Raw genomic sequence first — 49157 nt, forward strand, 5'->3', positions numbered from 1 at the left:
GGTCACGGTGTTGCTGCTCATGCCTGCGGCCCCTTCGACAAAGGGTTCGACATAGCTGTAAGCGGTAAATTGGGCGGTGACGACTACGGCCGTCAGTACATAAATCGCCACCAATGCAGGCCGTTTGAACAATACCGGCAAACTCCTGAGCGAGCCCGAGTTCTGGCTAGGCAGCAGCGGCAGGGTTCGGGTAAGCCACAACACCAATAATCCGGCCAGTGCGCCAATCACCAGAAACGTGGTGCGCCAGCCCATGGCCTCGCCCAGCAAACGCCCCAGCGGCACGCCCAAGACCATCGCCAGTGAAGTGCCGGTGGCCAGCAAACCCAAGGCCTGGACCTGTTTGCCTTCCGGAGCAAGACGTACGGCCAGAGACGCGGTAATGGACCAAAACAGCGCATGGGACAACGCCACACCAATCCGGCTAAGCAGCAAAATGCCAAAGTGGGTCGCGACGCTGGACAGCAGATGGCTGGCAATAAACATCCCGAACAGCACCAACAACAGCTTGCGGCGTTCGACGTTGCGGGTCAGCAGCATGATCGGTAGCGAGGTCAGAGACACCACCCACGCATAGATCGTCAGCATCAGTCCGACACTGGCGGTGGTCATGTCAAAACTGGCACCAATGGCGCTCAGCAGGCCTACAGGGACAAATTCGGTGGTGTTGAACACGAACGCGGCCAGCGCCAGTGCTATGACCGGTTGCCAATTTGCGCTAGGTGTCGCAGGGGAATTGCTCATTTATGGGGGGCACTACTCGCTATCGATGATCTGACAGGCTCGTGACTCGGCTGTCTTTGCAGACAGCTTAGTCAGAACCACACGGGGCGGCATTCTATAGCGTTCGCAAAGGTCTGTAAGTGAACATCAAAGGATGTGGGTCGGCGCAAACCGGGGCGTACGACGCCACCTTAAGAAAGGTGTGATGGTGAGGGGCCTGGCATTTGTTTAGAGCATCGCAACCTCAGGATTCAAAGGTTTGAATCCTGATCTCCCTGTGCACTCTGGTATTAAGAGACTCGACAACAATAATCGACCCGCAAGGACTCCCCCCAATGCCCTCCTCTGCACCTGCCGCTGCTCGAACGTCCAATGGAGTGTTCGGCCTCTTCTGCCTGGGCAGCTACTTGTTATCGGTGTCCTATGGCACCACGTTTTTATTGGCCATGATGCTCCGCGCCCATGGCGGCAGTGAATCAGACGCGGGAACGATTATTTCGGTGGCCATGTTCAGTACCTTTGCTGCCGTGATTTTCTCCGGGCATTTGACTGATCTGTTCGGCGCTCCCAGAGCCATCGCCGCCGGGGCCGTGTTACTGGCTGGCGCATGCCTGGTTTTTGCCAGCGTCCAGACCCTTGGCACCGCCGTGCTGACAGGTGGCTTGCTGCTGGGGTTGGGCTGGGGCGTGTTCTACACCTTGGGGCCAATCATCGTGGCGATGATTATCGAACCTGCCCGCCGGGTTAAATATTTTGCCCTGCTCTCGGGCAGCATGCTGACCGGCATCGGCACCGGCCCGCTGCTCGGGCGTGCCAGCGAAGCGCTGGGCTACCCTGTGGCATCAGCGTTTGTGATGGCGGCAGTTGCCAGCCTGTTGGGCGGCCTTGCCTTCCTCTTGATTGACCCGAAAATCAAACGCCAAAGCAGCCTCATCGGCCCGGTCAGCGTGTGCAAAATAACCCCGCGCGCCACCCTGTCAGTGCTCAGTTCAAAGGCGGTGTTCGCCATTGTCATGGTCGGCCTGGGTGGCGCCATTTTTGGCGGATTGTCGAGCTTTCAAACCTCTTACGCGGCGCTCAATCACCTGGATTATTCTCTGTTCTTTCTCGGTTTCATGGGCGCGGCCATTTCCTGCCGCCTGTTGATCGCAGGTTTTATCATCCAGCGTGATCCTTACGTGATGGCATGCGTGTTGACAGCCCTGATTGTGGTTGCAGTGCTGATGTTCATGTTCTGCGTGCACTCAAGCGCGACGTATGCAGTGGCTGCCATCACGCTGGGCGTGGGTTACGGCCTGACGTACTCGGTGATTAATGGCCTGGCCGCCAACGAGGCGCCGGTCGGGTATACCTCACAATCACTGGTGTTGTTCAGCCTGGCGTATTTTGTCGGGGTGTTCGGCTTTCCGTGGCTGGCCGGGCACGTGATCGTTAACGACGGTATCCCTGCCCTGCTTTCGATCATTCTGGTCATCGCAGTGAGTAACTGGGCAATCACGCTAAGCCGTCTGTTGTGGCGGCGCCTGTATCAGTCGAGATCAGCCAGCGCTCAGACATCCGCGCCGGACTGATCAACCTCGCTTAACGGAATGATCTGCGCGCTGCCATGGCGAACCCCGCGTTCGGCCATGACGTGGCGCGCCAGCTCCGACACTTCACCGACGGTGCCCTTGAGCACCGACACTTCCATGCATTTGCCTTGATCAAGGTGCACATGCAGGGTCGACAAGGTCAGGTCATGGTGCGCGTGAAAAGCGCTGTTCAGGCGTTTGGACAGTTCCCGTGTGCCGTGGTCATAGACGTAACTCAGGGTGGCCACACAGGCGGCTTGCGGGTCGCCGCCTTGCTCACCGAGCAGCCCGGCACGCAATAAATCGCGAATCGCCTCGGATCGCCCCTGATAGCCGTGGGTGCCAACCCGCTCATCAATGGCGGTCAGCAAGGCTTCATCCAGCGAAATGGTGATCCTTTGCATGCAATTAGCCTCGCAGTTATGAACTTTTGACATAGACTTCATACCCAATACGTGAATAGGCAAAAGGCCATCAACTTTTGGGAGATGCAGTGTGAAGCAGTCAAGGACGAAAAAACAGCTTGCCCTATTGATCATGGGTGCCTATCTGAGCGCCGCGCTCACCCCTGCCTTTAGCGCCGACCCGCCCCCCACGCTGTCCTATTCGTGGCCAACCAATGCCGGGCCGCTGGACCCCAGAGGCTATTCCCCAAACCAGATGTACGCGCAGGCGATGGTGTACGAACCCTTGGTGCGCTATACCGCACAAGGCACGCTCCAACCCTGGCTCGCCACTCAGTGGACAGTGTCGCCCGATGGCAAGACGTACACCTTCACCTTGCGCGACGGTGTGAAGTTCAGCGATGGCAGCCCGTTCAATGCTGCGGCGGCCAAAGCCAACCTCGATGCCGTACTGGCCAACAGCAAGCGCCACCAGTGGATGGAACTGGTCTCGACCCTGGAGCGCGTCGAAGCCCCGGACGAACTCACGCTGGTGCTGCAACTCAAGCACCCGTATTACCCGACGCTGATGGAACTGGCGCAAGTGCGCCCATTGCGTTTTGCCGCCCCCGACGCCAAGCCGGGTACACCAGTGGGCACCGGCCCTTGGGTATTGACGCAAACCCGGCGCGGCGAATACGACCGCTTCGACCGCAACGAACACTACTGGGGCGCACAACCGGCGTATGGCTCGGTGTTGGTCAAAGTCATTTCCGACCCGGACAGCCGCGCCATCGCCTTGCAGACCGGCGAGTTGGACCTGATTCAAGGCGCTGAAGGCGAAATCTCCCCCGGTACTTTTGTTCGGCTGCGCGACTCGGGCTTCAAGGCCGCCATTTCCGCGCCCTTGGCCACCCGCACGGTGGCGATGAACACTGGCCTGGCACCGACCAACGAGTTGGCGGTGCGTCAGGCCATCAATCAAGCCGTGGACAAAGACACCATCATCGCCAAGGTACTGCACGGCCTGGAGCCTCGCGCCGATGCGTTGTTTGCCAGCAACATGCCCTACGCCAATCTTGGCCTCAAGGCCTTGCCTTACGACCCGCAGCACGCTCGGCAATTGCTCGATGCCGCGGGTTGGAAACTCTCGAGCGGTAAAACCATCCGTGAGAAAGACGGCCAGCCACTGAGCATTGAACTGGTGTTTCTGGGCCCTAGCGCGTTGCAAAAGAGCCTGGCTGAAATCATTCAGGGCGAGTTGGCCAAAGTCGGTATAGAGGTCAAATTACGCGCTGAAGAAGACGGCTCTCTGGTGCAGCGTCAGCGTGAAGGCCGCTTCGGCATGATCTTCGCTGACACGTGGGGCGCACCTTACGATCCGCACTCGTTTGTCAGCTCCATGCGCTATGCCGGCCACGCTGACTATATGGCACAGCGCGGGCTGCCAATGAAAGACGCGATCGACCACAAAATCGCCGAAGTCTTTGCCCAGACCGATGACAGCAAACGCGCCGAGGGATACCGCGAGATCCTCACCACCTTGCATGATCAGGCGGTGTACCTGCCGATCTCGCATCTGACAGCCATCAGTGTCAGCGGTAAAAAAGTCGACAACGTGCAGTTCGGCAGCACGCTGTTTGACGTGCCGTTTGAAGTCATGCGCCCAGCCACCGGGAAGCCCTAAATCATGCTGCGCTATATTATTTTGCGACTATTGCTGCTGATCCCGGTGCTGCTGGGGGTGTCACTGATCGTCTTTGTGCTGCTGCATCTGGGCAATGGCGACCCGGCACTGGACTATCTGCGCCTGTCGCAGATTCCGCCCACCGATGTCGCACTAGCCCAAGCCCGGCATGCGCTGGGCTTGGACCGACCGCTGCCGGAACAATACGTGACTTGGCTGTGGAACGCCGTGCACCTGGACTTCGGCATCTCGTACATCACCGGGCGCCCGGTGCTGGATGACTTGCTGTATTACCTGCCGGCCACCTTGCAACTGGGTGGCCTGGCGCTGCTTGTGACGCTACTCATGAGTATTCCGCTGGGCCTTGTGGCGGCACGCTGGAAAGGTCGCTGGCCGGATCAGGTGGTGCGCTTTATCACTTTTATCGGGGTGTCGATGCCCAACTTCTGGCTGGCATTCCTGCTGATAGCCGTACTCTCGTTGTGGCTGGGCTGGTTGCCGCCCATGGGCCGTGGCGGGCCTGAACATCTGATCATGCCGGTCTTGGCCATCGCACTGATGTCGATGTCAATCAATGCCCGCCTGTTACGGGCCAGCCTGTTGGATGTGCGTCAGCATCGGCATGTGTTCTATGCGCGGGCTCGTGGCCTGAATGAACGGCAGGTGTGGCGCGACCATATTCTGCGTAACGCCTGGATGCCGCTGGTGACCGCCACCGGCATGCACATCGGCGAGTTGCTGGGCGGTGCACTGGTGATCGAAACCATTTTTGCCTGGCCCGGTGTCGGGCGTTTCGCGGTCAGCGCAGTGCTCAATCGCGACTTCCCGGTGATGCAGTGTTTCACCCTGTTGCTGACCACACTGCTGGTGCTGTGCAATCTGGTGGTCGACATTTGCTACGCCTGGCTTGACCCACGCACGCGTCTGTCGGGGGTGATGGCATGAGTGCGTTAAGTGCAGCGTTTTCTAACAAAAAAGGCGGGTTGCGGGTCGGTTATGTGCTGGTTGGCGTGCTACTGCTGTTTGCGTTGTTCGGCGCCTGGATCGCGCCATACGACGCCACGCTGGTGAACCTCGACGACCGCTTGCTCCCCGCCAGCACCCGCCATTGGCTGGGCACGGATCACCTGGGCAGAGACGTGCTTTCACGGCTGATGGTCGGCACGCAATTGTCACTGGGCAGCGTGGTGCTGGTGCTGGCCCTGGTGTTGATACTGGGGGTGACGATTGGCGGCATCGCCGGAATCGTTGGCGGTAAGGTCGACATGTTTTTGATGCGCCTGTGCGACATGTTCCTGACCTTCCCCACTCTGGTGCTGGCGTTCTTCCTGATTGCCCTGCTGGGCACCGGACTGAGCAACGTGATCATTGCCATCGCCCTGTCGCACTGGGCGTGGTATGCACGAATGGTGCGCGGCATGGTGCTGGCCCAGCGCAATCGTGACTATGTGTTGGCTTCGCGCCTGGCCGGGGCTTCGCGTCTGACCCGTCTGCGTCAGCACGTGATGCCCACTGTAGTGGGCCAGTTGCTGGTTCTGGCCTCGATGGACATTGGTCACATGATGCTGCACGTCTCGGGGCTGTCCTTTCTGGGCTTGGGTGTGAGCCCGCCCACCCCGGAATGGGGGGTGATGATCAATGATTCCAAGGAATTTATCTGGACCCACCCACAACTGTTGCTGTGGCCAGGCTTGATGATCTTTATCTCGGTGATGGCTTTCAACCTGCTCGGTGATGCCCTGCGTGATCGGCTCGACCCCAGCGTCTTGGCGGAGATCAAAGAATGACCCGAACCCTGAGTATTCAAGGCCTGAGCCTCAAGCACCAGCAACGCACACTGGTCGACCGTCTGGACCTGACACTCAAGGCTGGTCAGGTGCATGCACTGGTCGGTGCCAGCGGTTCGGGCAAATCCCTGAGCTGCCTGGGCATCCTCGATCTGCTGCCACCCGGCGTACACGGCAGCGGCGCCACCCTGCGCCTGGACGGGCACGTGGTGCAGCCCGCCCAACTGCGTGGGCGTGAGGTGGCGCTGGTGCTGCAAAACCCGCGCAGCGCCTTCAACCCGGTGCGCTCACTGCGTCAGCATGCGCTGGAGACGTTGCACATCCGCAACGTACGCGGTGCCCAGGCAGATCAATTGATCCATGACACCCTGCATGAAGTGGGACTTTTCGATGGACAGCGGATTCTCGATTCGTTTGCCTTTCAGCTCAGCGGCGGCATGTTGCAACGGTTCATGATTGCCCTGGCCTTGTTGGCTGACAGCCATTTCTTGCTGGCCGACGAGCCCACCAGCGACCTCGACGTTGTGGCGCAAGCGCGTTTTCTCGACCTGCTGGAGCGGCTGGTGTCGCAACGCAACCTGGGCGTGTTGTTGATCACCCATGACATGGGCGTCGTGGCCCGCTGCGCCAATCAGGTGTCGGTCATGGCCCACGGACGGATCGTCGAGCAGGCCGATGTGCACACCCTGTTCCACGCCCCTCAAAGTGAAGAAGCGCGCACGCTGCTGGCGGCGCATCACGCATTGACGATGGAGGCCTGTACGCCATGAGCTTTATCCAGGTACGCAACCTGAGCCACGGTTACACCGCTGGCGGGTTGTTCAGCAAGCGGCATCGGATTCAGGTGCTGAGCAGTCTTGATCTTGACCTGCACGAAGGCCAGAGCCTTGGCCTGCTGGGCGGCAGCGGCAGCGGTAAAAGCACCCTCGCGCGCTTGCTGATGGGCCTGGAAAACGCCGATCAAGGCAGCATTGCATTCAATGGCCAAACCTTGCAGGGCCTCGACCCGAAGTTCTTGCAGCGGGTGCAAATGGTCTTCCAGGACGCCCTCAGCGCCTTCAATCCGCAACGCACGATTGGCTGGAGCATTGCCGAACCGTTGCGCCATCTTTCAGACATGCCTGTCGATGCCTGCAAGGCACGGGTCGAGCAGTTGCTGGTGCAAGTCAAACTGCTGGCCAGTGATCACGACAAATTGCCTTCGCAACTCAGCGGCGGCCAGTTGCAACGGGCTGGAATTGCCCGGGCCATGGCCGTTGGCCCGCAGTTGATTATTCTCGATGAAGCCCTGTCCAACCTCGACCGCGTGCTGCAAGTGCAGATTTTGGACCTGCTGGCGGACGTACGCCGAACGTCCGGCACCGGCTTTCTATTGATCACCCATGACCTGAGCCTGGTGCAGCGTTTTTGCCAGCGGGTGGTGGTGCTGGCTGAAGGCAGGCTGGTCGAAGACCGGGAAGTGACCCCGCATATGCGCTTTGAGCACCCGGCAGCGCGTACCCTGCAAGCTGCGGTGTTGCCAGCGATGCCGAAGGCCCCGGTCGCACTCGCACTGGCGTAGAGACTGCCGCTGGCTGTGATCTTTTGATAGGCAAGCCTGCCCGGCCTCTGAAGGTCAAAAGATCGCAGCCTGCGGCAGCGCCCTCGAAGAATTGAGGTGCGTTGACACGCCTTCTCGCCAATACAAATGGTAAAGATTAGTAAATAACAATGATTGCTATTCGTCTAGGTGTAAAACTTTGTAACCCCTTCTCGGTTACGCCGTTCCTCACCTGGAGTATTCGCAGATCATGCGCAAAATGTTCACCTTGCCAACGTCGGCCTTTACGTTGGTGGCTGTAGGTCTGTTCAACCACGCTTTCGCCTCTGAAAACACAGTCGATCTGCCTGCCACTACCGTCAGTGCCATCGACACCGAAGAAGACACGCCCGATGGCTATCAGGGCAAGCCCAGCGCGACCACTACGCGGCTGAACCTCACTGCCCGGCAAACCCCGCAAGGCATCACCAGTATCAAGCGTCAGCAACTCGATGACTTCAACCTCAACAGCATTCGCACTGTGCTGGACAACACGCCCGGGGTGAATGTGCAGAAGGTCGAAACCGACCGCACGTATTTCACTGCTCGCGGTTTTGACATCAGCAATTTTCAGTACGACGGTATGGGCATGCCATTGAACAACGGTCTGCTGGTGGGCGATATCGACTTGGCGCCCTATGAGCAAGTCGACATTCTGCAAGGCGCCAACGGCCTGATGACCGGCACCGGCAACCCGTCCGCCACGGTGAACTTCATCCGCAAACGCCCGACAGCTGACACCGAAGCCAAACTCAGTGTCAGTGGCGGCTCCTGGGACAAGCGCCGGGTTGACCTGGATGTCAGCGGGCCATTGACCGACTCGGGCAATGTTCGCGGGCGACTGATTTACGCCAACGAAGTGGGCAATTCATACCTGGACCGCTATTCCCGAGAAAAGAACATCTTCAGCGGTATGCTGGCCTTCGACCTGACCGACAGCGACACCCTGACCGTGGGTTATGAAGACCAGAAGTCCAACGCCAACGGCGCCAGTTGGGGCGCGCTGCCGCTGACCGATGCCAGCGGCAACGCGATTCATTACCACAGCACCCATTCCAACATTTCACAGCCGTGGGTGTATTGGGACGTGCACACCACCCGCGCCTTTGCCGAGTGGCAACACAACTTCGCCAATGACTGGCAGTCAACGCTGACCCTGACCGCCATGGATCACCGCGAAGACACCAACATGTTCTACATCTACGGGGACAGCACCTCGTCCACCGGCTATACCGGCCTGGCGTCCAAGTACAAGGACGCCACCCGCGAGCTGGATGGCGATTTTTCGTTCAGCGGCCCGTTCAGCCTTGGCGGGCGTGAGCATCAACTGACTGTCGGGGCCAACGTCGCGCGCTCAAGCACCCAGGAAACCTCGCTGTATGGCACCTCGTCGCACTACACCTCGGTCTCGCTGCAAGATGCATTGAACGGTTCAATCCCCAAACCGACCTACAACATGGCCAATGCAGCCGACACCTCTGACTACACCGACCGCCAGAAAAGTGTCTACGCCGGTGCGCGCTTCAACCTGACCGATGACCTGCACCTGATCACCGGCGCACGCATGCTCAGCGCCGACAGCGACGGCGAAAACTATGGCAGCGGCCGCGACGTCAGCATTCATGGCAAGGTCACGCCGTACGCAGGCGTGGTGTACGACCTGACCCCGCACTACTCGCTGTACGCCAGCTACACCAGGATTTTCAACCCGCAGTACTACCTCAACACGCAAGGCAAGGTGATCGACCCGCTGGAAGGCAAGAGTTATGAGGCCGGGATCAAGGGGCGTTTGCTGGACAACACGCTGGATGTCTCGGCGGCAGTGTTCCATACCCAACAAGACAACGTTGCAACCTATGCCTCGTTTGACGCCTCGAAAGGCGGCTACTTGTATGACGGCATGTCGTATAAGAGCAGCGGGATTGAACTGCAAGCCTCGGGCGAACTGGCGCCGGGCCTGCAAGTCAGCGGTGGCTATACCTACGTGTACATCACCGATGCCGATAACGATCGCGGGCGTAAATTTATCCCGCGTAATGCGCTGACCTCATCCATGACCTACACACTGCCGATGGCGCCGAAGGTCAAGGTCGGTGGCAACGTGAAATGGCAGAGCGAAGTTGAAAACGATACCACCCCGGCCGCCAACCAGGCCGCCTATGTGCTGGTGGGCTTGATGACCCGTTACCAGATCGACTCGCACTGGAGCACCCAACTGAATCTCGACAACCTGACCAACCAGAAGTACCTGCAAAGCGTGCGCTATGGCCAGAGCAACTACGGCGATCCGCGCAATGTGACAGCCTCGGTGAGCTGGACATTCTAAAGCCGGTAAACACACCCGCGCGGGAGCCGCCGAAGGCTGCGATCTTTTGATCTTTAAACGCGCACAGCCTTCGGCGGCCACCACGCGAGGTGGCAGGCCCGATGGCATAGGCCGTGTGTGGAGGCGCTGTTTGAGCGACGCGGGTAAGGTTTTCAGCCCAGGCCAGCGACGCTTGTTCGCGCAGCGTACGCAGCGTTTTTCAATGACCGGTGCCTCACTATCTTTTGATTTTTAAAAAATCGCGAGACCTTGGCCGTCTTACGTGCGGGTCAGGCGCCGACTGGCAAAACTGAACGCCAGGACCAACAGAATTAACGCGCCTGTAGCCACTTGCTGCCAGTAGAAATTCCAGCCAATCAACAGTAATCCATTGGCAATCACGTTGATAAACAGCACGCCCAACAACGTTCCGGGAATGTTCGCGCGCCCGGTGCTGCTTAAGGTCGTGCCCATGAATACCGCGCCGATGGCGTTGATCAGGAATGCATTGCCGGACATGGGCACATACGCGTTAACCGTGGAGCTCAGCAGCACCCCGGCCAAGGCACAGGCCCCTGCACTGGCGATAAAGACCTTAAGCAAGATCAGGCGTATCGACAGCCCTGAATAGCGCGCCAGTTGCGCCTGAGTGCCGACCGCGAGGATCTCCCGCCCCAGTCGTCCACGGGCCAATATCACCCCGTAGATCACTGCTAACCCTGCCACCAGCCACAGGGGCAAAGGCACATTCAGCCACGACATGGCCGTGATACCCGGCAAAATGCTTTGCGCGATATAGATCGGTTGCCCGCCCTCAGAAAGCAACTGCTGAACGCTGGTACCAATAAACAGCGTGCCCAGGGTCGCCAGAAACGGAGTAATCCGCAGCCCGGCGATCAAGCCCGCATTAAAGCTGCCCACCAAAGCGCCCGCCAGTACAGCCCCTACCATCGCCACACCCAAACCATGGCCAGTATTGAGCAACACTACAAACGCCAGGCTGGCGAAGTCGACGGCGGTGCCCACTGACAAGTCGATGCCCCCGGCGGCCACGGCCCAGGTCATGCCAATCGCAACAATTGCCAATAGCACGAAGTTGTTCAGCACCAGACTGCTCAGATTACCCAGGCTCAAAAAGCCCGGTGCAGTCGCCGCAAAGAATGCGACGATCAGCACAATCAGCAGCGGCAATATCGCGCGCAGCACAGGCGCCAACAGCGATGAAGATGAGCCATTTACAGCGAGCGCGGTCATTGTCCGCCCTCCTCTTTGCGCAAGGCACTGGACATGGCAACCACCAATAGGATCAGCACGCCCTGAACGCCGTTGACCCAGAAACTGGCAATGTTCAACAACTGAAAGCCATTGATCAAAAAACCCAGCAACAGCGTTGCCAATAAAGTGCCGGGGATGTTCGCCACCAGCCGTCTTGAGAACACCACGCCTAAAAAGGCGATGGCGACCACCGACAGCAGCATCTCGCCTGAGCCGGTGGTGCTGCCGCTGAAATACGACGCGGAACAAAAGGCGGCCAACGCGGCGCACAACCCGGCCAACAGGTAGCTGGAGAACACATAACGGCCCAGCCCCAGCCCTGCGGCGCGTGCCGCCTGCGGGTACTCGCCGATCGCGTACAAGCGAAGGCCATAAGGGCTGAGCTGAATCAGCAAGCCTAACCCGGCCGCTACCACCAGTAGCACCCAGGCCAGCGCAGGCACTTGCAACAAGACACCGTTGGCCAATGTGTCGAGCAAAGCAGAGTCGGTAGGCAGCACGCTGTTCTGGGTCAGGACCAGTTCCAGCCCAGCAATCAAGTTCATGCTGGCCAGGGTTGCCAGGAGCGGCGGTAATCGCAACACCACCACGCTCAAGCCATTGAGGGCACCGACTGCCAGGCCGCAGAGCAACGTCAGGCCTATGGCCTGCACGGCGCTGAAACCTGCATTGTTAAGGCTGCTGTAAACCGCCGCGCACAGCCCCAGATTAGCCGCCAACGACAAGTCCAGGCCTCCCGACACCACGTTGGAACCGCCGCCGATCACCACACAGGTCAGGCCGAAAGCGAGGATGCCGGGAATCGCCGACTGGGCGAATACGTTGGCGATATTGGTCGGGCTCACAAAGTTCGGGGCGCTCACCGCGAACACCGCCAAAATCAGCACAAACGCCAACAACGAGCCGCGACGCAGCACCCGCCGTGCGAACCGCTGGGAAAAACCCGATTGGGGGTGAGCAAGAGAGTCAGAGGACGTCATGTTCTGGTTCCGAAATAAGGGTTGGCAAAAACGACCTGTCACCTGTGGGAGCTGGCTTGCCCGCGATCCAGGCAACTCAATTCACCTGCTCGGCCATGTCGACTCCCTCGCTGGTAAGCCAGCTCCCACAAGAGACCGGACCCGCTGGCAAAAGTGATTCACTGGCGCCCGTCGCGCAGGCCAGCAAGCGGTCACTGTCGACGTGGCGAGCCTCGAACTCACCCGCCAGTTCTCCACGGTGCATGACCAGGATGCGGTCGGTGATGCCGATCAATTCCGGCAAGTCGGACGACAACACCAGCACAGCAGCACCCGCTTGGGCCAAACGACCGATCAAGCGATAAATTTCGACCTTGGCGCCGATATCAATACCCACGCTGGGTTCGTCCAACAGGTACAAGACGCCGTCGCGGCTGAGCCATTTACCCAGCGCCACTTTTTGTTGATTGCCGCCACTGAGTTGCTGCACTGCTGCGTCATGGCCGGCGGTCTTGATCCCCAGCTCAGCGATCAGGCGCTCACTTTCCCGGGCTTCGGCGGCTCGATCCAGCAGCCCCCAGCGACTGAAATGCGACAACCCCGCCAAGGTCAGGTTTTCCAGTACCGAAAGCAGCGGCGCGACCCCATGGCTGCGGCGCTCTTCAGGAACCAGAGCAATGCCTTGACGCACAGCATCGCGGGGTGATTTAAGGCGCAGTAGGCGGCCCTGCAATGCCATGCTGCCGCGGTCTGGCTGAACCAGCCCGAACAGGCTTTTGAGCAACTCCTTGGCCCCCGACCCCACCAGCCCAGTCAACCCGACGACCTCGCCCCGACGCACGCTGAGGTTGATGGCGCGATATGCCTGCCCTGCCGCGAGGTCTTTGAGTTCAAGCAGCACCTCCCCCGGCTTGACCTGCGGTTTGGGGTACATCTCGCCGACCTCACGATTGACCATCAGCCGGGCAATCTGTGCGGTTGAAGTGCTGCGCGGATCGACTACCGCCACGGCGCGCCCGTTGCGCAGTACCGTGACCTGATCACACAGGCTTTCGATCTCTTGCAGATAGTGCGAGATGTACAGAATCGATAAGCCCTGATCGCGCAGGCGGCGAATGATCGCCAGCAACTGATCGACTTCGCGCTTGACCAGCGACACACTGGGCTCGTCGAACACCAGGATTTTCGGCTTGGCCAGAAGTGCGCGGGTGATTTGCAAAATCTGGCGCTGTGCGCTGTCCAGCTCACTGACCAAGGCCCCCGGCGCAAACTCCAGGTCGAAGTAATCGCGCAACAAGCGCGCGGATTCACGGTCCTGTGCGAGCCGGCGAATAAACGGCCCACGACGCAATTCATGCCCGAAAAACAAGGCTTCGCCCACGGTGAAGCTCGGCGGCAACAGCCGCTCCTGATGGATAAAATGCACCCCCAGCGCCTCAATCTGTCGTGGGCTGAGGGCGGTGAACGTGTGCCCGTCGACCGCCATCGTGCCGCTGTCTGCACGATGAATGCCCGCCAGCACTTTGATCAAAGTCGACTTGCCCGCACCGTTCTCTCCGACCAGGCCGTGAATCGAGCCGCGCTCAACTTGCACATCCACGCCGTCCAGCGCCTGAGTCGGTCCGAAACGTTTAAAGATGCCTTGCAGATGCAAGGCTGGCGGTGCAGTACTCACTGGTCGCCTCGCAGCGTTTGCACCTGCTCGAGGTTAGCGGCGGTGGTCAGCAAGGTCGGCACTTGCGTTTCTTTAGGCAGGTCATGTTGCCCCGCCAGATAGCGCGCCACGTTTTGCACGGCCGTCTTGCCGATCAGAGCGGGCTGCTGAGCCACCACGGCCCCCACAGGCGAATCGCTGCGCTTGAGCAGTTCCAACACTTCGGGGGTGCCATCCACGCCATAGGTCTTGATCTCAGTACGGCCCGCATCCACCAGGGCCTTGCTGGCGCCCAACTGTGGAATGTCCCAAGCTGACCAGATCGCCGTGACACTGCCTTTAGGGTATTTGTTGAGCAAGGCGCTGATCTGGCTGTAAGCATCCTGCACGGTGTTGGGAATCACATCCCGCAACTCGGGCTCAATGACCTGCAGGTCCGGGTGATCCTTGAGAGCCAGCTTGAGCTGGTCATAACGAATGGCGCACACCGGCACGCCATAAAAACCGTTGAACACCAGCACATTACCTTTGCCGCCACTGTCCGCAATGAGCTGCTCGGCCAGATTTTTACCCGTGGCGACGTTGTCCGACGTGGTGTTATTGAGGCTGTACTGCGACGGCGCATCGATAGTGAACAGCGGGATCCCGGCTTTGCTGATGCGCTTGAGCCAAGGGTCGATCACGCTCAGGGTGCCCAGTGTCTGAATGACCGCATCGGGTTTCTGGGTGACCACGGTTTGCAGTTGGGTGACCAGGTTTTTGTCATTGCGCCCGGCGTCGAGGGTAATCGGCGTGCCACCGAGGCGCTTGACCTCCGCGACCTGAGCCTCGAAGGCCTTCACATCAAAATAGTGGCTGGTGCCCGTCATGCTGATAGCAATGCGCTTGCCGGCCAGCGACGGCACATCACTGTCGTCAGCCAACGCCTGCGCGCCCACACCGACGCTGATCAGCGCCAACGCCATGGCGTGCAGAAATCGGGAACGACGAAAACGCGGTTGAGGGGCGGTGACATCGGGCATAAAGGCGGTTCCTGAGTGGTTTATCAGGAACATTGCACAGACCATGCCGCGGCCTGAAACCGGGCTTTGCCGCGCAAAACAGGGGTGGAACTGCGCAGATACACCACAAAGTGTTGCGCAGATGTTGCGGTATCAACAGTTGCAAACCAGACACTCTCCGTGCGCAGGCGCTCGCTCGGCCCTACGCAGGAAGGGTGTTTTTTAATGCGGGGCGGGTTCTTCGCGCACGCCGGGAAGGGTCAGGATCTGCTTGACCAACTCCACCGACTCTACGCGCGTGGTTTTGCCGAGCTGGACGATAACAATTTCGGTACCCGTTTGCGGGCCGCGCTCAACGATCACCTGTTTGATGCGATCGGCACGCTCCCCCAACAATTGTTGCAGGCTTGAATAGGAGACCACACCCGTGGGGGCTACCAGTTTGACCACATGCACTTTCACATAATCGCGATAAATCCGCTCTACCGGCCCCAACGCCACCAAGGTCAGCAAAATGATGAACGTCGCCGCGACGGCCAGCATATACAGCCCGCTACCAATGGCCATGCCGATGGCAGCGACGGCCCATAAGCTTGCGGCCGTGGTCAGGCCCCTGATCACGTCGCCGCGCACCATGATCGAACCAGCGCCTAAAAAGCCGATGCCGGTGACCACTTGCGCAGCAATTCGAGAGGGGTCCAGTTGTGTACCCGGCATGGTCAGCGCCTGTTGAAAGCCAAAGGCGGAGACGATCATAAACAGACAAGCACCGGTCGCGACCAACATGTGGGTGCGCAAACCGGCCGTCCAAAACAGGTGCTCTCGCTGAAAACCGATCAGGCTGCCCAGCAGCACAGCCAGCAGCAAGCGCACACACATTTCCCACTCTGAAATCATGAAACCCCCTCATCCATCACAACCTGCCGATGCAGTCCAAGCCACCAGCATAGTCAAGGATTACAAGGCCCGGAATTAACCTCTGCGCAACGGCGGCAGGCCGTAGGCTCCGAGGTCAAACTCCTCCAACGTGCGGATGATCAGATCGGCGTGGTGGTACTTGCTGTCGACCATGGCCGCATCAGGCACGGCGATGGCGGTCATGTTGGCGGCCTTGGCGGCCGTCACGCCGAAGGGCGAATCTTCAAACACCAGGCAATCCTCAGGCGCGATGCCTAAGCGGCGGGCAGCCGTCAGAAAAATATCAGGCGCCGGCTTGGCCGCACCGACTTGCGGGTCATCGGCAGTGACGATGGTGTCAAACAAGGCAAACCAGTCGCGGTGCAATGTGGTTTTGTAACCAAAGCCACTGCTCGACGAACTGGTGCCTACGGCAATTGGAATGTTGTGAGCCTTCAAGTGCCGCACCAGAACCTCAGCGCCTGGCATGCCGAGGGCCTTGGAAAACCGCTCGGCCATGAGCGGCTCACGTTCGCGTAAAAACGCTTGCCAGGTGATGGGCAAGTCCAGCGCTTTAACAATGAACTCGGCCAGGTCCTGAGCCCCTCGACCAATGATGTGCTGCTTGATGCTCCAGTCATAAATACGGCCGTAACGCTCGACGACGATTTGCGTGACTTCTGAGTAAATGCCTTCTGTATCCAGCAACAAGCCATCCATATCGAAAATCACGGCTTTGATCGGGCCGACAGCAGTACGCGGTGTGTTCATCACAATAAATCCGTGGCGAAGGGCTAAAAGGATTGCGCACCATAACGGCCCGCGTTACCTGAATGCCAGTGTGTTGAGCACAGACCGCGCAGCGTGCCGTAATCGGTCCCGCGACTGTCGACACTCTGCATTCGCGCACCGCAGATCCAGTGCAGTTGATCCGTGAGGCTGAAACGCTCTTTTGCCGGTCGGTGAAGCTGATCGAAAGCCGTGACGTTGAACGTGCTCTGCCCGCCATTACAACCTCGTGGCTCAACTCGGCAAATGCTGGCGTTGGCGTTGCTTTTGGTGTCCGAGATACCGACCGTGAGTGTGTCAGCGTCATTCAAATCAACAGCCAGCATGCCGCTGAGCACATTCTTCTCGCGCGAATAACGGTCGAGGCAAAAGTTGCCGGTTTCATTGGCATAGATTGTTTTGAGCTGAAACAGCTTAGCTAAAGCGCTTCTCGAAATAGACCCGATCAAAGCCATCTTCCGCGCGGCGATCAATTTCGGTATATCCGAGTCGCGGGTAGATGGCCAAATTGGCGGTCATCTTTACATGGGTATAGAGGAGCACGCTGTTAAGGCCCAATTGCTGCGCCTGCGCCTCGCAGAACCGAACCAGCGCCTTGCCGATACCTTTGCCCTGCCCCGCCGTTGAAACCGCTACGTTTTCGAGAAGCAGGTGCTGGCCAACGGCAAAAAACACGATAAACCCTTGCACCTCACCTTGTTCATCGACGCACACGTGTACCTGGCCCGCTGCAATCTGTGCCGCATAATCCGCGAGCATCGGGGCCGGTTTACGGCCTATCGCGGCAATATATTGCGTGTAGGCATGTTCAGCGCAGGTCCGGATTTTGGCTTCATCGCTGGCAAGTGCGGGGCGGATTTTGGAGGGTTGGGTCATGAGGTAAACCTTTAGCTTTCTAACAGACGGTAGAGTGATTGGCCGTGAGAAACCTGCAGGCCTGCACGCTGCAAGTTTCGCCTACTTTGCGAGTTGGCCAATGCCGTAGCCGCAACCGTTACGGCGCCCTGCTCTCTGACTTGGGCAATGCGGTGAGCGATAAGCGCTGCGTGAAATCCACGAACGCGCAGCCCCTTTTGAGTGACGGCAGTCCCCAAGTAAGCCACTGCGTTGCCGGCAAGAAACATTGAAGCGCCTGCCACCACCTTGCCCGCCTCTTCAATCACATAAATTTTCATCGCGCCGTGTGTTTGCAGACTGCCGAAAGAGGCCTGACTGGCAGCACGTTGAGCGGGCTTGGTATGAAACCCGCTCGCATGGCCCTCTGTAAAGGCGAGAAGGCTTTGCGCCGTGGCCTGCACAATCTCTAATGCAGGCTGACCGAGCAGTGCGTCTTCGATGGCGCAGGCTAATTGCAGGTGTGATCGCCAACATGGCGGGGATCAATGAAGCGACAAGCAATGCGGGCATCGCCAACGCGGCGCAATGGTTGTTTGCCCTGTTTGTACTGGCGCCAGTCTTGGCACTGGTGATGGCGCGACGGGCAACGCGTACATAAGTCCGTGCCGCAGGGTGAGTGAATGCGCATACAATTGCCATCACCCCCTGCAAATCAGACTACCCGGTCAATTTATGGCGCTCGACCCCCACACGTTGTTGACCCTCACCATCGCGCTGGCCGCTGCCGCTGCGTTTTATCTGGCCATTGAATGGCGCAGCGTACGCGAACCTTCACTGCTGTGCTGGAGCGCGGGTTTTGCAACCATTGCCGTGGGCTCGTCCCTCGCGCTGTTGCGCAGCAACGGTCTGCTGTTGATCGGCATCTGGTTCGCCAATGGTCTGCTGGTGGTCGCCCACTGGCTGTTCCTGCTGGGCGTTGCGCGCTTCACCCAGTCGCGCCTATCACGAGGCTGGTACCTGGCGTTCGTTATCTGGCCCGCGCTGCTGCTCATCCCGAATGAGCCCTCATGGTCGCGGATCATGCTGCTGGTCAACTCACTGTTAGTGGCCGTGTTGACCCTAAAGGCCAGTTGGCTGCTGCGCCCTCACGGCAAATCGTTGAGCGTGGGGGCTGTGCAGTTGCGTTATGTACTGTTAGTCCACGGACTGTTTTATCTGGCTAAAGCGTTAACCGCAGTGATACCTGGTGAGTTGATCGACCTGGCTGCGTTTCGGGGCGAAATTATTCAGGTTTCGTTGATCGAAGGAGCCATGGCCATCATGCTGATCGCGTTATCGATGACCGGAACCGAGCGCTACCGCCGCGAAAAACTCATTGCACGGCTAGCCGACCGTGATCCGTTGACCGCCCTGTACAACCGCCGCGCCCTCGAAATGCGGGCCCCGTCCTTATTGAACGGGGTTTCGCCCAGGCTACCGGGAGCCTTGCTGCTAATCGACATCGACAACTTCAAACTGATCAACGACTTGTTTGGCCATACGGCAGGCGACCGGCTACTGGTGACATTGAGCGAAATTATTCGTTCGGTACTCCCCAAAGGCGCACTGGCCGCACGCCTGGGCGGCGACGAGTTCGTGATTCTGTTAAGCAACACCTCAAGTGAAAGCATTGAGGCACTGGGCTGTGCCCTGCGCGACCCGTTTTACCTCGCGACCTCACAAACATTCCCCACCCCGCAAGCGGTGACCCTGAGCATCGGCGCCGAACTGTTTGACCGTCCACCTGCCAGCCTTAGTCAACTGATCGAACTGGGGGACGCCGCCCTCTACGCCTCCAAACGCGGCGGTCGCAACAGCCTGCGACTGGTGGACCGAACCCGTGTAAGTGAAGTTGACTAACGTGAATCAAGGTTCAACACACCACGGGGCCTGGCCAATCAAGAAACCACAGAATACTGAGTACCGGGATGCTGATGTTCATCCTGGAATATTCGATCACTCACTTCTCGAACGCAAACCCAGCCAGGGGTCGGTGCAAGGCAGCTTGTCGCGGAGGGCTACTTTTGGCCGATTCTGTTGAAAGAGTCGGTTCTTTAAGACTGTCCGCATACTGACCGCTGAAAACGCCTTTTTGCGTGCTGTGACGAGAAGCCTGAGCCAGAAATCCTTTGCTCGAATTAAAGATTTCAATCTCAAACGCTTGCTTTTTCACCGTGAAAACCTTCGCCGACTTTTTAACAGGATCGAGCACTGCGGACATTGCAGCCTCGGGTGTTCTGTCAGCACCGGGGATCCTGATCTGCCACTTTTCGAGTCGCGTCCACAGCCAATCAGGAACGCTGATGATGTTTTTCAGCCAAAACGCAGAATAAAGTTGTACATTGGATTATTCTTGTACAAGAAATTCTGCCCTCCCTACTAAAAACCGGTCCCTGGATTGAACCCGCTTGATGAATACGACTCGCCGATTATGTCTCGTCCTGGGTGACCAATTATCCTTCGACCTCGCCTCTCTACAGACGTTAGATAAACAGAGCGATACGGTCCTGCTGGTTGAGGTGATGGAAGAAGCCAGCCATGTCACCCATCATCCACAAAAAATCACCCTGATTTTCAGTGCTATGCGTCACTTTGCCGAAGCGTTGAAGCAAAGGGGCATCAAGGTGCAGTACGTGACGCTTGATGATCCGCACAATACTGGATCAGTGCCCAGCGAGCTGCAGCGCTGGCAGGAACAATTGCAGCCGGATGAACTCCACCTGACGGAGTGCGGTGACTGGCGCCTGGAACATTCAATAAGAGAATGTGGCTTGGCAATCGTGTGGCATTCCGATACGCGATTTCTTTGCTCGCGTGCCGAGTTCTCTCACTGGGCGCAAGGTAAAAAACAGCTACGCATGGAGTTCTTTTATCGAGACATGCGTCGCAAGAGCAAATTATTACTCAATGGAGACGGCAGCCCGGTCGGAGGCGCCTGGAACTTTGATGCGCAAAACCGCAAAGCCTTGCCTAAAGGTATCAGGCCGCCCTCGCCTGCCCATTTTTCGCCGGATGCCATCACCCGAGAGGTGCTGGCGCTAGTGTCAAATAACTTCTCCCATCACTACGGCGCCCTTGACACGTTCGACTATCCGGTCACCCATGCCGAAGCTCAGGCTCTTTGGGACTATTTCCTCGACTGGGGCCTGGCAGCCTTCGGCGATTATCAAGACGCAATGGCGAGCGATGAGCCCTTTGTGTTCCATGCCCGTATAAGCGCGGCGCTCAATATTGGCTTACTGGATCTGCGCCAGCTGTGCAGCGATGTGGAGTCTGCATATGGCTCCGGCCGCATTGCTCTGAATGCCGCCGAAGGTTTTATTCGACAATTGATCGGCTGGCGTGAGTATGTCCGAGGCGTCTACTGGCTGAAGATGCCTGACTATGCGCAGGGTAATGCCTTCGGTAATACCAGGTCGCTACCCGCATTCTACTGGACAGGTGAAACCCAGATGAACTGCATGCGCCAAGCCATAAGCCAGAGCTTGAAGCATGCCTATGCTCACCACATCCAACGCCTGATGGTGACGGGCAATTTCGCACTGCTCGCGGGTATTGCACCGAGTGAAATATGTGAATGGTATTTGGCTATCTACATGGACGCCTTCGACTGGGTGGAGCTACCCAATACCCTGGGCATGGTCATGCACGCCGATGGCGGCTACCTGGGCTCCAAACCCTATTGCGCGAGCGGCCAATACATCAAGCGCATGTCCGACTATTGCCGTGACTGCGCCTACAAAGTGGGGGAAAGCACCACAGCCGATGCCTGCCCTTTCAACTCGCTCTATTGGCACTTCCTCATGCGTCACGGCGACCGCCTGCGCGGCAATCAACGTATGAGCATGATTTATAAAAATCTCGACCGTATGCCTGAATCCAAACAGCAGGCGCTTTGGCAGCGCGGACAGTTCTTACTCGACACATTGGATAACGGTGAGTCGCTATGAAAAAAAGTGAGCTACCCGTCAAAAGATGCGTGAAGTGCGGCCTTCTGTTCACATGGCGCAAAAAGTGGGCTCGCTGCTGGGAGCAAGTGCGCTACTGCTCGGAACGCTGCCGACGCAACAAGTCTTTTGAGGGCTAATGTTTAGAACAGTGACACCCGTTTCGAGACCATTTCGCCGTCTCGGGTTTGAAAGTGCCTCCTGACGAAGGCGCCTTGAAGATCACTGACTCCGAGTCATTCCCAAGGCCAGCCCCACCCCTTAGAGCCTGATTTCGGTGCTCAGGTCGATGGAGCAGACACTGTAGGACACTTCAGCGATCCCGAATCGGGCACACCATTCGCCGATTTCGGGGTGGGTAGAAGGATCGAACATGCTTGGCCTCCCCGAGGTCATATGCAGACTGGGGATCCTACTTACACCGCACTTCAGGCGTGATCTTTGCGTTGTTCGCCGCTCGGCTGGCCTTCAGCAAATGTTGTGAACGGGATCAACCCACGGGTAGATTGACGCTCTCCTCATCTGGAACCCTGCCAACATGACGCCCCTCTTCTTGGGCAGTTGCCTTTGCGGTGCTGTCAAATACCAACTCTCTTCAAGGCCTGAGGTCATTTCTCACTGCCATTGCGGTCAGTGCCGAAAAAGCCACGGGGCGGCCTTTGCCAGTTATGGCAATGTGTTGCGCACGGCGCTTGAGCTGACACAGGGTGTCGACAACCTTAAGTCGTTCTCGTCTTCAGAGTCGGTGCTGCGTCAGTTTTGCGGCGAGTGCGGATCATCGTTGTTCTGGTCAACCGGCCAGGGAAAGTACGCCGACTGGATCTCAATCGCCTTGGGCACCCTGGACACACCTCTGACCTGCGATAAACAAAAGCACATTTATGTTTCATCCAAGCCTGTGTGGCATGAAGTCAGGGATGCTTGGCCGCAGCACCCGTGACGGCATCGATTTTAACAAGCAGGGCATTGCTCATAGCGGTCCGCAGAAAAGCCGCTGGCAATGTTGTTGGGCCAACTGAGGTGCTACCAGCCAAGACCGCCAGCCGTCGAAATGCAGTGACGGCTCCTGCCAAAGCAGGCACGCCCAAAGACAATAGAGTCGAAATGTAACCCAGCTCACAGAACAAACCCGGCCAGAGGAGGTAAGTGAAGAGTGCAGCGGCAGCGCCAGAATCGGCCAGGCCAACGAGTCAGTGCTGCTGCACACCGGTGACTGCATGACTTACGAGGCAAATGGCCCGCACGTGTTCGAGGCGCTTGAGCCGGACACCACGGCAGTATTGGTGATCGAACATCCTTGAATGAGCGGGTATTTATCCACGTGCCTCGTCAGCTCCCACAAGGCATCAGCGCGAGTTCAGCAACCGCTCAGTGCTACCCGTGGACGCTCGCCCGCAAAGAAAAAAGGCCGTAGACGTACACCCACGCTGTTGCCAAGGAATGCCGCGATCAGCCACACCCAGCCATGCACGCTACCCGAGGCAATGCCGCTGAAGTACGCACCGATGTTGCAGCCATACGCCAGACGCGATCCATACCCGAGCAGCAAACCTCCAATGACCGCTGCAACCAGCGAGCGCGCCGGAATTTTCAGGCTCGGAGCAAAACGCCCGGCCAGGCCTGCAGCCAATAGCGCACCCAAGATGATGCCGATGTCCATGACGCTGGTGATGTCTTCCCATACGGGGGCAGCCAGAGCCTTGGCATTGCCTGGAACTTGCCAGAACGCCCAACTGCTGACATCCACACCCAACCCGCTCACAGCCTTGGCGCCCCACAGCGCAAACGCGGAGGTAATACCCCAGGGCCGACCGGCCAGCGCCAACGTGGCGTAGTTGAGCAAGGCCAGGGCAATCGCACCCCATACCAGTGGCCAAGGTCCGCGCAAGAAACGGCGCAGGCCTTGGTGCTCGCTGGTGACGCCCTCTTCAAGCTGACCATGACGGGCTTTTTCCAGACGCACCGTCACCGCTGCAATGATCCCGAACACAGCCAGGCTCAGGAGCAATGCAGGAACCACGCCGAAGCTTGTGACGATAGAAGTGGCCGCAAACGAAGGCAGCGCAAACCACCAGTCAACGTGATGAGTCGCAATGACTGAGCCACAGATAAAGAAGAACAGTGTCACGAGCATGCGTGCATTACCGCCGCCTACCGTGAACAGGGTGCCCGATGCGCAGCCGCCGCCCAATTGCATGCCGATGCCGAAAATGAACGCCCCGAATACCACCGAAATACCGACCGGTGCTACCAGCCCGACCACTGGCTGACCAAACAACGTGCCCGCGCCCAATGCAGGGAAAAACAGCATGACCGCCACCGCCAGCATGACCATTTGCGCTCGCAAGCCGGCGCCGCGCCGATCATTGATGAACACCCGCCACGCCGAGGTAAATCCGAAAGCAGCGTGATAAAGCGTTAGGCCCAATGCAGCACCCACCACCAGCAACAGCACTTGGCGCGTGCCTACCGTGTTTTGCAGCAAGCCCGCACCCAGTAATAGCAAGACAAAAGCCACCAGCGGCGCAAATGGCTTGCGCGCGGATGTCATGGAAAGAGAACGGCTCATTAAGAATCTCGGTTCGTTTGGTTTCGATTAACGGTGAAGACGCCGAGTATAAGTGATGAGCCTGCCCTTCAGTACGTATCGTGCTCGGCGGCCAGCATGACGCCAATGCTGAGCCACACCCCAGATCAATATAAGTCCAAAGAAAAACTCTTTGTGCGCTCAATAGGGTATACGATCACCTGTGCCCACAAGGATCTACCTCCATGCCCACCGAAAGCGAAGACGATACCAGGATCCCGCTTTTGTTGGCGCACCGCGTCGGCCAGGGCGCAGACCCTGCGAATGTCGCTGATGCGATTATCGCAACGCTGCAAGCCATCGATACCGCCCTAGCACCCATCATCGGTCGTAAAGGCGTTACTGCATTATTCCGTCGGAGCCTGCATCTCTGCGAGTCCAGCTATCCAGACCTTGTTGATGCTCTAGACAGCGGATCGGATCAGACCGATTACTCAGGCCTCAGCTCCATTATCGGAACGCGCACTCAGGAGGAGGCCCTGCTTCTTGGCGAGCAACTTCTGAGGACGCTTTACCAATTGCTGACCTCACTCATTGGCGTGTCGCTCACTGCTCGTTTGCTCGATGCCGTGTTTGACGCTCCGCTGAGTGCCCTCCAAGCGCAGGATATCTCCCGATGACCACCAAAGTGACAATCAACCGTCTGGCCACTGGTGTGCCAGGACTGGATGAAGTGCTCGGCGGAGGGCTTCCAGAGTTTTCGTTCAACCTGATCGCTGGCCCGCCAGGCTGCGGCAAAACCACGTTAGCGCACCAAATGATGTTCGCTCTGGCGACTCCGGAACGACCTGCTCTGTTCTTTACCGTACTGGGAGAGCCGCCGCTGAAAATGCTGCGTTATCAGCAGCAGTTCGATTTTTTTGATAACGACGCGATCAACCATTCAGTTCGCTATGTGAATCTTGCCGACGATACCCTGGCGGGCGATCTCGATGAGGTACTTCGGCGCATCGTGGCTGAAGTGGAGGCCTATAGTCCTGCTCTGGTTTTTGTGGACTCTTTTCGGTCTGTCGTATTAGCAAGCCAAACTCAAAATAATCCTAACAACAACCTGCCTCAGTTCATCCAGCAATTGGGCATGCTGATGACGACTTGGCAGGCGACGACCTTTCTGATTGGCGAGTACTTCACAGAGGCCGATACCAACCCGATTTTCACGGTAGCCGATGGCTTGATCTGGTTGCGCCAGAGCGTGCAGCGCAATTCGATGGTGCGCAAGATGGAGATCATGAAAATGCGCGGTCAGCCCAACCTGCCCGGCCTTCATACCTTCCGCATAAATTCTTCGGGCGTTACTGTGTTTGCGCCAGTGGGCGTGAATATGCCGACGCAGCAATTGTCTCCTCCGATCTCGGAGCTCGCACGTTTGAAAATGGGCGTACCACGTCTCGATGAAATGCTAGGCGGTGGTCTGCCCCGAGGCTATTCCTTGCTTGTCGCAGGCCCGTCAGGCTCTGGCAAAAGTATTCTGGCAGCGGCGTTCTTACTCCAGGGTGCCAACGAAGGAGAGACCGGGGTCATTGCCGTGTTCGAGCAACGACCCAATTATTCACAGAACGCAGCGCTGGCGCAGTTGATTGAAAATGGAACAGTCGGGCTGGTGGACAGCCTTGCACCAGACCTGTCCACCGACGAAATCGTGCAGTTGATCCTTGATGAAGTCCGTCGCAAGAAAGCGACACGGGTCGTTATCGACTCGCTGTCGGGTTTTGAGCTTGCACTGCCGCCCACGTTTCGTGAGGACTTTCGCGAATCGCTTTCAAGGATGGTCACCGCGCTGACCCATGTGGGCGTTACGGTATTGATGACCTGCGAACTGGAAGACCGCTACACCGATCTGCGTTTCAGCCCCTACGGCACCGCCTTCCTGACCGACGCGATCATCGTTCAACGCTACATCGAAGTTCGGAGTCGCCTGCTGCGAATCATGGCCGTCGTCAAAGTCCGGGCGAGTCATCATTGCAACGAGCTGCGTCTGTACCGCATTACCAACGAAGGCATGCAGATCGGCGACATGATGGACGACCAGGAAGGCCTGCTCGGCGGTAGCCCTTCAAGGCAGCGTGTTGAAACCCGCCCAGGTGGGAATCAGGCGTGAAACGCCATGACTGACATCAAGAGCCAGAATGAAAGGGCTCTGGCCAAAAGCGCCGGCGAATTATTGATGCTTGGGAAACAAACGCTTGAAGCGCGAGCGGTGCTGGCGGCGCTTCAACGTACGCTTGTCGAAACCCAGGATCGTGTGAGTGATCGTCAGCAAGTCGCGCTTTTGGTAGAAGCCAATCAGCAGTTAGTCATGACGATTCTATCGGCGCAGTCGGATGCTGACTTAGCCAGCAAGACCGAATCGGCGCACCACTACCCCCAGCTGCGCGACGCTAACGAGCAGCTGATTGTCGCGGCGTTAAGCGCACAGAATCTCCAGGCGCTGGCGGAGCGCGCTCTAGGGCAGGAGCGCAAAATCCTTGCGGTAGTGGCTCACGAACTACGCAATCCGCTGACCCCCATTACGTTGATTGCCGGCAAAATGGCACGAGCAAGCTCTGAAGAGCTACCACGTCTGCAAACGTTGATAGAGGGTCAGGTTTATCAACTTGCCCGCTTGATAGACGACTTGCTTGATGTAACCAGAGCAACCACCGGCAAGCTGCGTATGAATTTTCTCGTCGTTGATGCAGTGCCACTCATCCGCTCAGTGATCGAGGCCAGCCTGCCCATTTTGCGAGCGCGCCAGATTGAGTTCACGAGCCATCTGCCTGACGGCCCCTTGCAGGTGCTTGGCGATTCGGTGCGACTCATGCAGGTGATGGCCAATATTTTGAACAACGCGATCAAGTACACACCGAAAAATGGGGCCGTTTCATTGGTTTTAGGGGTGGAGCACGGTGTTCTCCTGCTCAGCATCGCTGATAACGGGATAGGCATCTCATCACATGTGCTCCCCGATATTTTCGACGCATTCGTGCAGGATGAAAATGCCATCGGTTTCAACAACGTTGGGCTGGGCATCGGCCTGACCGTTGTGCGCGAGCTAGTAGAAGCGCATGGAGGCACTGTGATTGGCCTAAGTGATGGAATAGGTCTGGGCAGCACTTTTATCGTCACGTTGCCGCTTATAGCGGATTCGGATGTTTTCATCTAGATCAGCGATGCCGCAACGACTGTGGGTGTATCCATTACATTCACTGGTGTTGGATGCGGGTCTACATCACAAAACAGTTATTGGGAGTACGGATGCAATGGCAGCGTGACAACAAACTGGCTGCCGAGCCCTAAGCCAGCGCTGAACACGCTTACCGAGCCTCGGTGCCCCTCGACCAATTCGCGAACCACTGACAGACCAACCCCCAGACCTATGCCGTTGAACCCAATGGCATGGGCGTCCTGAACGAAGGGATCGAAAATAAAATCCCGAACCTCAGCGCTGATACCTATACCGGTATCGGAAAAGGTCAAGGTTATGTCCTCGGTACCGGCACCGACAACGAGCTCGATCGAACCATTATTGGGTGTGTACTTGGAGGCATTGTTGAGCAAGTTGCAAAAAACTTGCTTCAATCTGAGCTGATCGCCATTGATCATCAGCGGGCGCTTTGGCTGGTGCACGATAAATTGCTGAAAGCGTAGATCGATCGCAGGACGGCAAACAATGACGGCCTCATCGATGATCGTTGTTATGTCCACAGGCTGGAAGTTCAGTTTGAACTTGCCAGTCTGGGCCATGGATACGTCGACCAAGTCGTCGACCAGCCGCGCAATATGGTTTGTCTGACGCTCAATAATCGCCTGTATGCTCGCCAACCGCTCAGGGGAGGAACGCATCAGCATCCCCGCCACCATGGTTAGTGGTACCAAAGGATTGCGCAACTCGTGCGCAATCATTGCCAGAATTTTTTTCTGCCTATCAAGGGCGTCCTCCGCGGCGGCCTGGCGTTGTTGCGCGTTGAGTGCCGTTAATACCAACTGCTCGTTGGCCTCTCGCAATTGAGCACGCCGTCTTTCGTATTTTTCAGGGACTCTGTAGTGCCGGGCACCCGTTTCTATGTGTGTCTGGACACTTAGGAGGCAGTTGGGCAGCTGTACCGAAGACAAGTCGGTGCTATGAAAGGCTACCCCTAGACCATGGCGTTTTGCTCGATACATCGCCGCGTCAGCACAGTCGATCAATGTGTGCGGGGCATCGCCATCTTTCGGGTAATAACTTACCCCGATGCTCGCTGCCACTTGCAAAACCTGATTCCCGACAGGATATGGCTCTCCAAGCGCCTTGATTATTTTCTCGCAGAGCCCCAGTACATCGGCATGGCTGGCAGTGCCTCCCAGCAAGATAATGAACTCGTCCCCGCCATATCGTCCGACCGTATCACTCTTGCGCACCGCACCACTGAGTCGCAGTGCAGTCTCCTTGAGCATTTGATCGCCGACACTGTGCCCCAACGTGTCGTTGATCAATTTGAAGTGATTTAAATCCAAAAAGAGCACCGCCAGACCCTCTGCCTCCAGCTTCGCGTCTTCGAGCGCCTGGGCTAGCCGTTCGAGTAGCAATCTGCGATTGGGCAGCCCCGTCAATACATCGAGCTGCGCGGCGTGAGAAACTTCACGCAGCGCAGTGGCTGTCTGCTCAACGCCAATTTGCGCTTGGAGAAGTGCTAGTACCAGTTGCTCATTGGCCTCGATTAACTGCCCGGACCGGTGGTTTTCCAGCACTTGGTACTGGGCGCTCATGACTTTGTGCTCAAGAGCCTCAAGCTTTAGACGAGCCTCCTGAGTTTTCTGCACAACCTGAGTCAGCTCGAGGCTCGCAGCCGCGAGCGCTTGTTTGTCGCTGTCCGTTTCGCGGTTCACGACAGCACCCCACGTGTATCCGCCTCAGACTGCGGTATCTGATGGTTCCTCTGAGTCGGTCGACCCCATAAGATACCGGGTCGTTGAACACGCATTTTGCAGAGACAAATGCATTGATCGTCGATTGGGTACAGGCGTGACTTATCGGAATGCTCGCTCGCGCGAACCTTCAGCATTCCCATGACTCGCAGCGGTCGACTTTCCATTTCGACAGAGCGCTGAACAATAATCACGTCGGTCAAAAATGCCGTGGCATAAACCGCATTGGCGATTTGTCCGGCTCTCGGAGTGTACCGGGCGCGTTTAGCCGTAGATGCCGAAACTCTGCGGCTATCAATCCTTTCCATGGACAGGTATCACTCTATGAAGCGCGTTCTCGATGGTACACCCTGTACTCCAGATCAACAGGTCTATTTTCAGCCAGGGATTTTCCCATCTGCCAGTCAGGCCCGGGCGCTATTGTCTGCCGAGGCCGGCATCGCCTTGATGCGCACACTGCCTTTGGGCGCAGACAACGTGGCGTCGCGCTTATTGTTCAATGAAGCCATCGTCCTGGACCTACCCGCGGATCACCCAAAAGCCTGCAGCGACTACATCGAGTTGTGTGAAGCCGCTGGTGTTTACCCCAAAGTCGTACAAAAAGCAGCGCAAATCCATACCCTGATCGGCCTTGTTGCATGCGAATTCGGCGTGGCGTTAGTGCCTGAATCCATCGCCAACGCATTCATGCGTGACACGATTGTGTATCGCCACATCCTGCCCGTGACGGCGTCGCCCAACCCCGCCCTGGGCCTCTACGTGAGTTGGTACGCTCACAACGACTCGCCATTGATCAACCGTTATATGTCCCTGCTCGACTCGAATCCGAAGCCTGAGAAGCTAGCCACTCAAGGGTTTACTGGCAGCCCTGCCGAACACACTGAGGACAGTGGCGGGTTGCGATAGCTCGCAGGGCTGAACGTTCGGGTCAGTACCAGCATCGACACCACCCCGACAATCAATACCCACCACGCGCTGATGAAACTGCCCGTGAGTTCGCGCAGCCAGCCGGTCAGCCACGGCGACACCGCGTTGATCAGAAACCCCACGCCCTGCACAAAGGCCGCCAATTGCCCGGCTTGCTGCGGTTCACGGCAATGGTCGAGGGTCAGTATCAGGCTCAAGGCAAAGCAAGCACCTAACCCGAAACCAATCAATGCGACCCACAGGTGTGGCGCTTCAAGCGGCCAGAACACCAGGCCAAGAAACCCAACCGCCTGGGCGCCAAGACTGATGGCCAGAAACGGACGTCGATCGATGCCGCGTTGTGCCAAGGCAGGCATCAGCAGTGCTGCAAGCACCTGGAAAATGGTCATAAAGGCCAGCAGCGAGCCACTTTGCGTCGCACTCCAGTTCATCTGCAGGTAATAAGCCGGTAGCCAGGCAACCATGCTCATATAGCCGCAATTAACGAGCCCAAAGTACAGCGCCAGCAGCCAGGCCCGGCGGTTGCGCCATGGGTGCACGCAAGGCCCATCGGAGCGTCGGCCAAAGCCTGCGAATGGCAGCAGCCACCACAGCAACAACGCCGCCAGTGCTGGCAATAACCAGACGCCAAGCCCGGCCTGCCAATGGCTGAAGTGCCCGGCGACTAACGGGCTGAGTAACGCGGCCAAGCCTCCACCGCCCATCAGCGACGCCGAATATACGCCCAAGGCCAACGCGACTTTGTGCTGGAACTGACGCTTGATCAGCGCCGGCACCAACGCCTGGATCAATGCAACTCCGGCACCGCCCAACAAGGCCGTTGCCAATAGCACCTCGGCCTGATGCCCCAGCCAACGCCAGAAGCAGGCACCGAGAATCATCAATAAACCCAGGGCGACACCGCGCCGCTCGCCCAGGCGCGCTTCTATACGAACGCCGAGCAAGGCCACAAGGCCCATGCAAATCACTGGCAGGCTGGTCAACCAGGCGCTGCTTTGAAAGCTCATGCCCGTGTCGCCGCGGATCTCCATCAACAACGGGCTGATGGAACTCAGGATCGGTCGCAGGTTAAGCCCCAAGGCAATGATCAACGCCCAACTGGCCAAGCTGCGCAGACGTGATTTAGCGTGGTGCATGGCGAGCCTGCCAGTTGCGGTAGATCTCAGCCATCGCCGGCTGCGGCAATTGCTGCACGGCCAGCGACTGCTCGCTCAGCGGCAAAGCCAGTTGTCGATAGATTGGCGCAGTCGACAAACCGAACGTTTCGCCCAGCTCGTTGGCGGCGCCATACACCGCGCGCGATATACCGCACAGGTGCATGGCCGCCAGGCACATCGGGCAAGGCTGACCGCTGGCGTAGATCACGCAGCCCTCTAGACGCGTGCCCAGGCGCTGGCTGGCGAGACGGATAGTCAGCAGTTCAGCATGAGCGGTAGGGTCCTGGGTGAGATGAATTTCGTTGACCGCCTCAGCGATTATTTTGTCATCTTTTACCAATACCGCGCCAAAGGGCCGGCCACCGGCGGCAACATTGTTGTCAGCCAGCTCAACGGCACGTTGCAAGTAATGTTGATCGTTGTGCATGAAGACACCTTGCGGATTAATCACTGCGCGCCAGCGTCGCGCAGCATTTTTGCGATAGCGTTCTGGCCGCGGGTTTGCGCCTGATACAAAGGGCTGCGGCCATTGCTGTCCGGCAGGTTCAGGTTCGCCCCGGCGTGGATGAGTTGGCCGACGATCTGTTGATGCGCAGGGCCACCGTCGGAGAGCACGATGGCTTCCATCAAGCAGGTCCAGCCCAAACGATTGACATGGTTCAGATCAACACCGGCTTCAATCAGCAGGCGCACAGTCTCGACATGGCCGCGCTCACATGCCGGAATCAACGCGGTGCCACCGTAACGGTTGGTGCTCTTCAAGTCCGCACCATGGGCCAGCGTCAGCTTAAGGATCTGGTTATAGCCACTGGCGCCAGCCAACAGGTAGGGGCTGTCTTGCATCAGGTTTTTCTGATTGACGTCGGCCCCCGCCTTCACCAATGCCTGGGCGATTTCGACTTGGTTGTGCCGGGCGGCCAGCAACAACGCGCTGCTGCCATCCACCCCTTGGGCGCGCAGATCAGCCCCTTCAGCGATCAGTTGTTGCACCTTGGCCAGTTCACCGTCGCGTACCGCTGTGAGCAAACTCTTTTCGCTCGCCATCAAGCCTCCCATCATCAGCACTCCCATCACCAAAGTCGCGGTCGTCAGGAGGCCAGATTTAAACGTCAGGTTAACCATGGTTATTTTCTCTGTGTACAGCCCATGAAGAACGAGTATGGTCAGCCGGGCAGGTATTATGAAATTAAATATAACCATGCCGTTCAGTGGCAATGTAAATGGTGGTATCGATGTTTGATCCAGTGCTGTTGCGCAGTTTTGTCGCCGTTGTGGACTGCGCTAACTTCACCCGCGCCGCCCAAAGGTTGCACCTCACTCAGTCCACCGTCAGCCAGCAAATACGCCGCTTGGAAGACAGCCTTGGCTGCAAGCTGCTCGACCGCGAACAACGCCAAGTGATAGCAACGGCCGAGGGTGAACGATTGTTGGCTTATGCGCGACGTATACTGGCGCTGCAGGAGGAGGCCCGAGATGACCTGTTTAACCAGCAAAGCGCGGGTGTCTTGCGCCTCGGCGTGCCCGAGGACTTCGCCGCAGAGCGCATGATGCCCATGCTTGCGCGGTTCGGTCTGGAACATCCGAGCGTTCGCCTGGAAGTCACCAGCGGTCTGGGGCCTGAGTTGATGCGGCTCTATCGCCGGGGCGAGTTCGATCTGCTGTTGGTCAAGCAGAGGGGGCGCAGCGATGATTGCCTGGCCTGTTGGTCAGAACCATTATGCTGGGTAGACAGCCGCTCTCAGCCGGCGCTGGGACGTGATCCTTTGCCGTTGGTAGCGTTTCCGGTCGCAGGCCTGTACCGCAATGAAATGCTTCATCACCTGGAGGTGGGCGGCTGGCACTGGCGTATCAGTTATTCCAGCGCCAGCCTGGCCAGTGTCTGTTCGGCAGTGGCAGCAGGTCTGGGCATCAGCTTGCTGCCAGTACGGGTAATCGGCGCCGATCATCAGGTACTGGACGCCAGCAGCGGCTTGCCGGATATCCAGGGCATATTTCTGGCACTCTATGGCCACAGTGGGCTCAGTCACGCAGGTCAGTCGCTGCAAGGGCAGTTGCTTCAATTATGCGAAGCACTTGCCCATACCGACTGAGACGTACACATGACGCTGGGTGAGATTGCAATGCCCTGTGCCATTTGCCATGGGCTGCCTCCCCCCCAAAGCGGCTCAACTCGCAACCGAGCGCAGCCTTTTTATCTGGTACATATCGTCATCCGCATGGCTGAGCAGCGTGTCGGCATCAACACCGTCTGTGGGGTAACAGGCCACACCGATACTGCACGACGGCATTGGGATCCCTTCGAATTCTGCGCCCAACGGCTCAGCCATGACCGAGAGTATCTGTTCCACTTTTCTGGAGGCGGCTTCCCTCGACTGAATATCGGTCAATAACACGGTGAATTCATCGCCGCCTATACGCGCTACCGTGTCCGTTGCCCTGACGCAGCCTTCGAGCCTTCGCGCAATCGTACACAGAACGCGATCGCCCACTGCATGCCCATAAAGGTCATTGATCTTCTTGAAGTGATTGAGGTCCAGAAACAGCAACGCGAATGTCTGCTTGCCACGGCTCGCCACTCGCAGGGCCGAGTTCAGCCGATCATTAAACAGCAAGCGGTTGGTAAGCCCCGTCAGCGGGTCATGGTGAGCGAGAAATTCTAATTCTTCTTCGGCTTTTCTGAGGGCTGTCACATCGCGCGCCACACCGATGCGCGCACCGGCTTCCTCAGACCAAAAGGCAGCCCACAGGATGTGCACCACACCGCCATCCTTGCGGATATAACGGTTGCGGAAATCCATATGCGGTTGACCATTCATGACCCGGGTAATAGAGGCTCGCGTAATCGCCAGATCTTCGGGATGCATGTAGTCGGTGGTCGGTGTTCCAATCAGTTCTTCGGCGCGGTAGCCGAGCAGCGTTTCACACGCATTGCTCACAAAGACAATCTGATTGTCCCTATCGACCACAAAAACTGTATCCAGCATCAGATGGATCAGCTTGGGGTAAAGGGCTTGCAGGTCAAGAGCCATAAGTCAGAGAGTCCGGTTTATAGAGTTTGATCATAGCCCGGTGGCAATTGATTACGTTCATTGGATTTCGAGCCGTTCATCGCAATGTGCAAGGCTTTGAACATGATACGGGCCGATCATGACAAACCACGTTGCCATCCCTCAACGTGACGCACAATTTCCCATGCCAAAACTCTGCCAGATCTAGATCGCTTCTATTTTTTCCCGTGCAACTTTCTCTTTACCCACCTCACATCCGACCAATATTAAAACAGGTATCAACCCCAGTGCTTGCGGTTTGCTGACGCCCTGAAAGCGTGGCTGAGACACGCCTGCACTGGCCCCGCATGAAATCATGCAGGTACAGCATCTCGTTCATAAAGCGGGTTATCAAAAGCTAAGCACGTGCCATCTCGATCGTGCCTCAACCTGATTGAAGGGTTGAGGTTCGTTGGTCAGCTTTCAGAAGAAACGGTCGACTCAGCGCTGGATTCAGCCGCCAGCTTCAATCGGTCAGCCTTGCTGATGTATTTGGTCTTGCTTTTTGGGGCTAATTTAGCACTGGCTTTCTTGGCGTGGGCCTTTAATAACTGCTGTATTTTTTTGCGACGATTCATTTTTTTTCACTCAATTTGTAAGCGTCGCAATCATATCAGCTTACCTATTGAATCCGGCTCCTGGAGTGCACGCGGGTTGCGAATTACGATATCAGTGCCCTTCCCTGCGCCTAGTCCAGGTTTGTCCACACAGCCAATTCATAACCATCAGGATCAATAAAGTGGAACCGGCTTCCACCTGGAAACGAAAATGTCTCGCGGCTGATAACTGCACCCAACGCCTTGAGGCGCAGTTGAGTAGCATCCAGATCATCCGAATACAAAATGATTAAAGGCCCACCTGGCCGTACTGGCTCACCGGTCGTGAAACCACCTCTGAGCCGACCATCACTGAACTCGGTATAGGTTGGGCCGTAGTCGACGAATGTCCAACCGAATGCACCGGCGTAGAAAGCTTTGCTGCGGCCTATATCGCCAACATTGAACTCAATATTGTCGATCTGCCGATCTTTATGGCTGACGGTCATGACTGCCTCCAGGCGGTTTAAGGAGTCAGATCATAGCCGTACGAGGGATTAAATTCCCGCCCCCGCCTTCGAGACTATTTACTGGCGGTCACATTGGCTGACTGCGCGCCGGTAGAAACAGGCTTGCTCTAAATATATGGATAAACGTATATTCATATAAACGTATATGCAGAGAAACCTAATGCTCAGCCCTGCTGCCATTTTCAAATGCCTGTCCGACGAAACTCGAGTTCGTGCCACCTTGCTGATCACGCGTGAAGGCGAGTTATGCGTGTGCGAACTGGTCTGCGCGCTCGACGATAGCCAACCCAAAATATCCCGTCATCTCGCACAACTGCGCGGGTGCGGGTTGCTTCTCGATCGCCGCCAAGGTCAATGGGTCTACTACCGCCTCAACCCCGAGCTACCCGAGTGGGTACATGCCGTTCTTCAAACCACGCTGACAGCCAACACCGCCTGGCTTGAGGTGAACAGCACTCGGCTCAACGCCATGGGCGACCGGCCACTTAACGCAGGCGCTTGCTGCTGAAGCCAAGCGACTGTCGAGACTGATTATGCTGACTGCATCCACGATCTTTTTACTCACCCTTGTATTGGTCATCTGGCAACCCAAAGGCTTGGGCATTGGCTGGAGTGCTGCTTTGGGCGCGGCGTTAGCGCTCATGACGGGCGTTGTGACGCTGGATGATATTCCACAGGTGTGGGCCATTGTCTGGAACGCGACCGCGACGTTTATCGCGGTCATTATCATTAGCCTGTTACTCGACGAAGCGGGGTTCTTTGAGTGGGCGGCATTGCATGTAGCGCGATTGGCCAAAGGCAATGGTCGCCGTCTGTTTGTTTTCACCATACTGCTTGGCGCTGCCGTATCCGCTGTGTTTGCCAATGACGGCGCGGCCTTGATCCTCACGCCTATTGTCATATCAATACTGCTCGCCTTGCGTTTTTCGCCCGCCTCGACCTTGGCGTTTGTCATGGCCGCGGGCTTCATTGCCGATACCGCCAGCTTGCCGCTGGTAGTGTCAAATCTGGTCAACATCGTTTCAGCTGACTATTTTGGCCTGGGTTTCAACGAGTACGCATCCGTCATGGTGCCGGTCAACGGGGTTGCCGTATGCGCCACGCTCGCAGTGTTGTATGGATTTTTCCGTCGCGACATTCCTCAACACTATGCAAGCGATGATGTACAAGAACCGCGCCGTGCCATACGAGACGCCATGACATTTCGCGCTGGCTGGATCGTGCTGGGTTTATTGCTGGCAGGTCTTTTTGTGCTCGAACCCATGGGCATTCCGATCAGCGTTATTGCCGCCGTGTGTGCGGCGATACTGCTGACGGTCTCGGCACGAGGGCGCATCATTTCGACCCGTCGCGTACTGAGTGAAGCGCCCTGGCAGGTAGTGATTTTTTCTCTGGGCATGTACCTGGTGGTGTATGGACTCAAGAACGCTGGACTGACCACCTATATGACGCTAGCCCTGAACCACATGCTCGAATCAGGTGTATGGGGAGCCGCACTAGGGACGGGGTTTCTCTCGGCGTTTCTTTCATCCGGCATGAACAACATGCCAGCGGTTCTGATCGGTGCCTTGTCGATTCAGGCAAGTGACGCCAGCGGTGTGGTGCGTGAGGCCATGATCTACGCCAACGTTATCGGCGCTGATCTAGGCCCCAAAATAACCCCCATCGGCAGCCTCGCCACCCTTCTTTGGTTGCACGTTCTGCAACGCAAGGGCATCCGTGTTACTTGGGGTTATTACTTCAAGACAGGCGTAATCCTGACCCTGCCCATTCTCTTCATCACCTTGTCTGCCTTGGCCTTGCGCTTGAGCCTTTAGCACCTGTTCGCCTGAAAAGAGGAAACACCATGCGCGTTCTGTTTATGTGTACCGCCAATAGTTGTCGCAGCATCTTGTCCGAAGCAATGTTCAATCATCTCGCCCCAAAAGGACTACAGGCGTTCAGTGCAGGCAGTTTCCCCAAAGGCCTGGTGCTCCCGCGCACGCTGAGTACGCTGCAAGAAGCCGGGATCAACATCGCGGGGTTGAACAGCAAAGGCAATGAAGCGTTTGAAACCGATCCTCCAGACATTGTCATTACCGTCTGCGACAAGGCTGGCGGTGAAGCATGCCCCGCCTATTTTGGCCCGGCGCTCAAAGCCCACTGGGGGCTGGAAGATCCGTCAGAAGTGGTGGGCGATGAGACGACAGTATCGGCGGCATTTCACTCAACCTTGAGCCGTATCGAAACACGTTGTCGCGCATTCCTTGCCCTGCCCTTGGCTCAACTTGACCGCGAACAATTGAAACTGCAACTGGATCGCATCAGCACCTTGTAATCGGAGCCCCCCATGTCCACCCTGCTTCCTAATCTCGATACGTCACTCACCGTCTCCAGCGTTGACTTGCATAAACCCCGGATCCTGCTGCTCTACGGCTCCACTCGTGATCGATCGTTCAGTCGCTTGCTGGTCGAAGAAGCGGCCAGGTTGCTCGAACACTTTGGCGCCGAAACCCGCACCTTCAACCCCAGCGGGTTGCCATTGCCCGATGACGCACCGGCCGACCATCCAAAAGTGCAGGAACTGCTTGAACTGATGCAGTGGTCTGAAGGACAGGTCTGGTGCTCGCCGGAACGGCATGGAGCCCTGTCTGCCGTGTTCAAGGCGCAAATCGACTGGGTACCGCTGGCGCTGGGAGCCGTTCGCCCGACCCAAGGTAAAACTTTGGCGGTGATGCAGGTCAGCGGTGGCTCCCAATCGTTCAACGTGGTGAATCAACTTCGCGTGCTGGGACGCTGGATGCGGATGTTCACCATCCCCAATCAATCCTCAGTCCCCAAAGCGTATCTGGAGTTTGATGAAAACAACCGCATGAAACCCTCTGCGTTATATGACCGCGTGGTCGACGTCATGGAGGAACTGGTCAAGTTCACGCTGTTACTGAGGGATCGGCCAGATCTTGTCGACCGTTACTCAGAGCGCAAGGAGTCGGCACAAGCGCTGACTCAACGGGTTAATCAACACGCCATTTGACAGGTGCAGCGCTTTGGTCGGTCACATTGAAGGCAGCACCCGATGCAGCCCGATGATGATTGACCGGCCAAAACGCTTGCTTACGTTACTATTCACGATCGCTCGCAAGCATGGGGCGTCGTCGCGCCTACAGTGACTTGGCTGAACAGCATTAACCGTTAAGCGTGGTACTCGCCTTGGTGGCAATAAGGAACTGCAGTTGAACGAACACACATTGTCCATGCGCCTGGAGCGCGTGGCAGCACAGGTACCCGCAGGTGCGCGGCTGGCCGATATCGGCTCTGATCACGGCTATCTGCCGGTGGCGTTGATGCGCCGGGGGGCCATCACTGGCGCAGTGGCTGGCGAAGTGGCATTGACGCCATTTCGCGCGGCGCAACGCACCGTGCACGAGAACGATCTGGAACAGCAGATTACCGTGCGCCTGGCCAGTGGCCTGGCGGCGATTGAGCCGGGAGACGAGATAACTGCGATCAGTATTTGCGGCATGGGAGGCGAAACCATCCGCGACATCCTCGACAGCGGCAAGACGTACCTGAGGGGTGAGGAACGCTTGATTCTGCAACCCAATGGCGGCGAACAGCCGTTGCGCCAATGGTTGATGCAGCACAACTACCGCATCCTCTTCGAAGACACCGTGCAAGAAAATCGTTTCTACTACGAAATCATCGTCGCCGCACATGCCGAGCCAGTGAAATACAGTCCCGAAGAACTGTATTTCGGCCCGCTGCAGATGCAAGCGCGTACCCCGGTGTTCCTCGCCAAATGGCAACGTATCCTGCGGGAGAAACAAAAAACCTTGAGCCAGCTCGCCCGGGCCCGGCAAGCCGTGCCCGAAGAAAAAGTGCAGGACCTCACGCTACAAGTACGCCGGATCACCGAGCTGCTGGCTCACCATTAAACGCCCTTTCAATCCAGATCGGACGCCTGATGCCGCTCAGCGACCTGACTCGCCTCATCGCCCCAGGTTCGGTTGACTCTCTGCCCGCGAATGACTGCAGGCCGCTTGGCGATTTCCTCGGCCCAACGCTGCAAATGAGTGTACTCGTGGGCCGAAAGGAACTCCGCAGCCGAGTACACATTGTTGCGCACCAATTGGCCGTACCAGGGCCAGACTGCGATATCGGCGATGGTATAGCTGTCACCGGCCAGGTAAGGGCTCTGCGCAAGGCGACGATCAAGCACATCCAGCTGTCGCTTGGCCTCCATGGTGAAGCGATTGATCGGGTATTCAAGCTTCTGCGGCGCGTACGCATAGAAATGCCCGAAGCCACCCCCCAGATAAGGAGCCGCTCCCATTTGCCAGAACAACCAGTTCAGCGTCTCGGTGCGTCCTGCCAGATCAGCGGGAATGAAAGCACCGAATTTTTCCGCGAGATAAAGCAGGATTGAGCCTGACTCGAACACCCGAATAGGGGGTTCAGCGCTACGGTCCAGCAATGCCGGGATTTTGGAGTTCGGGTTGATATCGACAAAACCGCTGGAAAACTGATCACCCTCGTTGATGCGGATCAACCACGCATCGTACTCGGCGCCCGTGTGCCCCAGCGCCAGCAACTCCTCAAGCAGAATCGTCACCTTCACCCCATTGGGCGTGGCCAGCGAATAGAGTTGCAGCGGATGCTTGCCGACCGGCAGTTCCTTGTCATGCGTTGGCCCGGCAATCGGGCGGTTGATACTTGCAAAATGGCCGCCAGACGGGGCTTCGTTAGTCCAGACTTTGGGCGGAATATAAGGCGATTTACTCAAGAGACGGACCTCATCGGTTGTGTACTGAGATGACCTGCACCCTTATAAACACTGGGCGCTATGCCGACAGCACACCACAGTCGGCCACTGAATGCCACAGGCGCGCTATTTCTGGAACGACTCTTGTGCACAGACCTTCTCTCCACGGGCTCGATTGAGGGCGGACACTCCCTGTGCGGGCATACAGGCTGCGGGCCAGGCAGTGTCATTGCTGTCTATCGTTTGCGCGATGGGGACGCATCAGCGTGTTGTGCGGCCTTTGATACAAGCGCCAATAAAGGGGGCAGCAGGGCTGACCGGCTGTCGTAGTCATCAAGTTCAGACGGCTCACGCAGCGTGTTCGCAGTTCGGAGGGGGTACTCAAAGGTTGTCTCCCTTCCTTGGCTCACATACGAGTCAGCGCTATCAGTCTTTCGACAGTGCGGCGTGAACGCTGAGTTCTTCATCAATAAACGCACTGATCATTGCTCTGTAAACGCGTTCGACCACCTCGGGCGAGGCCCCGACATCGGTTGCAATCGTGCGGACTTTGGCGATGACTTGTTCGACCCTCGCCGGGGCGCGAACATCGTCAGTGGAGCTCTTGAAGGCCGCTGCCTGCGTTACCCATTGCCCACGCTGGGCGAGCAAGGCCACGATGTCGCGGTCGATGAGATCAATGCGCTGGCGAACTTCGTCGATTGATGTGCACTGCATGTCCATATGAATGTTCCTTGTTTAAGTGTGTGACGAATTGCGTATGGAGGTTACTCAGCTGACGGCCCCTTGACCACTCGCCAGCTATCACACCTCTTTATCGACGCGAGTTTCTTCAGGGGCAATCACTCGTCCATCCGCCGCAACGGGCTGCATAAATGGCAGGGGTTGCTCTGTGACGGTGTCCAGGAGCCGCGAATGCGCTTCGTGCGGCCCGAACAGATGGTGCTCGCCCCATTGGCGCAACGCCACGACCACAGTAAACAAACTCTCGCCTTTGGTGGTCAGGACGTACTCCTGATACGAGGTGCCATCAGACGCTGGCCGCACCTGCACAATACCCCCCTCGACCAAGCCTTTGTCTACGGTTCGCGCCACGGGGCATGTTTGGGCGCTATCAGCGTGCTACTCAGGTCGGCAGCGTGCTGGCGTTGCTGCTCATTGTCCCGCTGGGTGATCAAATGGACCGGCGTTCCTTGAAGTTCAGCGTCTGAACCTTGTCCATTAACGTCCCCTTCTCTTCTTTAACGCTGGGTGACCTCACTCCCCCGCCAACTTGCGCCGGTCCTGCAGCAAGGTTCTAGGCAAAACAAAACCCTCGAAGCTGCGCTGGGTAATCGGGTTGTTGGCTTTCTCGGCGCTGATCCGGTAGCGCATCATGCCGTCACCGGCGACAAAACTCAGATCAACGCTGGTGGCAGTGCGGCCATTGAGTTGACCCCGATTGAGCAATCGAAACAGTGACCACGGGCCGCGGAAACCGAGGCTGACGCTGTTGCCTGCGCCATTGACCAAGGTCAACCGACTGCCGCTGCCATCACCCAGTACATTGGGCCAGATCAGTCCGATGCTCTGACTGGATCCGTGGCTGTAAGGGATCAACTGGCCGTCGCTGCTGAGCAGGCTGCTTCGCTGATTACCGCTCAGGGCCAACGGCTCCAGAGTCATCTGCACACTGAGCGCTCCACGCTGGTTGAAGAAGGTATCGCGTATGCGCTGGGCGGTTTCCAATTGAATGAGAACATCGGTGCGTACCAGGTAGTCGCCACGTTGGCTGGAGTACAAGGCGTCAAGGTTGTCCTTTATGAACACATTGAGATACTGATCCTGGAACTTCTGCAAACGACCTTGCGGCCCAAAGAAGGCCTCGAAGTCATCTAGGGACGCATCCACGGAACTGCCCACAAACGGATAGCGACCAGCAAGTCGCTGCTGATAGAAACTGTAGATCTCCGTATCCCACCGTTTCTCCAGTTCACGCAAGGCTTCATACACCAGCACCTGCGAGGTCTGATCCGCAAGGTGCTTGACCTGCTGACTCACAGGTTCGGGCAAGCCTGTGGCGACCCGCTGCAAGGTTGCAATCGGGTCAGGACCGCTCAACGAGAATCGCTTGAGAACGGCGGTGAGCGCTGCCTTACCTCGATCCGGTTGGTCTTGAACAGCCTTGGCGTAGTCGTAGACCGCCAGGATGGCTTGTTGGGTTTCATCGTAGTAGGACGGGCGTTCGCCCTTATCCGCGAGCAGATCGGACAGCCCGGAAAAGGCGCGTCGAATGCCTGCCGCCTGGCGTCGCCCCGCCTGATCAGTCAACGCCTGTTTGGCCTCAACCTCAGGTAGCGAGGCATCTGCCGCCGCAAGTGGTGGGTAAATGACTGTGTTGTCGCGTACGCTTTCCAACAAGCGGCGTAACGGTGCAGCAGGTCCGGTGACTTGCTCCAGCACGGCAACACCATGGGCAAGGTCACGGAAGTCAGTGATGGCCATCGCGTTCAAGGCGCGGCGCCAACTGTCCACATAATCAGCGCTGTACAGCGTGCGTACCCGCTCGGTCAGTACTTTGCGATCTTCCTCGGAGTAGTCGAGCTTTTGTCGCTCACCCAGCACCCAGGCGTCAATCATCGCCAGTTCAATTACCTGCGCGGTATTGGCCTCGAAATAGTCCCGGAAGCCCTTGGCGGTGAGCAAAGACGCCAGCGTCAGCGCAGCATCGCTGCTGGTAGGGTCTGCGTCAGTCAGCGGCTGGTACACAATGTCGAACGCTGGCCCTACCTCGTTACGCAAATCCAACGGCGCGTGCAAACGTTCTTGAGCATCTTCTTTCATACGAGCATACACACGCTGCGCTAGAGGGACTTTGCGTAGCTCCTGTTGCACCTCAGCCACTCGCCCGCGGTACTGGGGCAAATCAGCGTCAGCGTACTGCAATGCGTAATCTAGGTGACGCATCAAATCGGCCTGCACCTGCCCTTGGCCAGGATACGCACGCTGCCATTGAGCGGCCATCCACTCTTTCACCATCGCCGGGCGGCGGTTCTTACGCTCTTCGATCATCCGATACACACGCAGCGCCGCCAACTGATCACTACTGCCTGGCGGTGCGGTATCAATGACATTCATGGCGCCACCGGCAATGGCCGGTAGAAAGCGTTTGGACAGCAGATTGAGGTAGGCCGCATCCACCATCGGTCCAATCGACCGCCCTTGATACAACCCCATTTCGGCCAACAAAGGCCAAGCCTGGCGGTAGTCGCCATAGACGGCCACCGCATCTCGTATCTGGTCCAGTGGTGCCAACAGATTGCGCCCGGTGACATCCACCCGGCTGTCGATATCCCGCGCACTGAACTCACGGCTTTTGAGCAGGACACTGGCTGCTTTGTCGCGGTTGATACCGAAATAAAACTGCCAACCGCCGACCACCAACACCCCGCCCAACGCCGCCACAATCGACCCCGCCAGCAGCATACGGCGTTTGCTCTGCGTCACCTTGACGTTATCACCCGCCAGTCCCGCCTCAGAATAAATGATGCGTTGGAACAGATGCTGAGCGAAATAGATTAGCGTGCCGCCGGCTGGTTTCGCCTCCGGCGGTGGCGCCTTCAGGCCATGCGGCAGCGCTGCTTCGCGAACAAACGCGTTGCTGAGTTCCCCCTGCTGGTAGACCGAAGATAAGTACAACCCACGCACTAAAGCCGGTGTCGTGAACCGATCACTGCCCAGCATTTCAGTGAGAAAACTGAACAACGCCGGGCGCAGCCCCGACAACTGCCCCACCAAGGCCAGCAAACGGTCTCTCTCCTCCTGCGTGCGCGACTCGCTCAGACTGTCGAGTACCTGATCATTCAACGTCTCTACAAAACGGTCGAAGCGTGTTTTCAGCTCCGCCAGCCATGCATCAAAGTCCTCCACACCTTCAAGGCTGAAGGTGAAGCCCAGCAGGTCTTCGCGCATTGAGCGCGGTAAACGGGCGAAAAACTCTTCGAAGCCTTCCAGCAGATCAAGCTTGCTCAAGACGACATACAGCGGCAAGCGCGTGCCAAGTTGCCGGGTCAGTTCATAGACACGTGTGCGCAACACCGTCGCCAGCGCCTTGCGCTGTTCCGGGCGCTGTTTGAGCAAGGCCTGGAGATCAACCACCAGCACCACACCGTTCAAGGCACGCCGGCTGCGGTTACGACCTAGCCAGTCCAGCAAATGCAGCCACAGCCGTGGATGAGTGCCCGCTGGCAGGACTGGCTTCTCTTTATCAACACTCTGCTTAACAACCCCGCTCGTATCACCCGGATCTGTACTCGGCAGCCCGTTCGGCTGAGTGATAAATTCCCCCGGCGGGTCAATCAATACCGCTTCATGGCCAATCCACCAATCCACGTTGTACGCCAACGTCTCGTCGTGATAAGCACGTGCCCCGGCCTTGGCCACATGAGACAGTGCAAAGCTTTGATTGGAACGAGTGATCAGACTGGTCTTACCGGCATTCTCTTCCCCCAGCACCAAGTACCACGGCAGTTGGTAAAGCGAACGACGATGCTCCATGTTGTCCAGCAAGCTGGCCAGACTGCGGTCCAACGCCCGCTCCTGCGCCTCAACATACGGCAGGCAGGGATCTGCCTCCACCGCGGCCTCGTGTTGACGCTCAGCATGCCACTTCTTATACCGGCGCCGACTCCACCATGCCCACACAACGATAGGCGCCAGCAGCACCCACACACTGGCGACCACTCGCAGGTGCAACTCGGCCAGCGGCTGATGTTCACGCCACACCCACTGCGGCCCTAACCACCAGATCCCGGCCAAGGCAAACACCACCGCCAGACCGATCAACACAGGTGCGGCGCTTTTGAATTGGCGCAGCAGCGGCAGCCCCCAACGCGTGATGTAACTCCAGATATTCAGCATGTACAACTCCTGCGCACCTACTACTTAGGTCGCGTCCGCCAACGGGTAATCAAATAGGTTGTGTTACGGGTTGAGCAGTCAAAGATCAGGCATACCCTCCCCCTCCCTGCGCTGGTCGAGCGCCCAGTACCACACCGTGATGCCACGGGCGGTGCCGGCGTCCGGGAAAATGTCGCCCGCTTCAAAACGGCGCAGGGAGTCGCTGCTTGCATCGCTCCACCACCAACCACTTTGCGGGCAGCTGTCGCCATTGCGGCAGATCGAATCAAGGGGCGGCGGCGGGTATTGCCGGGCGAAGTCGGCCCAGTCTTTGGGGTAAAACGGCATGTCGCGGTAGCTGCTGTCGTCGATACGCAGCAACCAGGTCACCGCCGCCGCTTCCCAGGACCAGTAGCCATAGTGGATATAACCGCCCTGCTGATGCTGGTCGATATAAGGTTCGCGGCGGCTGGCGTGGTACCACTCATCCAGATAGGTTTTGAGCAATGCCGGGCGTTTGGCCGGAACACTGTTGAACACCTTGAGCAATTTGCGATACGGCAAATGCCGGGTACAGGTGTCCGGCGGCGTACCGCGATCTGGCACAAACGGGCGCACCAGACGCTCCAGTAAACCGTCGCGTACGCCCATCAGTTCATTGGCGTAATCCAGAAATGCCATGACCCTAGGCATGCAATGCGCGTAACCGCTGAGCAGCCCGAAACAGGTCAGGCGCAGGGCAACGATCCAGTACTCCTCGGTGCGCAAGGCGGCATGCGGGGTCATGTAATTGCCCGCCTCAGGCGACTGATGGTACAGCGCGTGAAACTCTCCGTATTCTTCCGCCCACTCAAGGGCGTAAGGCCAGACCTGTGCCAACTGCTCGACTGGGGCACCGGCGGAATATTGCAAGTTTGTCCAATCAAGGGCGTCCCAGAGTCGACGCCGCGTAGAGGTCATTAAACCACCGGGTTTGGAACGTTCGCGATGTTTGGGCAGGTCGGTGGTGATCATGCGCATACGCCCCATAAAATCATCGAATCGCTCTGTATAGTTCTCAAAGAGCACATAGCACTCTCGACGACTGTCAAAGTCGATCTCACTGATTTTCCAGCCAAACCACTCGGACCAGTCAGGCGTAGGGAGATTTTTCATGGCATCACTCTCGTAGCATCTGGGTAGGCAAAACGAACTCGGTGCCAATCTGGTGTGACACCGCGGCTTTACAGCATTTTGGCGTGACTGGGCCTTTGGCTCGGTCATGCAGATTGTGGTTGGGACCAACCACAGTGATCAGGCTCCGATCGTAGGGACACTTCACCAGTTGGCGAACGTCTTCCCCGTCTTGATGCAGGCTTTCGGCACCGAGCTTGAAATCCACGCTTTCCCAGGCTTCTATGGTGGCTAGAAGCTTTTTGCTGTGTGCCTTGACCAACTGAGCATCCCGAATCTTCGCCGCCACCCACTTGTGACTCAGTTGCCGCCCATCCCCCACCGTGGGTTTGTTGACTGCACGTTCCACGCGCTTTTGGTCTTCCATCCCCAAGTAGGCATCTATGCCGTATTCCAGCCCGGCGAACACGGCCTTGGCGGTTTCCAACTTATGGAACGCCCCGCCCGTGCCCTTGGTGTCGCTGATGCGGTAGCCCAGCGGCAACGACCCGCTGTGCCACACATGGTCGATGCCACGGTGCCCCGGTTGGCTCATTTCGTAGAGCTTGCCGTTATGGTTGACTTTGGCCCGGCGGCGCTGGCGTTTGACGAAGTAGTAATCGGTGATGTGCTCGCCCGACACGCTGATCTGGTGCGGGCGCTGGGTGGAGCGTTCGCTCTGGCGCTGCTGCGCCGTGACGCGACCCTGAGCCGGTAACCGGGTGCCGGCGGTGGGCGTCGCCACATTGCCGCTGGCCTGGCTGTTGGGGGCAGACGCCTTGACCGCCCCCGGTGCGGCGGGTGTGCGGGCGGTGGTGCTGGGCAGCGGGTCGGCCAGGGACTTTTGATGGGCGCGTCTGAGGGTGTCCATCGCTTCGCTGATTTTGCGCCCGGCCAGGGTTTGCAGCTCGCTCAACTGGTTGATGAGTTGCTGCACGCCTTTACGCCCCAGCGCCCAACTGCTGAGGCTACGGCTGAGCATGGTGATCAGGCCCAGCAGGATCGCGTCGAGGTTCTGAATCATTTCTGCGGTGTAGCGCGCCCAGTCAAGGGTACGGAACCAGGTTTCGATGTCGCCGCGAACATGGCGCGGCAAGCTGTCCAGAATCCGCCCCATGGGCTTGCCGTGACGCAGCATGTTGCAGACGTTTTTCAGCGCATCACCGAACCCTGGCACCAACGCAATCAACGACAGCACAAGGTCCAGCCAATGCTCGTTGCTGTCCGGGGTGCGCGAAAGTTGATAAAGGCAGCGCAAAATGTTGTAGGCATCCGCCGCCTGGCCGACGAAGGGAATCAGCCCCAGCACGGTGCTGACCATCATCTGCGCGAAGGACGCGCCCTTGCCTTCGACCACCTCTTCAACCCAGGTGAGGATCTGTAAAAAGGTGTCTTCTTCCAGCTGAGAAATACTGAACTGGCTCATGATTGAACCTGCGAGCCTTCGCTCAAAGGCACTTGCTCATGCTCACCCGGGGTCGCTGAAGCGGCCTCATCACTGATCGGATCATCGGCGTAGGCATAACTGTCGATCATGTCGTCGTAGCCCACCCCCCCAGCAATTGAGACAGCACTTTCATCGGCAAAGTAATGGTCTTTGCGGTGCTCGGTCTCTTGTTGGCGGTAGCGCGAAATGGCGAGTTCTGCTTGTGCTGGCGTACTGGGCACAAAGCCTGCCAGGCTGCTTTTGACTTGATCGGCAAGCGGAAAGGCGTCTCGGGTGTCGTAACCAAAGTAGCTGACACCCTCCCCAGGCGGGTTGTCTATCCGTGCAAGGCCTTGGTCGCTGAGTGTGCCGGTTGCGATCGTGCCATCATCAAACTCCACCCGGTATGGCGCCCCAACCTCAGGCTTCAAATCGGCATAGGTATAGTGCAATTCAAGGGGACGCCTCTTGATAAGCACCGCGCTATCGTGCTCAACCCTCTTGATATTCAGATCCACTTCAGCGCCACTGATGTTGACAGGCCCAGAGGCACTAAAATCGAAGGTGTGGCCATTGAGAATGATCGTGCCATCGGCCTTCATCACCAAGATGGATTGGCCCACCCGAATCACAAACTCGTCCTCAACCTGAATGGAATAGCGGTTGCCAACGCATTCGTCTTTATTGACTCCGACCTGTTCACTCTGGCTAAGACCTACCGTGGTATTCATGCTTCCCCCAACGGTGCGCTGGTAGGCCGCGCCGATGGTCAGCGCCTTGGCCAGCCCGATGGTTTCGGCCTTGGCAAGGGCGATGGTCTCGGCTTTATTGCCGCCGATGGTCACGCTGCGGTTGGCGCCGATCTGGATGGTTTCGTTTTTGCCCACGTCCTCGGTGCGGTGGTCGCCGATGGAGATGGTTTCGTTGTGGTCGACCCGCTCACTGCGGTCATTGCCAACAAACGTGGTCTCGTTGTGGTTGACATGGATGTTCTGGTCTTTCTCGGCGTGGACGTAGATCTCTTCCAGCCCCTTTTCATCCTCAAACCGCAGCTCATTAAAACCATCGCCCTTGTGGGTCTGGCTTTTGAGGGTCATGCGGGTCTTGTGTTTGGGCAGTTCGTAGGGCGGCAGGTTGGCTTCTCTGTACGCCCGGCCAATGGCTATCGGCTGGTCGGGATCACCGTCAAAGTACTGGATGATTAGCTCCTGACCGATGCGCGGTATCGCCATGGCGCCCCAAGTGGTGCCCGCCCAGCCTTGTGCTACCCGGATCCAGCAGGAGCTGTGTTCGTTGTTCTGGCTCGCGCGGTCCCAGGGGAAGCTGACTTTGACCCGCCCCCACTTGTCGCAGAAAATTTCTTCGCCGGGTGGGCCGACCACGGTGGCGGTTTGCGGGCCGTCGATGCGCGGCTTGGGGCACAGTGGGGCCTTCCACTCGTACGCGGCGGGCGCCAAGGTGGCCTCAAGGTGGTAGCTCGTGCCCGAGACGCTGCCGGCAGCATCTTCCTGTTGGCTGCTGTGCTGGAGGCCGGTGTGGACGATGCTCACTGTGCGCCAACGGATGTTCAGGTCTTCGCGCGGGTGGTCGGCCAGGTCGAAGGATTTGCCCGGTTGCAGGCGCGCATCGTCACCTTCGACCACGGCGATGCGGGCATCGCTGCGCAGGGCGTTGAGGCGGGTTTGGGTGAAGGGCTTGCCCGCAATATCGCGCTTGTAGCGGCCGGGGTAGTCAAAGCGTTCGTAGTGACGGCCCTGATGCTCAAGCTGGGTGCCGGTGGCGATGTGTTCCTGGTCGTAGCGCGGGTGGGTAAAGGTGTAGTCGCGCTGCACCTGGCGGGCGGTGCGAACCTGTTCGGT

Annotated in this window: 49 protein-coding genes and 1 pseudogene (1 of these 50 only partly in view); 23 read left to right on the forward strand and 27 right to left on the reverse strand. The window is 57.8% G+C overall.

The features are described from left to right. Positions 1-744 carry the 5' portion of a sugar transporter gene (locus ACIQYF_RS05775; RefSeq protein ID WP_402857889.1) on the reverse strand. 441 nt of this gene lie to the left of the window's left edge, so the window shows 744 of its 1185 coding nt (coding positions 1-744); its start codon is at positions 742-744; its stop codon lies beyond the left edge, outside the window. 314 nt (positions 745-1058) lie between these two features. Between ACIQYF_RS05775 and ACIQYF_RS05780 the strand changes: the two genes are divergently transcribed. Next, positions 1059-2294 (forward strand): MFS transporter, encoded by a 1236-nt coding sequence (locus ACIQYF_RS05780; protein ID WP_402857892.1) that lies wholly within the window; start codon positions 1059-1061, stop codon positions 2292-2294. Here the strand turns inward: ACIQYF_RS05780 and nikR are convergent. After that, the gene (gene nikR, locus ACIQYF_RS05785) at positions 2273-2698 is read right to left on the reverse strand and encodes a nickel-responsive transcriptional regulator NikR (RefSeq protein WP_402857895.1); all 426 of its coding nucleotides are present in this window, start codon (positions 2696-2698) and stop codon (positions 2273-2275) included. The two genes, ACIQYF_RS05780 and nikR, sit on opposite strands and share 22 nt — an antisense overlap. 91 nt (positions 2699-2789) lie before the next feature. Between nikR and nikA the strand changes: the two genes are divergently transcribed. The 6 genes from nikA to ACIQYF_RS05815 all read left to right on the forward strand — a co-directional run bounded on the left by nikA (position 2790) and on the right by ACIQYF_RS05815 (position 10056). Continuing rightward, positions 2790-4364 carry a nickel ABC transporter substrate-binding protein gene (gene nikA, locus ACIQYF_RS05790; protein ID WP_402857898.1) on the forward strand — a complete coding sequence of 525 codons (1575 nt, stop codon included), beginning with the start codon at positions 2790-2792 and terminating at the stop codon, positions 4362-4364. Between the two features lie 3 nt (positions 4365-4367). Beyond that, positions 4368-5309 (forward strand): nickel ABC transporter permease subunit NikB, encoded by a 942-nt coding sequence (nikB, locus tag ACIQYF_RS05795; protein ID WP_402857901.1) that lies wholly within the window; start codon positions 4368-4370, stop codon positions 5307-5309. After that, positions 5306-6151, forward strand: coding sequence for a nickel ABC transporter permease subunit NikC (gene nikC, locus ACIQYF_RS05800; protein WP_402857904.1), 846 nt, complete (start codon positions 5306-5308; stop codon positions 6149-6151). Before nikB ends, nikC begins: the two co-directional genes overlap by 4 nt. Continuing rightward, a complete protein-coding gene (locus ACIQYF_RS05805) occupies positions 6148-6921 on the forward strand; it encodes an ATP-binding cassette domain-containing protein (RefSeq protein ID WP_402857907.1) in 774 nt (257 codons plus the stop codon). The genes nikC and ACIQYF_RS05805 overlap by 4 nt, the downstream gene beginning before the upstream one ends. Continuing rightward, positions 6918-7712: an ATP-binding cassette domain-containing protein gene (locus ACIQYF_RS05810; RefSeq protein WP_402857910.1), complete on the forward strand. Its 795-nt coding sequence runs from the start codon at positions 6918-6920 to the stop codon at positions 7710-7712. The genes ACIQYF_RS05805 and ACIQYF_RS05810 overlap by 4 nt, the downstream gene beginning before the upstream one ends. A 229-nt stretch (positions 7713-7941) precedes the next feature. Further along, a complete protein-coding gene (locus tag ACIQYF_RS05815) occupies positions 7942-10056 on the forward strand; it encodes a TonB-dependent siderophore receptor (protein ID WP_402857913.1) in 2115 nt (704 codons plus the stop codon). Between the two features lie 258 nt (positions 10057-10314). Here ACIQYF_RS05815 and ACIQYF_RS05820 read toward each other — a convergent pair whose 3' ends face one another. From ACIQYF_RS05820 to ACIQYF_RS05860, 9 genes are all read right to left on the reverse strand, one after another. After that, the gene (locus ACIQYF_RS05820; protein WP_402857916.1) at positions 10315-11289 is read right to left on the reverse strand and encodes an ABC transporter permease; all 975 of its coding nucleotides are present in this window, start codon (positions 11287-11289) and stop codon (positions 10315-10317) included. Continuing rightward, positions 11286-12290 (reverse strand): ABC transporter permease, encoded by a 1005-nt coding sequence (locus tag ACIQYF_RS05825; protein WP_402857919.1) that lies wholly within the window; start codon positions 12288-12290, stop codon positions 11286-11288. The genes ACIQYF_RS05820 and ACIQYF_RS05825 overlap by 4 nt, the downstream gene beginning before the upstream one ends. Positions 12291-12366: 76 nt before the next feature. Then, positions 12367-13944: a sugar ABC transporter ATP-binding protein gene (locus ACIQYF_RS05830; protein ID WP_402857922.1), complete on the reverse strand. Its 1578-nt coding sequence runs from the start codon at positions 13942-13944 to the stop codon at positions 12367-12369. After that, positions 13941-14888: a sugar ABC transporter substrate-binding protein gene (locus ACIQYF_RS05835; protein WP_402858052.1), complete on the reverse strand. Its 948-nt coding sequence runs from the start codon at positions 14886-14888 to the stop codon at positions 13941-13943. The genes ACIQYF_RS05830 and ACIQYF_RS05835 overlap by 4 nt, the downstream gene beginning before the upstream one ends. Before the next feature lie 258 nt (positions 14889-15146). Then, the gene (locus ACIQYF_RS05840; RefSeq protein WP_402857925.1) at positions 15147-15821 is read right to left on the reverse strand and encodes an MgtC/SapB family protein; all 675 of its coding nucleotides are present in this window, start codon (positions 15819-15821) and stop codon (positions 15147-15149) included. A gap of 75 nt (positions 15822-15896) precedes the next feature. Beyond that, a complete protein-coding gene (locus ACIQYF_RS05845) occupies positions 15897-16592 on the reverse strand; it encodes an HAD-IA family hydrolase (protein WP_402857928.1) in 696 nt (231 codons plus the stop codon). A 23-nt stretch (positions 16593-16615) separates the two neighbouring features. Then, the gene (locus tag ACIQYF_RS05850) at positions 16616-16936 is read right to left on the reverse strand and encodes a hypothetical protein (protein WP_402857931.1); all 321 of its coding nucleotides are present in this window, start codon (positions 16934-16936) and stop codon (positions 16616-16618) included. Between the two features lie 88 nt (positions 16937-17024). Then, on the reverse strand, positions 17025-17486 hold the full coding sequence (locus ACIQYF_RS05855; protein ID WP_402857934.1) for a GNAT family N-acetyltransferase: 462 nt from the start codon (positions 17484-17486) through the stop codon (positions 17025-17027). A gap of 11 nt (positions 17487-17497) precedes the next feature. Next, positions 17498-17908 carry a GNAT family N-acetyltransferase gene (locus ACIQYF_RS05860; protein ID WP_402857936.1) on the reverse strand — a complete coding sequence of 137 codons (411 nt, stop codon included), beginning with the start codon at positions 17906-17908 and terminating at the stop codon, positions 17498-17500. Positions 17909-17979: 71 nt separating this feature from the next. Between ACIQYF_RS05860 and ACIQYF_RS05865 the strand changes: the two genes are divergently transcribed. Both ACIQYF_RS05865 and ACIQYF_RS05870 read left to right on the forward strand, forming a co-directional pair. Continuing rightward, the gene (locus ACIQYF_RS05865; RefSeq protein ID WP_402857939.1) at positions 17980-18105 is read left to right on the forward strand and encodes a hypothetical protein; all 126 of its coding nucleotides are present in this window, start codon (positions 17980-17982) and stop codon (positions 18103-18105) included. Between the two features lie 74 nt (positions 18106-18179). Next, positions 18180-19346: a diguanylate cyclase domain-containing protein gene (locus ACIQYF_RS05870; RefSeq protein ID WP_402857942.1), complete on the forward strand. Its 1167-nt coding sequence runs from the start codon at positions 18180-18182 to the stop codon at positions 19344-19346. 100 nt (positions 19347-19446) lie between these two features. On the opposite strand, the gene ACIQYF_RS05875 is transcribed toward ACIQYF_RS05870, so the two are convergent. Next, complete coding sequence (locus tag ACIQYF_RS05875; RefSeq protein ID WP_402857945.1) at positions 19447-19707, reverse strand: hypothetical protein; 261 nt, start codon at positions 19705-19707, stop codon at positions 19447-19449. Between the two features lie 190 nt (positions 19708-19897). Between ACIQYF_RS05875 and ACIQYF_RS05880 the strand changes: the two genes are divergently transcribed. The 3 genes from ACIQYF_RS05880 to ACIQYF_RS05890 all read left to right on the forward strand — a co-directional run bounded on the left by ACIQYF_RS05880 (position 19898) and on the right by ACIQYF_RS05890 (position 22373). Next, the gene (locus tag ACIQYF_RS05880; protein WP_402857948.1) at positions 19898-21436 is read left to right on the forward strand and encodes a cryptochrome/photolyase family protein; all 1539 of its coding nucleotides are present in this window, start codon (positions 19898-19900) and stop codon (positions 21434-21436) included. Continuing rightward, complete coding sequence (locus ACIQYF_RS05885) at positions 21433-21573, forward strand: DUF2256 domain-containing protein (protein WP_402857951.1); 141 nt, start codon at positions 21433-21435, stop codon at positions 21571-21573. The genes ACIQYF_RS05880 and ACIQYF_RS05885 overlap by 4 nt, the downstream gene beginning before the upstream one ends. Before the next feature lie 398 nt (positions 21574-21971). After that, a complete protein-coding gene (locus ACIQYF_RS05890; RefSeq protein WP_402857953.1) occupies positions 21972-22373 on the forward strand; it encodes a GFA family protein in 402 nt (133 codons plus the stop codon). Between the two features lie 417 nt (positions 22374-22790). Here the strand turns inward: ACIQYF_RS05890 and ACIQYF_RS05895 are convergent, their stop codons facing one another. Then, on the reverse strand, positions 22791-24002 hold the full coding sequence (locus ACIQYF_RS05895) for a YeeE/YedE family protein (RefSeq protein WP_402857956.1): 1212 nt from the start codon (positions 24000-24002) through the stop codon (positions 22791-22793). A 203-nt stretch (positions 24003-24205) separates the two neighbouring features. On the opposite strand from ACIQYF_RS05895, the gene ACIQYF_RS05900 reads away from it, so the two are divergent. Genes ACIQYF_RS05900 through ACIQYF_RS05910 form a run of 3 tightly spaced genes read left to right on the forward strand, consistent with a single transcriptional unit; the run spans position 24206 to position 27162 of the window. After that, a complete protein-coding gene (locus ACIQYF_RS05900) occupies positions 24206-24640 on the forward strand; it encodes a hypothetical protein (protein WP_402857959.1) in 435 nt (144 codons plus the stop codon). Continuing rightward, complete coding sequence (locus ACIQYF_RS05905) at positions 24637-26118, forward strand: RAD55 family ATPase (RefSeq protein ID WP_402857962.1); 1482 nt, start codon at positions 24637-24639, stop codon at positions 26116-26118. The genes ACIQYF_RS05900 and ACIQYF_RS05905 overlap by 4 nt, the downstream gene beginning before the upstream one ends. Before the next feature lie 6 nt (positions 26119-26124). Next, on the forward strand, positions 26125-27162 hold the full coding sequence (locus ACIQYF_RS05910; RefSeq protein WP_402857965.1) for a sensor histidine kinase: 1038 nt from the start codon (positions 26125-26127) through the stop codon (positions 27160-27162). A gap of 77 nt (positions 27163-27239) precedes the next feature. On the opposite strand, the gene ACIQYF_RS05915 is transcribed toward ACIQYF_RS05910, so the two are convergent. Beyond that, on the reverse strand, positions 27240-28865 hold the full coding sequence (locus tag ACIQYF_RS05915; RefSeq protein WP_402857968.1) for a diguanylate cyclase domain-containing protein: 1626 nt from the start codon (positions 28863-28865) through the stop codon (positions 27240-27242). 363 nt (positions 28866-29228) lie between these two features. Here ACIQYF_RS05915 and ACIQYF_RS05920 point away from each other — a divergent pair, with 363 nt between their 5' ends. Next, positions 29229-29810, forward strand: a complete 582-nt coding sequence (locus ACIQYF_RS05920; protein ID WP_402857971.1) for a LysR family substrate-binding domain-containing protein — start codon at positions 29229-29231, stop codon at positions 29808-29810. Here the strand turns inward: ACIQYF_RS05920 and ACIQYF_RS05925 are convergent. From ACIQYF_RS05925 to ACIQYF_RS05935, 3 genes are read right to left on the reverse strand one after another with little or no spacing between them, the layout of a single operon-like run. Further along, positions 29753-30967 (reverse strand): CynX/NimT family MFS transporter, encoded by a 1215-nt coding sequence (locus ACIQYF_RS05925; protein ID WP_402857974.1) that lies wholly within the window; start codon positions 30965-30967, stop codon positions 29753-29755. The two genes, ACIQYF_RS05920 and ACIQYF_RS05925, sit on opposite strands and share 58 nt — an antisense overlap. Then, complete coding sequence (locus ACIQYF_RS05930; RefSeq protein WP_402857977.1) at positions 30954-31415, reverse strand: nucleoside deaminase; 462 nt, start codon at positions 31413-31415, stop codon at positions 30954-30956. The genes ACIQYF_RS05925 and ACIQYF_RS05930 overlap by 14 nt, the downstream gene beginning before the upstream one ends. Before the next feature lie 20 nt (positions 31416-31435). Further along, positions 31436-32059 carry an ankyrin repeat domain-containing protein gene (locus tag ACIQYF_RS05935; RefSeq protein ID WP_402858055.1) on the reverse strand — a complete coding sequence of 208 codons (624 nt, stop codon included), beginning with the start codon at positions 32057-32059 and terminating at the stop codon, positions 31436-31438. A 161-nt stretch (positions 32060-32220) separates the two neighbouring features. Between ACIQYF_RS05935 and ACIQYF_RS05940 the strand changes: the two genes are divergently transcribed. Beyond that, the gene (locus ACIQYF_RS05940; RefSeq protein ID WP_402857980.1) at positions 32221-33078 is read left to right on the forward strand and encodes a LysR family transcriptional regulator; all 858 of its coding nucleotides are present in this window, start codon (positions 32221-32223) and stop codon (positions 33076-33078) included. A 75-nt stretch (positions 33079-33153) separates the two neighbouring features. Here ACIQYF_RS05940 and ACIQYF_RS05945 read toward each other — a convergent pair whose 3' ends face one another. The 3 genes from ACIQYF_RS05945 to ACIQYF_RS05955 form a co-directional block, all read right to left on the reverse strand. Continuing rightward, positions 33154-34017, reverse strand: a complete 864-nt coding sequence (locus ACIQYF_RS05945) for a diguanylate cyclase domain-containing protein (RefSeq protein ID WP_402857983.1) — start codon at positions 34015-34017, stop codon at positions 33154-33156. A gap of 434 nt (positions 34018-34451) precedes the next feature. Further along, on the reverse strand, positions 34452-34613 hold the full coding sequence (locus tag ACIQYF_RS05950; RefSeq protein WP_402857986.1) for a DUF2986 domain-containing protein: 162 nt from the start codon (positions 34611-34613) through the stop codon (positions 34452-34454). Positions 34614-34723: 110 nt separating this feature from the next. Further along, complete coding sequence (locus ACIQYF_RS05955) at positions 34724-35080, reverse strand: VOC family protein (RefSeq protein WP_402857989.1); 357 nt, start codon at positions 35078-35080, stop codon at positions 34724-34726. Positions 35081-35261: 181 nt separating this feature from the next. Here ACIQYF_RS05955 and ACIQYF_RS05960 point away from each other — a divergent pair, with 181 nt between their 5' ends. From ACIQYF_RS05960 to ACIQYF_RS05980, 5 genes are all read left to right on the forward strand, one after another. Continuing rightward, positions 35262-35609 carry a metalloregulator ArsR/SmtB family transcription factor gene (locus ACIQYF_RS05960; RefSeq protein WP_402857992.1) on the forward strand — a complete coding sequence of 116 codons (348 nt, stop codon included), beginning with the start codon at positions 35262-35264 and terminating at the stop codon, positions 35607-35609. Positions 35610-35634: 25 nt separating this feature from the next. After that, complete coding sequence (locus ACIQYF_RS05965; RefSeq protein WP_402857995.1) at positions 35635-36918, forward strand: arsenic transporter; 1284 nt, start codon at positions 35635-35637, stop codon at positions 36916-36918. 29 nt (positions 36919-36947) lie between these two features. Next, positions 36948-37418 (forward strand): arsenate reductase ArsC, encoded by a 471-nt coding sequence (locus ACIQYF_RS05970; RefSeq protein ID WP_402857998.1) that lies wholly within the window; start codon positions 36948-36950, stop codon positions 37416-37418. 12 nt (positions 37419-37430) lie between these two features. Then, positions 37431-38114, forward strand: a complete 684-nt coding sequence (gene arsH, locus ACIQYF_RS05975) for an arsenical resistance protein ArsH (RefSeq protein WP_402858001.1) — start codon at positions 37431-37433, stop codon at positions 38112-38114. Positions 38115-38313: 199 nt separating this feature from the next. After that, entirely contained in the window at positions 38314-39015 is a 702-nt protein-coding gene (locus ACIQYF_RS05980; RefSeq protein ID WP_402858004.1) for a tRNA (adenine(22)-N(1))-methyltransferase, read from the forward strand. A gap of 8 nt (positions 39016-39023) precedes the next feature. Here ACIQYF_RS05980 and yghU read toward each other — a convergent pair whose 3' ends face one another. Next, positions 39024-39863 carry a glutathione-dependent disulfide-bond oxidoreductase gene (gene yghU, locus ACIQYF_RS05985; RefSeq protein ID WP_402858007.1) on the reverse strand — a complete coding sequence of 280 codons (840 nt, stop codon included), beginning with the start codon at positions 39861-39863 and terminating at the stop codon, positions 39024-39026. A gap of 102 nt (positions 39864-39965) precedes the next feature. Here yghU and ACIQYF_RS05990 point away from each other — a divergent pair. Next, positions 39966-40172: pseudogene (locus ACIQYF_RS05990) on the forward strand (serine hydrolase); the annotation flags it as partial. Positions 40173-40268: 96 nt separating this feature from the next. On the opposite strand, the gene ACIQYF_RS05995 reads toward ACIQYF_RS05990, so the two are convergent. The 6 genes from ACIQYF_RS05995 to ACIQYF_RS06020 form a co-directional block, all read right to left on the reverse strand. Beyond that, on the reverse strand, positions 40269-40565 hold the full coding sequence (locus ACIQYF_RS05995) for a chorismate mutase (protein WP_402858010.1): 297 nt from the start codon (positions 40563-40565) through the stop codon (positions 40269-40271). Positions 40566-40646: 81 nt separating this feature from the next. Then, positions 40647-40937, reverse strand: a complete 291-nt coding sequence (locus ACIQYF_RS06000) for a winged helix-turn-helix transcriptional regulator (protein ID WP_402858013.1) — start codon at positions 40935-40937, stop codon at positions 40647-40649. Positions 40938-41099: 162 nt separating this feature from the next. After that, positions 41100-44741 carry a type VI secretion system membrane subunit TssM gene (gene tssM / locus ACIQYF_RS06005; RefSeq protein ID WP_402858016.1) on the reverse strand — a complete coding sequence of 1214 codons (3642 nt, stop codon included), beginning with the start codon at positions 44739-44741 and terminating at the stop codon, positions 41100-41102. Positions 44742-44819: 78 nt separating this feature from the next. Then, positions 44820-45875: a PoNe immunity protein domain-containing protein gene (locus tag ACIQYF_RS06010; RefSeq protein ID WP_402858019.1), complete on the reverse strand. Its 1056-nt coding sequence runs from the start codon at positions 45873-45875 to the stop codon at positions 44820-44822. Positions 45876-45879: 4 nt separating this feature from the next. Then, positions 45880-47298 (reverse strand): hypothetical protein, encoded by a 1419-nt coding sequence (locus tag ACIQYF_RS06015; RefSeq protein WP_402858022.1) that lies wholly within the window; start codon positions 47296-47298, stop codon positions 45880-45882. Next, positions 47295-49157: type VI secretion system Vgr family protein (locus ACIQYF_RS06020; protein WP_402858025.1), on the reverse strand; the 1863-nt coding region annotated here is incomplete at its 5' end. The genes ACIQYF_RS06020 and ACIQYF_RS06015, both read right to left, overlap by 4 nt.

It is taken from the genome of Pseudomonas sp. NPDC096917 (assembly GCF_044762555.1).
Lineage (GTDB): Bacteria > Pseudomonadota > Gammaproteobacteria > Pseudomonadales > Pseudomonadaceae > Aquipseudomonas.

What these genes read in the sequence shown, in the direction of transcription:
- ACIQYF_RS05780 (WP_402857892.1), top strand. Translation starts at nt 1,059, where the DNA reads ATGCCCTCCTCTGCACCTGCCGCTGCTCGAACGTCCAATGGAGTGTTC.
- nikR (WP_402857895.1), bottom strand. Translation starts at nt 2,698, where the DNA reads ATGCAAAGGATCACCATTTCGCTGGATGAAGCCTTGCTGACCGCCATT.
- nikB (WP_402857901.1), top strand. Translation starts at nt 4,368, where the DNA reads ATGCTGCGCTATATTATTTTGCGACTATTGCTGCTGATCCCGGTGCTG.
- nikC (WP_402857904.1), top strand. Translation starts at nt 5,306, where the DNA reads ATGAGTGCGTTAAGTGCAGCGTTTTCTAACAAAAAAGGCGGGTTGCGG.
- ACIQYF_RS05805 (WP_402857907.1), top strand. Translation starts at nt 6,148, where the DNA reads ATGACCCGAACCCTGAGTATTCAAGGCCTGAGCCTCAAGCACCAGCAA.
- ACIQYF_RS05810 (WP_402857910.1), top strand. Translation starts at nt 6,918, where the DNA reads ATGAGCTTTATCCAGGTACGCAACCTGAGCCACGGTTACACCGCTGGC.
- ACIQYF_RS05815 (WP_402857913.1), top strand. Translation starts at nt 7,942, where the DNA reads ATGCGCAAAATGTTCACCTTGCCAACGTCGGCCTTTACGTTGGTGGCT.
- ACIQYF_RS05820 (WP_402857916.1), bottom strand. Translation starts at nt 11,289, where the DNA reads ATGACCGCGCTCGCTGTAAATGGCTCATCTTCATCGCTGTTGGCGCCT.
- ACIQYF_RS05825 (WP_402857919.1), bottom strand. Translation starts at nt 12,290, where the DNA reads ATGACGTCCTCTGACTCTCTTGCTCACCCCCAATCGGGTTTTTCCCAG.
- ACIQYF_RS05835 (WP_402858052.1), bottom strand. Translation starts at nt 14,888, where the DNA reads ATGGCGTTGGCGCTGATCAGCGTCGGTGTGGGCGCGCAGGCGTTGGCT.
- ACIQYF_RS05840 (WP_402857925.1), bottom strand. Translation starts at nt 15,821, where the DNA reads ATGATTTCAGAGTGGGAAATGTGTGTGCGCTTGCTGCTGGCTGTGCTG.
- ACIQYF_RS05845 (WP_402857928.1), bottom strand. Translation starts at nt 16,592, where the DNA reads ATGAACACACCGCGTACTGCTGTCGGCCCGATCAAAGCCGTGATTTTC.
- ACIQYF_RS05850 (WP_402857931.1), bottom strand. Translation starts at nt 16,936, where the DNA reads ATGCTGGCTGTTGATTTGAATGACGCTGACACACTCACGGTCGGTATC.
- ACIQYF_RS05855 (WP_402857934.1), bottom strand. Translation starts at nt 17,486, where the DNA reads ATGACCCAACCCTCCAAAATCCGCCCCGCACTTGCCAGCGATGAAGCC.
- ACIQYF_RS05865 (WP_402857939.1), top strand. Translation starts at nt 17,980, where the DNA reads ATGGCGGGGATCAATGAAGCGACAAGCAATGCGGGCATCGCCAACGCG.
- ACIQYF_RS05870 (WP_402857942.1), top strand. Translation starts at nt 18,180, where the DNA reads ATGGCGCTCGACCCCCACACGTTGTTGACCCTCACCATCGCGCTGGCC.
- ACIQYF_RS05875 (WP_402857945.1), bottom strand. Translation starts at nt 19,707, where the DNA reads ATGTCCGCAGTGCTCGATCCTGTTAAAAAGTCGGCGAAGGTTTTCACG.
- ACIQYF_RS05880 (WP_402857948.1), top strand. Translation starts at nt 19,898, where the DNA reads ATGAATACGACTCGCCGATTATGTCTCGTCCTGGGTGACCAATTATCC.
- ACIQYF_RS05885 (WP_402857951.1), top strand. Translation starts at nt 21,433, where the DNA reads ATGAAAAAAAGTGAGCTACCCGTCAAAAGATGCGTGAAGTGCGGCCTT.
- ACIQYF_RS05890 (WP_402857953.1), top strand. Translation starts at nt 21,972, where the DNA reads ATGACGCCCCTCTTCTTGGGCAGTTGCCTTTGCGGTGCTGTCAAATAC.
- ACIQYF_RS05895 (WP_402857956.1), bottom strand. Translation starts at nt 24,002, where the DNA reads ATGAGCCGTTCTCTTTCCATGACATCCGCGCGCAAGCCATTTGCGCCG.
- ACIQYF_RS05900 (WP_402857959.1), top strand. Translation starts at nt 24,206, where the DNA reads ATGCCCACCGAAAGCGAAGACGATACCAGGATCCCGCTTTTGTTGGCG.
- ACIQYF_RS05905 (WP_402857962.1), top strand. Translation starts at nt 24,637, where the DNA reads ATGACCACCAAAGTGACAATCAACCGTCTGGCCACTGGTGTGCCAGGA.
- ACIQYF_RS05910 (WP_402857965.1), top strand. Translation starts at nt 26,125, where the DNA reads ATGACTGACATCAAGAGCCAGAATGAAAGGGCTCTGGCCAAAAGCGCC.
- ACIQYF_RS05920 (WP_402857971.1), top strand. Translation starts at nt 29,229, where the DNA reads ATGAAGCGCGTTCTCGATGGTACACCCTGTACTCCAGATCAACAGGTC.
- ACIQYF_RS05925 (WP_402857974.1), bottom strand. Translation starts at nt 30,967, where the DNA reads ATGCACCACGCTAAATCACGTCTGCGCAGCTTGGCCAGTTGGGCGTTG.
- ACIQYF_RS05930 (WP_402857977.1), bottom strand. Translation starts at nt 31,415, where the DNA reads ATGCACAACGATCAACATTACTTGCAACGTGCCGTTGAGCTGGCTGAC.
- ACIQYF_RS05935 (WP_402858055.1), bottom strand. Translation starts at nt 32,059, where the DNA reads ATGGGAGTGCTGATGATGGGAGGCTTGATGGCGAGCGAAAAGAGTTTG.
- ACIQYF_RS05940 (WP_402857980.1), top strand. Translation starts at nt 32,221, where the DNA reads ATGTTTGATCCAGTGCTGTTGCGCAGTTTTGTCGCCGTTGTGGACTGC.
- ACIQYF_RS05945 (WP_402857983.1), bottom strand. Translation starts at nt 34,017, where the DNA reads ATGGCTCTTGACCTGCAAGCCCTTTACCCCAAGCTGATCCATCTGATG.
- ACIQYF_RS05950 (WP_402857986.1), bottom strand. Translation starts at nt 34,613, where the DNA reads ATGAATCGTCGCAAAAAAATACAGCAGTTATTAAAGGCCCACGCCAAG.
- ACIQYF_RS05955 (WP_402857989.1), bottom strand. Translation starts at nt 35,080, where the DNA reads ATGACCGTCAGCCATAAAGATCGGCAGATCGACAATATTGAGTTCAAT.
- ACIQYF_RS05960 (WP_402857992.1), top strand. Translation starts at nt 35,262, where the DNA reads ATGCTCAGCCCTGCTGCCATTTTCAAATGCCTGTCCGACGAAACTCGA.
- ACIQYF_RS05965 (WP_402857995.1), top strand. Translation starts at nt 35,635, where the DNA reads ATGCTGACTGCATCCACGATCTTTTTACTCACCCTTGTATTGGTCATC.
- ACIQYF_RS05970 (WP_402857998.1), top strand. Translation starts at nt 36,948, where the DNA reads ATGCGCGTTCTGTTTATGTGTACCGCCAATAGTTGTCGCAGCATCTTG.
- arsH (WP_402858001.1), top strand. Translation starts at nt 37,431, where the DNA reads ATGTCCACCCTGCTTCCTAATCTCGATACGTCACTCACCGTCTCCAGC.
- ACIQYF_RS05995 (WP_402858010.1), bottom strand. Translation starts at nt 40,565, where the DNA reads ATGGACATGCAGTGCACATCAATCGACGAAGTTCGCCAGCGCATTGAT.
- tssM (WP_402858016.1), bottom strand. Translation starts at nt 44,741, where the DNA reads ATGCTGAATATCTGGAGTTACATCACGCGTTGGGGGCTGCCGCTGCTG.
- ACIQYF_RS06010 (WP_402858019.1), bottom strand. Translation starts at nt 45,875, where the DNA reads ATGAAAAATCTCCCTACGCCTGACTGGTCCGAGTGGTTTGGCTGGAAA.
- ACIQYF_RS06015 (WP_402858022.1), bottom strand. Translation starts at nt 47,298, where the DNA reads ATGAGCCAGTTCAGTATTTCTCAGCTGGAAGAAGACACCTTTTTACAG.